This is a genomic window from Streptomyces sp. NPDC023527 (genome assembly GCF_055560115.1).
Window position 1 is genome coordinate 403258 of sequence record NZ_JBVHJJ010000006.1, and the last position, 51629, is coordinate 454886.

Genomic DNA, 51629 nt, shown 5'->3' on the forward strand with positions numbered 1-51629 from the left:
CGGGCTCTCCGCGACCGGCGTCGCCGTCCAGGCCATGGTCCGCAACGCCCTCGCCGACCCCTTCGTCCTCGGGATCTCCTCGGGCGCCGCCGTCGGGGCGAACGCCGTGCTGCTCTTCGGGGCCCTGGGCTCGCTCGGCGTGTGGGCGCTGTCCGGCGCCGCGTTCTCCTCCGCGCTCGCCGCGATGCTGCTCGTCTACGCGGCGGCGCGCACCGCGCAGGGGCTGACCCCGCTGCGGCTGGTGCTCACCGGCACCGCCATGCACTACGGCTTCGCGGCCGCCACCACCTTGATGGTCTTCAGCGCCGACCGCGGGGAGGCGGCCCGCTCCGCCATGATGTGGCTGCTCGGCAGCCTCGGCGGGGCCACCTGGGGGTCCGTGCCCATCGCGGCGGGCGTCGTCGGCTGCGGGCTCGGCTTCCTGCTCTGGTCGGCGCGGAACCTGAACGCCCTCGCCATGGGCGACGAGACCGCCACCGCGCTCGGCGTGGACCCCGAGCGGATGCGCCGGCGGCTGTTCGTCGTCACGGCCGCCGTCACGGGCGCCGTCGTCGCCGTCAGCGGTGCGATCGGTTTCGTCGGCCTGATGGTCCCGCACGTCACCCGCATGCTCGTGGGCGCCGACCACCGCCGGGTGCTGACCGTCGCGCCCCTGCTGGGCGCGGTGCTGCTCCTGTGGGTCGACATCCTCTCCCGGCTGCTGCTGGCGCCCGTGGAGCTGCCGGTCGGTGCCATCACGGCCGTCATCGGCGTGCCGTGCTTCGTGCTGCTCATGCGGCGCCGCGGCTACACCTTCGGAGGGGCTTAGAGCATGCGCGTCGACATCGAGGACCTGTCGGTCGAGATCGCGGGCGCCCGGCTCGTCGCGGACATCGCGCTCCGGGCGGACAGCGGCCAGTTCGTCGGCCTGGTCGGGCCCAACGGCAGCGGCAAGTCCACCCTGCTGCGCTGCGTCTACCGCGCCCTGCGGCCGGCCACGGGCGGCGTCCGCCTCGACGGCGACGACCTGCACGCGCTGAGCGCCCGCGAGGGCGCCCGCAGGCTGGCGGCGCTGCCGCAGGAGTCGGCGAGCGAGTTCGACTTCACCGTCACCGAGATCGTCGCCATGGGGCGGCTGCCGCACCAGAGCGCCGCCGCGCGCGTCACGGCGGACGACACCCGGGTCTGCGCGGCGGCCCTGGAGCGGGTCGGCGCGGCCCACCTCGCGGGGCGGGGCTTCCTGACCCTGTCGGGCGGTGAGAAGCAGCGGGTGCTGATCGCCCGGGCCCTGGCACAGCAGCCGAAGGTGCTGGTCCTGGACGAGCCGACGAACCACCTGGACATCGCGCAGCAGCTGGAGGTCCTGGCGCTGGTGCGGGGCTCCGGGCTGACGGTGCTGGCCGCGCTGCACGACCTCAATCTGGCCGCCACCCACTGCGACGCGCTGTACGTCATCGCGGACGGCCGCATCGTGGCCTCCGGCCCGCCGCACGACGTGCTGACCGCCGAGTTGCTCGCGGACGTCTTCGGCGTACGGGCCCACCGGGTGCCGCACCCCGAGTCCGGCGCCCCGCAACTGCTCTTCGACCGCCTCCCCACCCCGTAAGGCTTCCCCCAGTTAAGGACGCGCCATGGCCACCGCCGCCGCCCGTACCGCCCGTACCCTCACCGCGCTTCTCGCCGCCGTCGCCCTCGCGGGCTGCGGCGCGAAGGTCGACGACTCCGGGGACGGTGAGCATGCCAAGGGGGCCGGGGGGAGGAAGGGGCACTACCCCGTGACCGTCGAGAACTGCGGGGTGAAGACGACGTACGACAAGGCCCCGCGGCGGGTGGTGACCAACGACGTCGGCATCGCGGAGATCATGTTCGCGCTCGGCCTGGAGGACCACATGGCGGGGTACGTGGCGCCGGACTACAAGGGCGACCGCGAGGCCGTGGCCTGGAAGGACGGCTACAAGAAGGTGAAGTGGCTGTCCAAGAAGGAGATCACCAAGGAGATCGCCCTGGACGCCAAGGCGGACCTGGTCTTCGCGGGCTGGAACTACGGCTTCGGCGAGGGCAACGGCTTCACCCCCGCGTCCCTGAAGAAGCTCGGCATCGGCAGCTACGTCCTCACCGAGTCCTGCCGCAACGGCGGCAGCGCCAAGTCCCGCGGTGTGATGCCGCCGCTGGAGGCGCTGTACACCGATCTGGAGACGCTGGGGAAGGTCTTCGACGTCGAGGAGCGGGCGGCGAAACTCGTCGCCGGGTTCAAGAAGCAGGTCGCCGACGCCCAGGCGCGGATCCCCGAAAACGGCGAGCGGCCCAGCGTCTTCCTCTACGACGACGGCCGGGACAAGCCGCTGACCTCCGGCGCGTACGCCGGTCCGCACGACATCATCACCAAGGCCGGCGGCGACCACGTGATGAAGGACCTCAAGGACTCCTGGACGTCGGTCAGCTGGGAGACGGTCGTGGACCGGAACCCGGACGTCATCGTGATCAACAACTACGGCGACGTGACGGCGGAACAGAAGAAGGAGTTCCTCAAGTCCTACGCCCCGCTCGCCAACGTCTCGGCGATCAAGAACGACCGCATTTTCGTCCTCGACTACGTCGACCTCGTCGAGAGCCCCCGCAACCCCGCGGCCATCGCCGCGCTCGCCGGGTATCTGAAGGGGGTACGGACCGGCTGACGCTGCCTAGACTGGGGGCGTGGTGGACACCGACTGGCAGAGCAACCTCCGTAAGCGCGGGTACCGGCTGACCCCGCAGCGCCAGCTCGTCCTGGAGGCGGTCGACCGGCTGGAGCACGCGACCCCGGACGACATCCTCACCGAGGTCCGCAAGACCGCGGGCGGGGTCAACATCTCCACGGTCTACCGGACCCTGGAGCTGCTGGAGGAGCTGGGGCTGGTCAGCCACGCCCACCTCGGGCACGGCGCGCCCACCTACCACCTCGCCGACCGGCACCACCACATACACCTCGTCTGCCGGGACTGCACGGGCGTGATCGAGGCGGATCTGTCGGTGGCGGGGCCGTTCACCGATCAGCTGCGCGAGACGTTCGGCTTCGAGACGGACATGAAGCACTTCGCGATCTTCGGCCGGTGCGCCGACTGCGCGGCGAAGGGCGAGGGTGGCGGGTCGGGCCCCGGCGCGGGAACCGATTCCGCTTCCGGCGCGGGGACCGGCTCCGACGCCGGTTCCGGCGGCTCTTCGGGGGCGGTGGCGGGCGGGTCGTAGGCTTGTGCGCATGCTGCGTCAATCGAAAGCCAGCCCGCTGTTGTCGCTGCCCGGTGCCGTCGGCGCCGAGGGCCCGGACGAAGGCGTCGCCGCGCACTACGGCGAACTCTTCCGCGAACAGCGCGCGCTCGCCGGCGGGTCCGGTTTCGTCGACCTCTCGCACCGCGGGGTCGTCACCGTCACCGGCGCCGACCGGCTGAGCTGGCTCCACCTGCTCATCACCCAGCATGTGAGCGAGCTCCCGGCCGGACAGGCCACGGAGGCGCTGATCCTCTCCGCCAACGGCCACATCGAGCACGCGCTCTATCTGGTCGACGACGGGGAGACGACCTGGGCGCACGTGGAGCCGGGCACCCAGGGCGACCTCATCGCGTATCTGGAGAGCATGAAGTTCTTCTACCGCGTCGAGGTCGCCGACCGTACGGACGACTTCGCCGTGGTGCACCTGCCGGCGGGCTCGATCGCCGAGGTGCCGGACGGGGTGACCGTGCGCGAGACGGCGCACGGCCGCGACCTGTTCCTGCCGCGCGAGCGGCTGACGGACTTCGCCGCCACGCACGGCCCCGCGGTGGGCGTCCTGGCGTACGAGGCGCTGCGCGTCGAGGCGCACCGCCCGCGGGTGGGGCTGGAGACCGACCACCGCACGATCCCGCACGAGCTGGGCTGGATCGGCACGGCGGTGCACCTGCAGAAGGGCTGCTACCGCGGCCAGGAGACGGTCGCCCGCGTCCACAACCTCGGCAAGCCGCCGCGCCGCCTGGTCTTCCTGCACCTGGACGGCAGCGAGGTGTCCCTGCCGGGCCACGGCGCCCCGGTCCGCCTGGCCGCCGACGGCCCCGAGGGCCGCCAGCTGGGCTTCGTCACCACCTCCGCCCGCCACCACGAGCTGGGCCCGGTGGCCCTGGCCCTGGTCAAGCGCAACGTCCCGCTGGACGCCCCCCTGCTGGTGGGAGAGGCGACGGCGGCGTCCCAGGAGGTCGTGGTCGAGCCGTAGCGGCCGCGCCTGGGCTGCTCAGACCTCGATCAGCACCGTGAACGGGCCGTTGTTCGTGAGGGACACCTTCATGTCCGCTCCGAAGCGGCCCGTCTCCACGTGCGCGCCCAGCGCGCGAAGCCGAGCGACGACCTCGTCGACCAGGGGCTCCGCGACCTCGCCGGGGGCGGCCGCGTTCCACGTGGGGCGCCGCCCCTTACGGGCGTCACCGTAGAGAGTGAACTGGGAGATCACCAGCAACGGCGCCCCCACATCCGAACAAGACTTCTCGTCTTCAAGAATGCGTACGGACCACAGCTTGCGGGCGAGCTGCGCGGCCTTCTCCGGGGTGTCCTCATGCGTCACTCCGACAAGGACGCAGAGCCCTTGTCCGATGATCTCCCCTACCGTCTCGCCGTCCACGACGACGGCGGCCCCGTCCACTCTCTGCACCACTGCACGCATACGGACCATGATGCCCTGCGTCCATCCAGGGCCGTTCGGGTGCCAGGACCCTGCGCCCGGACCTCACGGAGTGGCACGATGCGTGCAGGCGGTGCTTATGCGGGCAACGTGACCCGGGACGCCCACCGCCCGAGGGGAACGGAAACGCATGACCACACCCATTGAGGACGGCCCCATGCTCAAGGCAGCCGACAGCCTGCATCCCCGGCCGCCCAGCCAGCGCACCGGCCGGCAGGCGGACGTCCCCGGGCGGGCGCTGTGCGAGCTGCGCCTCACGGAGCTGCGCGGTCTGCGGCGGGAGGCGCAGCGGGACGAGGCGGACCTGAGCTATGTGCGGCGGCTGCTCCAGGGGCGGATCGACATCCTGCGGGCGGAGCTCTCGCGGCGGGCCTCGCCGGATGCGCCGGTCATGGCCAGGCTCGTCGTCGACCGGCTGTCGGAGATCCTCGCGGACGACCCGTCCACCCAGCGCTCCTCCGCCCGCCATGTGACGCTGGGAACCCCGCACAGCGAGCAGTACCGGCGGCTGGCCGAGGACATGCTGTCCGAGGTGGAGCTGTCGGACCTCGGCGCCCGCACCGACCACGAGCTGCACGAGGGCATGCGCCGCCTCATGTCGTACGAGCGGCAGGTCTCGGTGCGCCGCCAGCACCTTCAGCGAACGGCCGACGATTGCAGTGCCGAGATCGCCCGCAGGTACCGTGAAGGGGAAGCGCAAGTAGACGACCTCCTCTCGTGATCCACCGGGGGCGGTCCGCACCACCTCCCCCGGAAGGCCGACGATGACCTCCTCGACCCCACTCTCCTCCGCCGTCATACCCCCGGTCCTCGCCGAGGTCGTGCGTTCCGGCTTCGTCGAGGGCCACCATCGCGGTTCGCTGGTGGTGCTGGCGGCCGACGGCAGTGTCGAGCTGGCGCTGGGCGATCCGGCCGCCCCGGTCTACCCGCGCTCCGCGAACAAGCCGATGCAGGCGGCCGCCGTGCTGCGAGCCGGCCTGGAGCTGTCCGGTGAACGGCTGGCCCTGGCGGCCGCGAGCCACTCCGGGGAAGCCTTCCACCTCGATCTGGTCCGGAAGATGCTCGCCGAGTTCGAGATCTCCGAGGACACCCTGCAGACCCCGCCCGACCTGCCGCTCGACCCGGCGGAGGCCGAGACCTACCTGGCGGCCGGCCGCTCCCGCGACCGCGTCACCATGAACTGCTCCGGCAAGCACACGGCCATGATCGCCGTCTGTGTCGCCAACGGCTGGCCGGTGGACTCCTACCTCGCCCCCGAACACCCCCTCCAGCTCCTGGCCCTCCAGGCCGTGGAGGCGGCTAGCGGCGAGCGCGTCCACCACGTCGGGACGGACGGCTGCGGGGCGCCCCTGATGGCGATCTCCCTCATCGGCCTGGCCCGTGCCTTCCGCAGCTTCGTCCTGGCCGAGCCGGGCACCCCGGAGCGCCGGGTCGCGGACGCGATGCGCGCCCACCCGGAATACGTGGCCGGCTCCCGCCGCCCCGACACCTGGGTGATGCGCGAGGTCCCGGGCGCGCTGTCGAAGATGGGCGCCGAGGCCGTCCAGGCCGTGGCCCTGCCGGACGGCCGCGCCCTCGCGTTCAAGATCGACGACGGTGCGATGCGGGCCATGGGCCCCGTCCTGGCCCGCGGCCTGGAACTCCTCGGCGTCGACTCCCCTGTCATCGCCCGCATAGCCGACGCCCCCCTCCTGGGCGGCCCCCACCGCGTGGGGGAGGTCCGGGCGGCGTTCTGAGGGGGTCGGTCTGGGGCGTGGCCTGGGGCGTGGTCCGGGGCGTGGTCCGGGGCGGGCCGGCTGATGGACCTGCCGGTCCACCGGGAGGCCGGCGGCAGGCGTCGGGCAGCGGTGGTCCGCCCGCCCGCCCGGAAAACCGTGTGCGGCTCGCGAAAGGCCGCACCTAGCGTGACCGCATGAGCCTTGATGTCCGTACGATCACCCCCGACCTCGACCTCCCCGACTGGATACGCGCGCTGCACACCGGGTTCCTCCGCCCGCCCACGGTCAGCAAGCAGGAGATCGAGTCCCGGCGCACGTCGATCGACTGGTCGCGCGCCCAGGGCGTCTTCGACGCCGGGCGCTGTGTGGCCACCTACCGCAGCTTCCCCCAGCGGCTCACCGTCCCCGGCGGTACGAGCATCACCGCGAACGCGGTCAGCAACGTCACCGTCTCGCCCACGCACCGCCGGCGCGGGCTGCTCAGCCGCATGATGGACAGCGATCTGCGGGCCGCCAAGGAGCGGGGCGACGTCGCCGCGACCCTGATCGCCGCCGAGTACCCCATCTACGGGCGCTACGGCTTCGGTCCGGCCGCCTGGGTCACGGAGTGGGACATCGAGGTGGCCCGTACCGGCCTGGACCCGCGCTACGCGGGCCCGGCGGACGGCGGCCGCGTGGATCTCGTGGACGCCTCCGACGTCCGCGAACACGGCCCCGGCCTGCACGAGCGGCTGCGCGCCACCCGGCACGGCGTCATCAACCGCACCGAGCACTGGTGGCAGCGGAACACCGGCGGGATCGCGATGGACGACAGCCCGTGGACGGAGCCGTTCTACGCCCTGTACCGATCCCCGGACGGCACCGTCGAGGGCTTGCTGGCGTACACGACCGATGACAAGTGGGAGGCCAAGCTCGCCCACCACACCGCCACCGTCCGCGACCTGATCGCGGTGACCCCCGAGGCCGAACGGGCCCTGTGGTACCTCCTGTTCTCCACGGACTGGGTGACCCGCGTCCGCACCGGGTACCGCGCCCCCGACGACGTCCTTCCCCTCCTGCTGCCCGATCCGCGCGCGGCCCGCGTCGTCACCCAGGCCGACTTCCTGTGGCTGCGGCCGCTGGACGTACCGGAGTTGCTGACGGCCCGTACGTACGCCACACCGGGCTCGCTCGTCCTCGACGTCACCGACCCGGCCGGCCTGGCCGCCGGGCGTTTCCTGCTGGACGCCGAGCCGGACGGCGCCCGTTGCACGCCCACCACCCGCTCCGCCGACCTCTCGCTGGGCGTCGCCGAGCTGGGCGCGCTCGCCCTCGGCGACGAGTCGGCCTCGCGGTTGGCCGCCCTGGGCAGGATCACCGAGGAGCGGGCCGGTGCCCTCGCGGTCGCGGACGGCCTGCTGCGCACGGCGCGGCGGCCGTGGTGCCCGGACATCTTCTGACCGGACCCCAGAGGGCTGTGGCGGCAGGGCTGGCGCCGGTGGCGCCGGGAGCGGTGACCTGATCGGCCGGCAGGTCATTCGCCGGGCCGGCTTCGAGCGCCTTCCCGGGGACTCTTCAAGGAGCCCCGGCGGGCCCTCGGGTCCGCGACCCTTCCGAAACGGCCACAAATCCCGGACCTTCCAGAGCAATTGCCGCCGCCGCAGGCCCTCGCTTGACCTCAACCACGCTTGAGGACGCAAGCTTCTTATCAACGGTTCAACGGCCCGCCACCGAGGCGGCGCGGAGATCCGCTCGGTCCACCACTTCAGGAGAGGGACATCATGTCCGAGAACACGTACCGCCTCGCCGTCATCATCGGTTCCGTCCGTGACGGCCGCTTCGGCCCCACGGTCGCCAACTGGTTCACGACGCAGGTCGCCCAGCGCGACGACATCGAGCTCGACATCATCGACCTCGCCGACCACCCGCTGCCGATGACCCTGAGCCGTGAGCCCGGCGCGGAGGACGCCGCTCTCCTCGCCAAGGTCACCCCCCGGCTGGAGCAGGCCGACGCCTTCGTCGTCATCACGCCCGAGTACAACCACAGCTACCCCGCCTCCCTCAAGAGCCTCATCGACTGGCACTACACCCAGTGGCAGGCCAAGCCGGTCGCGTTCGTCTCGTACGGCGGTCTCGCCGGTGGTCTGCGCTCGGTCGAGCACCTGCGCCCGGTCTTCTCCGAGCTGCACGCGGTCACCATCCGCGAGACCATCAGCTTCCACAGCCCCTGGGGCAAGTTCGCCGAGGACGGCAGCCTCCTGGACGAGGAGGCCGGCATCGCCTCCGCCGGTGCCGCGAAGGTCATGCTCGACCAGCTGGGCTGGTGGGCCCTGTCCCTCCGCGAGGCCCGCGCCGCCCGCCCGTACGGCGCTTGATCTCCCCGGGGAGCCTGGTCGCCAGCCCCTCCCCCCTCCTCTCCGCCCGCACGGCGGCCCTTCCCCCGGCCGCCGTCCCCCGGAACTCCTGCCGCCGGACTCACCCCCGTCAGGCCGGCGGCAGGAACATTTCCGGGCTCGACGCGACCATCGCCTTCCGTGCCGTTCCGATCGCTTCCGATCCGTTCCGGTCTACTGCATCAGGCCGACGTGCTGGCCCAGGCCACCGTCGACCGGCAGCTTCACCCCCGTGGTGAACGTCGCGTCGACGGCCAGGAAGAGTGCCGCGCGGGCCACCTCGTCCGAGGAGCCGTGGCGCTTCATCGGCGTGACGGCGTCGCCGATGGCCTGGAACGCCTGCCGCTCCTCGTCGCTCAGGCCGGCGGCCCCCATCGTGGGGGTGTCGATGAAGCCGGGGCTCACGGCGTTGACGCGTATGCCGCGCCCCACCAGCTCCGACGCCAGCACCTGCGCGAAGGACCACAGAGCCGCCTTCGTACCGGAGTAGACGGCCATGCCCGCAGGGCCGGTGGTGTCGGCGACGGAGGTGGTGAAGACGATCGCGCCGCCGTCCCGGAGGAGCGGGATCATCCGCTGCACCGTGAAGAAGGCACCCTTGGTGTTCACGGCGAACTGCCGGTCGTACGACTCCTCCGTGGTCTGCTCGACAGGCGTCATCTCCGATATGCCGGCGTTGATGAAGAGGTAGTCCACCTGCCCGAACGTCTCCGCCACGGTCCCGCCGAGCTCCGCTATCTCGAACAGGCTCGCCGTGTCGGAACGCACCACGTGGGCTCCGGAACCGAGTTCGGCGCGGGCCTGCGCAAGGTGCCTCTTATTACGGCCCGTCAGGAGCACCTCGCCGCCGCCTTCGACGAACCGCTTGGCGATGGCGAGGCCCATGCCGATCGTGCCGCCCGTGATGACGGCCTTCTTACCCGCGTACTTGGTCATTTCGCTGCTGCTCCTTCGCCGGTGATGTGTGATCACTTTGCGCGGCGGCGCTGATGGTTCGCTGCGGATCCGCTGCGGGCCGGCTGATGGGCGCTGACGCTCGACTTCCGGTACCTCGGATGGCCGCCGACCTGCACCGACAAGGGCCGGCGGCCCGTTGTCAGTGGTCCCGGTTACGGTTTCGGCATGCGGTTCGGGGTGCTCGGCCCACTCGTGGTGTGGGGCGAGGAAGGGGAGCAGGTCAGGGTGCGCGAGGCGAAGGTCCGCGCGCTGCTGGCCGATCTTCTGGTGCACGAAGGCCGGACGATCTCCGCGGACCGGCTCGTGGACGACCTGTGGGGCACGCGGCCTCCCGGTCATCCGGCCAATGCCCTCCAGGCCAAGGTCTCGCAGCTGCGCCGGGCCGTGGGCCGCGACCGGGTCGTCCACCAGCCGCCCGGCTATCTGCTGCGGCTGGGCGCGGACGACGTCGACGCCGCCCGCTTCGAGAGCCTGCTCCTGCGCGCCCGATCCACCGGCGACCCCCGCGCCCGCACGTCCCTGCTGACGGAGGCGCTGGACCTGTGGCGCGGCCCCGCCTACGCGGACTTCGCCGACGAGGAGTTCGCCCGCGCGGCGGCGCAGCGCCTGGAGGAGCAGCGCCTGACGGCCCTGGAGGAGCGGGCCGAGGCACGGCTGGAGTCGGGGGCGGCCGACGGGCTCGCCTCGGAGCTGAGCGCGCTGGTGGCGCGGCATCCCCTGCGCGAGCGGCTGCGCGCGGCTCACGTGCGCGCCTTGTACCGCGAGGGTCGGCAGAGCGAGGCCCTCGCCTCGTACGGCGAGCTGCGCGAGCGGCTGGCCGAGGACCTCGGCCTCGACCCGGGCCCCGAGCTCGCCGCCCTCCACCAGGCGGTCCTCACCCAGTCCCCGGAGCTGTCCGCACCCCCGGCCGCCCCGGTGCCGCGTACGAACCTGCCCGCTCCGCTCACCGAACTCGTGGGCCGGGAAGGAGCGGTCGCGGACGTCCGGGCCCTGCTCGCGTCGGGGCGGCTGGTGACGCTGACGGGACCGGGCGGGGTCGGCAAGACCCGGCTGGCGATCGAGGCCGCGGCCCGGGCCGCGGACGCGTTCCCCGACGGTGTGTGGCTCGTGGAGCTCGCGGGGCGGCACGGTTCGGCGGCGGAGCTGATCGCGGAAGTCCTGCGGATCCGTGAGGACGGGGCGGAGGGCGCGGGGCCGTCGGCGATCACGCCGGACGCCCCGTCGGCGGGGAGCGGTGCCGCCGCGCGGCCGGCCGCCCCGCGCCTTCTGGCCGCCCTCCGCGACCGGAAGGCGCTCCTGGTCCTGGACAACTGCGAGCACGTCGTCGAGCAGGTCGCCGAGCTCGCCGGGATACTGCTGCGGGCCGCGCCCGGCCTGCGCGTCCTGGCCACCAGCCAGGAGCCGCTGGGCATCGAGGGCGAGACCGTACGGCCCGTGGAGCCGCTGCCGCCCGCCGACGCGGCCCGGCTGTTCGCCGCTCGGGCGGCCGCCGCGGCGCCCGGGTTCGCCCTGGACACGGCCGGCCAGGACGCGGTGGAAGTGATCTGCCGACGACTCGACGGCATCCCGCTCGCCCTGGAACTGGCCGCCACGCGCGTGCGCGCGCTGGGCGTGCAGGAGCTGGCCGCACGGCTGGGAGACCGCTTCCGGCTCCTCGCGGGCGGTCGGCGCGGCGCGCCGCCGCGCCAGCAGACGCTCCGGGCGGTGATCGACTGGAGCTGGGAGCTGCTGACCGCGCCCGAGCGCATCGTGCTGCGTCGCCTCGCCGCGCACTCCGACGGCTGCACGCTCCAGGCCGCGGAGGTGGTGTGCGCGGGTGACGGAGTGGCGTCCGAGGAGGTCCTCGGCCTGCTGGCCCGCCTGGTCGACCGTTCCCTGGTGGTCGTGGCCGAGGGGCCACGCGGTCCCCGTTACCGGCTGCTGGAGTCGGTGGCCGCGTACGGTGTGGAGCGCCTGCACGAGTTCGGTGACTTCATGCCCGTACGCCGCCGCCACCTGCGCCACTACACCCAGTTCGCCGAGGCCGCCCGCCCTCACCTCCAGGGTCCCGAGCAGAGCCTGTGGCTGGAGCGCCTCGACGCCGAGACCGCCAATCTGCGCACCGCGCTCGACACGGCCGTACGGGACGGCGCCGCGGCGGTGGACGCGCTGCGTCTGGTCGTCGCTCTGTCGTGGTACTGGCTGATGCGAGGGCGCCTGACGGAGGCGCGCAGATCGGCGGAGAGCGCGCTGGCGGCGGCGGGCCCCGTGCCGCCCGGCTTGCGCGCGGAAGTGCGCGCTCTACACGAAGGTTTCACCCTGTTGGCGGGCGCGCGCACGCCGATTGCCCCGTACGGGGAGATCGAGGATCCCGGCAGCCGGGCGAGGGCGCAGTGGTTCCACGCCTACGCCCTCTTCAACACCGGCGATCTGGCCGCGAGCGAGGAGCTCACCGAGCGCGCGCTGACGGGCTTCCGCGAGCTCGGCGACCGCTGGGGCACCGCCGCCGCGCTCGGCCTGCGGGCGACACATCACCTGATACGGGGCGACATGGCGGCGCTCCGCCGGGACGGCGAACGCAGCGCGGAGCTCTTCCGTCAACTGGGTGACCGATGGGGGCAATTGCGCAGCCTTTCCGTGCTGGCCACGCTCGCCGAGATCAACGCCGACTACGGTCGGGCCGCCGATCTGCTGCGGGACGGCCTGCGCATCGCGGAGGAGCTCGGCCTCGCCACGGAGGCTTCCTCGCGCCTGTCCGGCCTCGGCCGGCTGGCGCTGCTCACCAAGGACTGGGAGCGTGCCAGGGAGTTGCACGGCCGGGCGCTGCGCCTCGCGGCGCAACAGGGCTTCAAGTTCGGCGAGATCCACGCCGAACTGGGCCTCGCCCTGGGCGCGCGCAGGCAGGGCGACCTGGCGACCGCCGAGGCCACCCTGCTGCGCATCCGCGACTGGTACGGCGAGGTGTCGTCGGAGGCCGGCAATTCCCTGGTCCTGGCGGAGCTGGGCTTCGTGGCGGAACAGCGCGGCGACGCGGCCGCCGCCCGCGCCCTGCACCTCGACGGCCTGGCGATGGCCCGCGCTCTGGGCGACCCGCGCGCCATGGCCCTGGCCATGGAGGGCCTGGCGGGCACCGAGGCCCTCCATGGCCACCCGGACCGCGCCGCGCTCCTCCTCGGCGCGGCGGCCGCCGCCCGCGCCTCCGCCGGGGCCCCGCTGCCCCCGGCCGAGCGCGGCGACGTGGACCGCGTCACGGCATCGGCCCGTTCCGCCCTGGGCGCCGGGGCCTTCGGCGAGGCGTACGCACGCGGGGAGAGGCTGGCTCCGGACGAGGCACTGAGCGAGCTCGCGGGGCGATCGTATGACTCTGCGATGAATGATGATCAGCTGGCGCGGGTCTGAGGACAGGGCCTCCGGCCACCTCCGCGACCGTGCTTCACGCCGAGCTCGATGGCTACGCCGTGCTTCACGCCGGGCCCGGTACGCCGTGCTTCACGCCGGGCTCGATGGCGGTGTCAGGCCCGGTTCGATCGTCGACCTGACGTAGATCCGCGTGGTGCCCGGCCGGAAGTCGTGCGCGAAGACGTCGACGCAGCGGCGAAGGTGCCGCCCTTCGGGCGAGGTGAGGTCGTCCGGGCAGAAACCATGCTTGCGCAGGCCGTCGACGAGGGTCTCCGGCTCCGGAAGTCCGAGATGGGCGAAAGCGGCACTCGGCGCATAGCCCTTACCCTCCGGGTGCGCGTTGGAGATCATCGTGGTCCCCTCCGGAATGAGGCGGGAGAGGTAGGTGTCCGCCTCCTGGCGGGGCAGCGTGAAGGCGAGCAGCCCCTTGTCGTAACGGGATCCGGCCTTGTAACCGGAACGTCGGTCCGTGGCGCCGACGGGGATCCGGATGCCGATCTGCTCGCTCATCCAGGTGGGAGAGGCGCCGCTCTTCCAGCAGCAGCTCTTCTCCTTCTTCGCCTCGTTGTCCGAGATGCGGTCCGCGACGATCGCGAAGGCGACGACGGCCGTCACCGCGACCGCGAGGACGCTCGCCCCGATGATGAGCAGATAGCGGAGCACGGACAGCTCCTGCTCGGTTCTCTTGCCGACGGTGCTCATCGTGTGGGATTCCCTCTGCCTTCGCCCCTGCCGGAGGTCGATCCACCCAGGTCGTGGTGGTGCACCGAGCTGCTGCCCGACATGTCGAATTCCCGGGCCAGGCCGGTGGTGTGCAGGCGGGCCATCTGCCCGTCAGGAATGTCCAGCGGCCCGACGTCGACGCCTTTCCCCTCGTCCCAGTTGTAGCGGTCCCAGGCATTGACCTGGTATTCGAGACCGGCCTTGGGTCTGCCGTGTGCGTCCGGTACGACCGTGACCACTCCGGTGACGTTCGACCGGGTGGAACCGACCGCGTAGAACCAGTTCTCGTTCGTTTCCCTGTCGAAGCTGTAGTCGTGGTTCCCGGTCTCCACGGGGACGGCGACCGGCCGGCCACCATTCCTCCGGAATTCTTCGAGCGCCGCCCTGCGCCACTTGTCCTGGTTCGCCTTGATGTCCTCGCCGATCCAGCTCTTGAACCCTTTTCCGTCCGACAACATCCGGTCCACGGGTAACTCCATGGGAGCGCCGCTGTTGTCCAAATAGCGCTTCATATGGCGCGCCGCGTCCTCGTTGCCGTCCCATTCGGCTCCCTCGGCCAGCAGTCGCATCTTCTGCTGTGCCAGTCGGTCGTTCCAGCCGGGAGCCTTGACGCCGTGCGGCCCGGCCCCTTCGTCCGGTGCGATTCTCTTGACCGTAGGGCTCAGCAAGTCCGCCGCCAGCAGATCGTCCTTGTGTCCCTTCCACAGCTCCGCCCGGGCGGCGGGGCTCAACGACTGCCACAGCCGGCGCAGTTCCGCCCGCTGTTCCTGATTCGCGTTCCCGCCCAGCGAGGCGAGCTTCGTGGCGCGCGGGAGCTGGTCCTCGTCGAGCGAGGTGCAGGTCGCGTGACCGGCGTTGTACGGGTCTCCGCCGTGGCTCTTCCTGAGAGCGCGTACGACGGCGGCGTCGATTTCCGATGCGTGCGCGACCAGTCCGGTGAGGGTATCGGCGTACCACCGCATCAAATCCTTGGTGCGCTGTGTCGTCCCCTCGGTCGTGCACACCGCTTCCATCACCCTTACGGTGCCATCGCCCCCGTCCATGACCAGCAGCGCGGGATCCTTTTCGCCGCCTCTGCGGGCCTCTTCGGTCAGAGCCTTCGCTTGCCTCTGGAGTCCCGTCAGCTCGGCGTGAGCGTCCTCCAGAACGTGATGGATGCTCCGCGCCTCGGCGTGCAGGTCGGTGAACTCCTTCGCCGTACGGTGCACGAATTCCCGGCCGGCCGAGGCATTGACGCCCTGCCACCGCGCGGATTCGGCCCGCTTCACCAGTCCTCGCGCCACGTCGGACTTGAGGTCGGCCAATGCGCCGACCATTCGGTGCCAGTCATCGACCGCCGTGCCCAGCTTGCCCAGGTCCAGCGCGATGAGGTCCGTATACGTGAACGTCGCCACTCGGCTCCCCCTCCCCCGTTCCTACTTCGCGTACTTGGAGATCTCGGAGACCGTCATCGCCGAGCCGTCCCGGTGGCGCATCGAAGCCGCGATCAGTGCGTCGTCCTTCGCGTGGGCCTTCCGGGAATGGTCCAAGTGGTTCGAAAGGTGGGCGCACATCTGGAGGACGGTCTTGACCTGTGCGTCCCAGACCGAAAGGGCGACGGAGAGCTCGTCACCCGTCGCGAGGTGGTGCGACGACAGTTCCTGGGCGGCCTGTGCGGTCGAACCCGTCCCGCTCCTTTCGCTGCCCGCGCCCGCGATGTCGGCCTTGGCGCGCAGCAGCCCGTGCAAGCGGAAGGCTTCGTGGCCCACAGCGCCCAGATCGTCCTGGTGCACGACGAGAGCGCCCTCGGGCCCGCCCGCCCCCGGTCCGGCCCCGTTGAGCCGCGTCCCGACCGGCCGGTGGCCTCTCGCGGCGGAGACGAGCTCCGCCCATTCCTGATCGAACGTCATCAGTGGATTCCCCCGTCGCCTTGCTCAACGTCCCGCTGTTCAACGCGACAGGAGCCCGTTGGTGCCGCGCCCCGGGTCGCGGGCGCCGATGAAGTCGGCAAGATGCGCGTAGACAGTGTCTACACACTCTGGTAGACACTGTCTATGAGCGAGCGGGAGAGGGACCTGCGGTCCCGTCTGGTGGAGGTCGGCGTCGAGCTGCTGGCGAGAGAGGGGGTGCAGGCGCTGACCCTGCGGGAGATCGCCCGCCGGGCCGGTGTCTCGCACGGGGCTCCGCGCCGGCACTTCCCGACCCACCTCGCGCTGCTGTCCGCCATCGCGCGTCAGGGCTTCGCCGATCTGGCCGACAGGGTCACCGAGGCGGACGGGGGTCCGGGCAGGGGCACGGCCAGCGACCCGGCCGGGGCACGCGCTCAGCTCATGGCGCTCGGACGCGTCTACGTCGACTTCGCGCTGACCAACCGCGGCATGTTCGAGCTGATGTTCCGTCACGATCTGCTGGAAAGCGATCACCTCGGCCTGCGGGAGACCAGCCTGCCGCTCTTCGACGTGCTCGTCGGCCTGGTCGCCCGCGCCCGGCCGCACTCCGACGCGGAGCCCTCTGTCGTCGCGGGCGCGCTGTGGGCGAACCTGCACGGCATCGCCCAGCTGTGGCTGTGGGGCAGCCTGCCGTTCGCGGCGGGCGTCGACGACTTCGAGCCGCTGCTACGGGCCGCGCTGGACGCCCACCTCGGGTCGGAGGGCCGATGACCTCACGACGCCATCGGCGCCTCACGCTCACCGGCAGCATCACCGGAGCCGCGATCGTGGCCCTGGACGGCACGGTGCTGACCGTCGCGCAGCCCGCCCTTCAGCGCGATCTGCACGCCTCGTTCGTGCAGGTCCAGTGGACCAGCACCGGCTATCTCATCGCCGTGGCCGGACTGCTCGTCTTCGCCGGCCGCCTCGGCGACCGGTACGGCCATCGGCGGGTCTTCGCCGCCGGGATCCTCGGCTTCGGCGCGACCTCGGCCGGGATCGGGCTGGCCCCCGGCATCGGCTGGGTGATCGGCCTGCGCGTCGCCCAGGGGATCTTCGGCGCACTGCTGCAACCGGCCACGCTCGGAATGTTGCGCGCCACGTTCCCGCCCGACCGGATCGGCATGCCGATCGCCCTGCGTACGAGCGCGATCGGGCTGGCGGCCGCCGCCGGCCCGGTCATCGGCGGCGCGCTGACCACCCACCTGGGCTGGCGCGCCGTGTTCTTCCTGAATGTCGCGCCCGCGCTCGTGATCGGGGTCCTGGCGCTGGCCGTTCGCATACCTCAGGACGGCCTCTCCCCCGCCGCCCCGAATCGGCTCGACCTGCCCGGCGCCTGTCTTCTCGCGGTGACTCTGGTGTGTCTGGTGCACACACTCGTCGGCATCCCGGAGACCGGCTGGACGCCGGCGACCGCGCTGGGCTTCGCCGCGGCCGCGGCCACCGGCGGCGCGTTCGTCCTGCACGAACGGCGCACGGCGAGCCCGCTGGTACCGCCCGACCTGCTCGGATCGGCGACCGTGGGATCGGCGCTCGCGATCCTGCTCGCCGCCTCGGCGTCGATGTTCGGCGCGCTCTTCGTCGGCACGTATTTCCTCCAGGACGTCCTGGGGATGGACCCGCTCCACAGCGGCCTGACCGCGCTGCCCCTGGCCGTGACGATGGTGCTGAGCGCACCGGCCACGGCGGTACTGCTCCGCCGACAGGGCCCACGCCGTACGACGGTGGCGGCGATGGCTCTCCTCGCCCTCGGCATCCTCCTGCTGTCCCGCCTCGACCGCACATCGGCGACAGCGGCGATCAGCTGCGGCTTCCTCCTGCTGGGCGCCGGTTTCGGCACGGTGATGGTCGCCGCGACATCCGTGATCGTGCGGCACGCGTCCGTGCGCCACGCCGGGGTGGCCGGCGGACTCCAGCAGACCGCGATGAACATCGGCCCGGCCCTGGGCGTCGCCACCGCGACGATGCTCCTGCCCCTGACCGCCGACCGCTCGTCCGGCGACGCCCTCCACGGGTCGGGCGGAGCCCTCACCTCGGCGATGGGCCCGACCCTGACCGCCCTCGCGTCCATCGCGGCGGCCGGCGCACTCCTCGCCCTCAAACTGCCCGGCCGCACCGGAGTCGCCCCAACCGCCGTGCGTCCCAACCCCTCGCACGATTCCGGCAGTAGCAGGTCGGCCGTCGTACGCCGCCTTGACGGATGAAGGGACCGCCTACGAAGCGGGGTTCGCCCCACCGGACGGCAGGTCAGCCACGGCCCACCCGCTCGCCCAGGAAGTCCTCCCAGGTCCGCACGCCCACGGCAGCCCCCTCAAGCGTGAGGTTCTCACCGGCCCGGTACGCGCGGCCGACCTTGCCAGGCATCCTGACCGGCATCATCAACCGGTTCTTGCCGCGCGCCCGCAGGTAGCCGCGGCTCAGGTCGGCCATCCCGTACACCTTCGGTCCGGCCAGGTCGGGCACCAGGCCGGCCGGCTCGCCGAGGGCCAGCTGTACGAGCCGGGCCGCGACCTCGCGCGAGTCGACCGGCTGGAACCGGAGTCCGCCCGGGCAGGGCACCACCGGCATCTTCGCCATCTTCTCCACCACGTTCAGGACCAGGTCGTGGAACTGGGCGGCTCGCAGCGTCGTGAACGGAATGCCGGATTCCGCGATGGTCCGCTCCGCGGCCAGCTTGGTCCTGAACCAGCCCAGCGGCATCGTGTCCGTGCCGATGACCGAGATGTACACCAGGTGCTTCACCCCGGCCCGCGCCGCGGCCCGCACCAGGTTCCGGGTCGCCTCGTCGTCGCCCTTGGGGCCGCCCGCGAGGTGCAGGACGGTCTCGACCCCCTCCAGCGCTGCCTCGACGCCCTCGTTCTTGAAGAGGTCGGCGGTCACGTGCTCGATGCCGTCCCCGGATTCGCCGCCGCGCCTGCTGAGCACCCGCACCTCGCGTCCGGCATCCCGCAGGAGCGGCACGACGAGGCGTCCGAGCGTGCCCGTGCCGCCGGTGACCAGAAGGGGGGAGGTCGTCGCGGTCATCTCACATCTCCGATTCGCTCGTCCGGGAGATGATCTCCCGGCTGCAACCCGTTGTTTTCGTGGGTCTATCGCTATGACCCGCCGCGAAGAAGGAATGTGACAGGTGGACGAGACTTCATTGCCGGCACCGCCGACATCGACGGCATCGCTGGCATCGACGGCATCGCCGACAGAGCGTTTCGAGGAGCACCGGACTCATCTGCGCGCGGTGGCCTACCGGATGCTCGGCTCACTCAGCGAGGCCGATGACGCCGTTCAGGAGACGTGGCTGCGCTTCGCTCGTACCGACACCGGCGACGTCGAGAACCTGGGCGGTTGGCTGACCACGGTGGCGGCGCGGGTGTGTCTCAACCTGCTGCGGACACGCGAGCAGCGGCGGGAGGACCCCCTGGAGGCGCGTATGCCGGACCCGGTCATCAGCCCCGAGGGCGGCATCGACCCCGAGCAGGAAGTACTGCTGGCCGACTCGGTCGGGCTGGCGCTGCTGGTGGTGCTCGAATCGCTGGCACCGGCCGAGCGGTTGGCGTTCGTGCTGCACGACATGTTCGCCGTGCCCTTCGACGAGATCGCCCTCTTGATCGAGCGGACTCCGGCCGCGACGAGGCAGCTCGCGAGCCGCGCCCGCCGCCGGGTTCAGGGGCAGGCTCCGGCCCCCGACCCCGATCTCGCCCGCCAGCGCGAGGCCGTCGACGCGTTCTTCGCCGCCGCCCGCGACGGCGAGTTCGACGCGCTCGTCGCCGTGCTCGACCCCGACGTGGTCCTGCGTTCCGACGGCGGTGTCTCGCGCGCCCGCCACACGGTCACGATCCACGGCGCCCGGACCGTGGCGAGCCAGGCGCTCACTTTCGGCCGCCTGTCCCCGTTCGCCCGACCGGTCCTCATCAACGGCACCGCCGGGGTCGTCGTCGCGGCTCAGGGACGGCCGTTGTCCGTCATGGCGTTCACCGTCACGGACGGGAAGATCGTCGCCATCGACGTCCTGGCCGACCCCGAACGGCTCCGGGAGCTCGACCTGGCAGCACTCGACCATTGAGGACCGACCGCACTCGACCACTGAGGACTGCCGTGGAGGCACTCGGGTAAGGGCACTCAGAGCCCCCGAGTCCCCTCGGGCTCCGGCCTCCCCCGCCGCTGGCAACTTTTGCAAGCATCTGCTTGCAAAAGTTAGCGGAGTGGGGCAGCATCGTCCGCATGGCATCACTCAACGTCGGCAATCTCGGCGAGTACCTGCGGGAGCAGCGGCGCAACGCGCAGCTCACGTTGCGGCAGCTCGCCGATGCCGCCGGGGTGTCCAACCCGTACCTCAGCCAGATCGAGCGCGGCCTGCGCAAGCCGAGCGCCGAGATCCTGCAGCAGATCGCCAAGGCGCTGCGGATCTCGGCCGAGACCTTGTACGTCCAGGCCGGGATTCTCGACGAGCGGGACCGGGACGAGGCGGAGGTCCGCAGTGTGATCCTCGCCGACCCCTCGATCAATGAGCAGCAGAAGCAGGTGCTGCTCCAGATCTACGAGTCCTTCCGCAAGGAGAACGGGCTCGCGACGGACGACGACAGCAAGCCTTCGAGCTAAAACCTTCGAGCTGATTCTGGAGACCATCGCCATGGCCACCACGCAAGACATCCGCAAGGTCGCCGCCGACACCGCCTACGCCGCCGCCGGTGCCGCCGACCTCACCGCCGAGAAGATCGGACAGCTCGTCGCCGAGGCGCCCGAGCGGTTCGAGCAGCTGAAGAAGACCGACCCGAAGGCCGTGCAGGAGAAGGTGACCCAGCGGGCCAAGGAGGCCCAGGCCACCGTGACCGCGAAGGTCACCGGGATCGTCGGCTCGCTCGACACCGACCTCAAGAAGCTCGGCCAGACCGCCCAGGACCTGGCGCTCCAGGGCGTCGGGCAGGCCGTGGGCGTGGCGGCGAAGGCCGGCGAGCAGTACGAGAAGCTGGCCGAGCGGGGCCGGGAGGCCGTGAAGACCTGGCGCGGCGAGGCCGCCGAAGAGGTCGCGGACATCGCCGTGGCCATCGAGCCGGACAGCGCGAAGACCGCGACCGACAAGCCCGCGGACGACAAGTCCGCGAGCGGCGAGTCCGCGAGCGACAAGTCCGCCGGCACCGAGCCCGCCGCCGAGGAGTCGGCCGACGCCGACGCCAAGGCCGGCGCCCGCAAGCCCGCCGCTCGCAAGCCCGCCGCCAAGAAGGCGGACAGCAAGACGGGCGACCAGTAACCACCGCCGCACCGACCGGCACGTTCCACGGCGGCCCGGGCACCTTTCCCGTGCCCGGGCCGTTCTCCCGGTACGGTGGCGACGGGTCGCCGGCCGGGCGGCCCGGGAGACGACCAGCAAGAGCATGAGGTGAGTGACGTGCTGCTAGAGGGCTTCGGCAAGGCCATGTACTGGGTGTCGATCGGCCTGCTCGTCTTCAGCCTCTTCGCGTTCGTCAACGCCGCGATCCATCGCGAGGACGCCTACCGCGCGGCAGACAAGCAGTCCAAGCCGTTCTGGCTGATCATCCTCGGCATCGCGGTCGCCGTGAACCTCTTCATGGGGATCCTCAGCTTCCTGCCGATCATCGGGCTCATCGCCACGATCGTCTACGTCGTGGACGTACGGCCCGCCCTCAAGCAGGTCTCGGGTCGGCGCGGCCCACGCCGCCGGGGCGGCGGCTCCAGCTCGGACGGCCCGTACGGCCCGTACAACGGCCGCCGCTGAGCCGGTCCGAGCCGCACCTCTCACACGCTCGGCGCCCGCGTCTCCGCAGGCGCCTTCGCCTGTGCCGGGATCGTCCGCAGCCCGCCGTTGCCGCGCTCGCCGACGCCCGGGCGGCCGCCCCGCTCGCCGTACGCGCTCCGCTCATCGCGGCCCTCACGGCTCTCGCCGCGGCCCCGGTCGAGCAGCAGAACCGCGAGGTCGTCCGTCAACTCCCCACCGTTCAGGTCCTGCACCTGCGCGACGGCCGCGTCGAGCAGTTCCTCGCCGCGCAGCCCGTCCAGGACCTGGCGGGTGATCAGTTCGACCATGCCCTCCTGTCCCAGCCGTTCCGAGCCGGCTCCGACCTTGCCCTCGATCAGACCGTCGGTGTACATCATCAGGCTCCACCGGCCGCCGAGTTCGACCTGGCGGCGCGGCCAACGGGCGCGGCGGAGCAGGCCGAGCGCGGGGCCGCCGTCCTCCTGCGGCAGCAGGCGCGGGGCCTGACCGGGCAGGACGAGCAGCGGGGCGGGGTGCCCGGCCAGGCTCAGGCCGGCCCGTCGCCCGTCCGGCGAGATGTCGACCGCGCACAGCGTCGCGAAGGTCTCCTCGTCCGCGCGCTCGTGCTCCAGCACCTGCTGGAGGGTGGCGAGCAGTTCGTCACCGCACAGCCCGGCGAAGGTCAAGGCCCGCCACGCTATGCGCAGTTCGACGCCGAGGGCCGCCTCGTCGGGGCCGTGGCCGCTGACGTCGCCGATCATCGCGTGCACGGTGCCGTCGGGGGTGCGCACGGTGTCGTAGAAGTCGCCGCCGAGCAGGGCGCGGCTGCGGCCCGGCCGGTAGCGGGCGGCGAAGCGCAGGCCCGAGCCGGCCAGCAGCGGGGTCGGCAGCAGGCCGCGCTCCAGCCGGGCGTTCTCCTGGGCGCGCAGCCGGGATTCGGTGAGCTGGCGCTGGGCGAGGTCGGCACGCTTGCGTTCGACGGCGTAGCGGATGGCCCGGCTGAGCACCCGGCCGTCGAGCTCGTCGCGGAAGAGGTAGTCCTGGGCCCCGACCCGTACGGCCTCGGCCGCGCGTTCGGCGTCGGCCTCCGCCGTCAGCGCGAGGACGGCGTGGCGCGGGGCGAGCCGCAGCACCTCGTGGAGCGCGGCCAGCTCGTCGCCCGGCCCGTCCTCCGGGGCACTGTCGGCGAGGGACAGGGCGAGGTCGAGAAGGATGCAGTCGACGTCGTCGGTGAGCAGCCGCTCCGCCTCGGTGAGGTTACGAGCGGTGCGGATCCGGACCGGCTTGCCGACCAATCCCGGCATTTCAGCCATTTCCGGCACCGGAACCGACAGCGACCCACCCGGATCACCCTCGATCACCAGGAGGGTCAGCCCGGCGTCGGGCGGGGTCGCGGAGGGCTCCGCGGGCCTCGGCGCGGGTACGGGCATGGTGAAGGCTTCCTTCCGTTCCCCCCGGGGATGCGGCCCGCCGACCGGCGGGTACCGAACGCGACACTAGCGTCAGGCACGGTCGAACGGAATGGAACGAAGCCACTCGCCGCTGTCATATGCCCTCGCCGGGGCGGCATTTGGCGCACGCTGGAACAATCATGGAATGACAAACATCACGCTGGTCCAGGGAGACATCACAGATCAAGAAGTCGATGCCGTGGTGAACGCCGCGAACAGCTCTCTCCTGGGCGGAGGCGGCGTCGACGGCGCCATCCACCGCCGCGGCGGGCCCGAGATCCTGGCCGCCTGCCGCGAGCTGCGCGCCTCGCGGTACGGGCGCGGGCTGCCGGCGGGCCGGGCCGTCGCCACGACCGCGGGCCGGCTGCCCGCCCGCTGGGTCATCCATACGGTGGGCCCGGTTCACTCCCCCGAGGAGGACCGCTCCGCCACGCTCGCGTCCTGTTACCGCGAGTCACTGCGCGTCGCGGACGAGCTCGGGGCCCGTACGGTCGCCTTCCCGGCCATCTCGACGGGCGCCTACCGCTGGCCGCTCGCGGACGCCGCCCGCATCGCGGTGCGTACGGTCACGGAGGCGACCGGATCCCAGGGCGCGACCGGCATCACCGAGGTCCGTTTCGTCCTCTTCGACGCGGCGGCGTACGAGACGTTCGCCGCCGCCCTGCCGCGCTGACCCGGCGCGCGGGCACGGGCAGCGGGGCCCGCGCCCCCGGACACCCCTCACCCGGGCCGCACGACCCCCAGGATCGGCATCGACCCGGCGCCCGCGATCGTCACCTGCCGCCCCGGCCGCGGCGCGTGCACCATCGTGCCGTCCCCCACGTACATCGCGACATGGCTCGCGTCCGCGAAGTAGATGATCAGGTCGCCCGGCCGCATGTCCTTCACGTCCACCTTCGGCAGCTGCCGCCACTGCTCCTGCGACGTGCGCGGAATCGCGCGCCCGGCGGCCGCCCACGCCTTGAGGGTCAGGCCGGAGCAGTCGTAGGTGTCGGGCCCCTCGGCGCCCCAGACGTAGTTCTTGCCCATCTGGGCGGTGGCGAAGGCGACGGCCCGCTTGCCGTCGGCGGTCGCCGTGCCGGAGTCCTTGAGGTTCACGCCCTTCACGGCGTCGGAGGCGAGCCACTTGTTCTGCGCCTGCCGGGCGCGCTCCTCCTCCAGCTGCCGCAGCCGGTCCTTCTCCTTCTTCTCCAGCCGCGACTCCAGCTCCTTGGCGGCCGAAAGTTTCTCCTCGATCTCCTTCTTCGCGCTCTCCTTCTTCTTCCGCTCCCCGTCCAGCGTCTTCCAGCGCTCACCGGCGGCCTTGGCGTAGCCGTCCAGGGACTTCTGGGTGGCGGCGACCTGGGTGATCAGGCCCCGGGTGGCCGCCGCGCCCTTGTGGGTGAGGGTGATGCCGTCGAGGAAGGTCTCGGGGGTCGCCGAAAGGAGGAGCCGGGCCTGGGGGGTCATGCTGCCGTCGCGGTACTGGGCGCGGGCCATGGCGCCGGCCTGGTTCCTGAGCCGGTTCATCCGCTCCTGGGCGGCGGCCGCCGAACGGCCGATCTCCACGATCGACTTCTCCTGCTCGCGCTGGGCCTCGTTCGCCGCGTTGTACGCGTCCGTGGCCGATTCCGCCTTGCGGTAGAGGCTCTCCACCTCCTTGTGGACGTCCTCCAGGCTGCGCTGGGGCGGCTGCGGATCCGCGTGCGCCACGCCGGTCCCGATCACCGCCGCACAGGCCAGCGCGGCCGAGAGGATCGCGGACCGGCCGACGATCACATACCGGCTCGCGGCGCCCGCGGGTCCGCCCGCGCTCGCCGACCTGGCCACGATCTCCCTCCCCGCGCGCCCGTCCGCGTCTCCGCCCGTACCCCTGCCGTACCGCCCCACAGGCCACCTCCGTGGCGTCCGCCCCACGTCCGACATGCCGTCACGCGAGGAACGGATGCTGCCACGGCAGCCCGCAAACCGACAGAGACCTGCGTCACACTTCGGACAGAATCGGCCCTTCCGCCGGGCTGTCCGCCGGACCTCCCGCCGGGCACCACCCTGACGGGTGAGGTTCACCCTCCGTTCACTCTGACCCTTCGACCGCTTCACCTGTTCTGCCTAATTTCGCCAATAGAGGGTGCGGGCCACACCGTCCGGATGGCCCTCACTCGAACGGAAACCGTACGAACGCGGTACGGAGACCCGTACAGGCACCACCCACTTCTCGCACGCCGCCCCAGCGGCGGCTCCCGGAAGGAACACCCGAAAGTGAAGCTTCAGCGCAAGAACCGGCTCCGCGCCGTCGCCTTCGGCGCCATCGCCGTCTCCGGCGCCCTGGTCCTCACGGCGTGCGGCTCGGACGACAACAGCGGCGGCAACGGCAACGGCGGCAACGCCACCAAGGCCGCCGGCAACATCAAGTGCGAGGGCAAGGGCCAGCTGCTGGCCTCGGGGTCGTCCGCGCAGAAGAACGCCATGGACCTGTGGGTCAAGAACTTCATGGCGGCCTGCAAGGACATCCAGATCAACTACAAGCCCACCGGTTCCGGCGCGGGCGTCCAGGAGTTCCTCCAGGGCAAGACGGCCTTCGCGGGCTCCGACTCGGCGCTCAAGCCGGAGGAGGTCACGAAGTCCAAGGAGGTCGTCAAGGGCGGCCAGGGCATCAACCTGCCGCTGGTCGGCGGCCCGATCGCGGTCGGTTACCACGTGCCCGGCGTCGACAACCTCGTCCTGGACGCCGACACCCTCGCCAAGATCTTCGACGCGAAGATCGAGAAGTGGAACGACCCGGCGATCGCCAAGCTCAACAAGGACGTCAAGCTCCCGGACCTCAAGATCCAGCCGTTCCACCGCTCGGACGAGTCGGGCACCACGGACAACTTCACCAAGTACCTCAAGGCCGCCGCCGACAAGTCGTGGCCGTACGAGCCCGCCAAGGCGTGGAAGGCCAAGGGCGGCCAGTCCGCCGACGGCTCCGCCGGTGTCTCCTCGCAGGTCAAGCAGACCGCGGGCGCCATCTCGTACTTCGAGCTGTCCTACGCCACCGCCAACTCGATCAAGACGGTGAAGCTCAACACCGGCGCCGCCGCCCCGGTCGAGGCCACGTCGGACAACGCCTCCAAGGCCATCGCCGAGGCGAAGATCACCGGCACCGGCAAGGACCTCGCCCTCAAGCTCAACTACGCCACCAAGGCCGAGGGCGCCTACCCGATCACGCTGGTGACGTACGAGGTCGTCGGCGACAAGGGCAACAAGGCCGAGACCCTGCCCGCCACCAAGTCCTTCCTGACCTACATCGCCAGTGAGGACGGCCAGTCCGTCCTCAAGGACCTCGGCTACGCCCCGCTGCCCGCCGAGATCGCCAAGAAGGTCCGCGAGAACGTCGCGAGCCTCTCCTGACCCGTGTGCGGCCGGGCCCCGGCAGGGCCCTGGCCGCACCGTCCGGTGCACCGCCGCGCCAGGAGCGCCGGCCCCAGCGGCCGCCTCCGCAGACCGGAGAAACCCATGAACATACCCACGCAGACAGCCGGCCCACCGCCCCTGCCGCACGACCAGGCCCCCGTCGACCAGGCGAAGGCCGCCGCCCGCCCCGGCGACCGGATCTTCCTCGCCCTCTCGCGCGGCTCCGGCCTCCTGCTTCTGGTGATCATGGCCGCGATCGCGGTCTTCCTCACCGTCCGGGCCACCAGCGCCCTCTCGCACGACGAAGGCAACTTCTTCACCACCTTCGAGTGGAGCGCCAACGCCACTCCGCCGGTCTTCGGCATCGCCGTCCTGGCGTTCGGCACGGTCGTCAGCTCGCTGATCGCGATGGTCATCGCGGTGCCCGTCGCCATCGGCGTCGCGCTCTTCATCTCGCACTACGCGCCGCGCAAGCTGGCCACCCCGCTCGCGTACGTGATCGACCTGCTCGCCGCCGTACCGTCCATCGTCTACGGCCTGTGGGGCGCCCTCTTCCTGGTGCCGCACCTCGGCGGCCTCTACAGCTGGCTCGACGACTACTTCGGCTGGACCGGCGTCTTCGCCTACCACGACGGCGCCGCGCGCTCGCTCTTCACCATCGGCATCCTGCTGGCGATCATGATTCTGCCGATCGTCACCAGCGTCAGCCGCGAGGTCTTCCTCCAGGCGCCGAAGATGCACGAGGAGGCCGCGCTCGCGCTCGGCGCGACCCGCTGGGAAGTCATCCGGATGTCCGTACTCCCCTTCGGCCGGTCGGGTGTCATCAGCGCCTCGATGCTGGGCCTGGGCCGCGCGCTCGGCGAGACCATGGCCGTCGCGACCGTCCTCTCCCCCAGCTTCCTCATCAGCACCAGCCTGCTCGACCCGGGCGGCGCGACGTTCGCCCAGAACATCGCGAGCAGCTTCAAGGAGTCCGGTGAGATCGGCAAGGACGCCCTGATCGCCTCCGGCCTCGTGCTGTTCGTGCTGACCCTGCTGGTCAACGGCGCGGCCCGGATGATCATCGCGCGTCGCAAGGAGTACTCGGAATGAGCGACGTGACCATGGACAAGCCGCTGGTCGCCGACAGCGCCCCGCTGCCCCGCACCACCCTGCGGCAGCCCCGGCTGCCCCGCTGGGCCCCGCCGGCCGTCGCGCTCGGCGCGGCCGCCGTGGGCATCGGCATCGGCGCCGGCGCCGGCCTGAGCAGCCGGATCCAGTGGGGCCTGATCGCCGCCGTGCTCTTCGTCGCGGGGATGTACGCCCTCGCCGCCGGCGTCGAGGGCCGCCGGCAGGCCAAGGACCGGCTCGCCACCAGCCTGGTGTGGGTCTGCTTCCTGCTCGCCGTCGTGCCGCTGGTCTCCCTCGTCTGGGAGACGGTCGCGCGCGGCTCGAAGGTCCTCGACGGCACCTTCCTCTCCCACTCGATGGCCGGAGTGCTGACCATCCAGCCCGGTGGCGGCGTCTACCACGCGATCATCGGCACGCTGGAGCAGGTCGGCATCGCCACCGCCATCGCGGCCCCGGTCGGCCTGCTGACCGCGATCTACCTCGTGGAGTACGGGCGCGGCCGGCTCGCCAAGGCCGTCACGTTCTTCGTGGACGTCATGACGGGCATCCCGTCGATCGTAGCCGGTCTGTTCATCCTCAGCTTCTGGATCCTGATGCTGGACTTCGGCTACTCCGGCTTCGCCGGGGCGATGGCCCTGTCGATCCTGATGATGCCCGTGGTGGTCCGCTCCACCGAGGAGATGCTCAAGCTCGTCCCCAACGAGCTGCGCGAGGCCTCGCTGGCGCTCGGCGTGCCGAAGTGGCGCACGATCCTGAAGGTGGTCCTGCCCACCGCCATCGGCGGCATCGCGACCGGTGTGACGCTCGCCGTCGCCCGCATCGCGGGCGAGAGCGCCCCCATCGTCCTCCTGGTCTTCGGCTCCCAGGTGATCAACAACAACCCCTTCGACGGAGCCCAGTCGTCGCTGCCGTACTACATCTACGAGCAGTGGGCGGCCGGCAACGAGGCCAGCTACGACCGCGCCTGGGCGGCGGCGCTCGTCCTCATCGCCTTCGTCATGATCCTCAACCTGGTGGCCCGCGGCATCGCCCGCTGGAAGGCCCCGAAGACCGCCGGCCGCTGACCGCGGTTACGGGTTTACGAAAGAAGCAGTGATTCCCATGGCCAAGCGCATCGACGTCGGCGGCCTCAACGCCTACTACGGCACCCACAAGGCCATCGAGGACATCTCGATGACCGTGGAGCCCCGCTCCGTGACCGCCTTCATCGGCCCCTCCGGCTGCGGCAAGTCCACCTTCCTGCGCACCCTGAACCGGATGCACGAGGTCACCCCCGGCGGCCGTGTCGAGGGCAAGGTGATGCTGGACGACGAGAACCTCTACGGCGCCGGCGTCGACCCGGTCTCCGTGCGCCGCACGGTCGGCATGGTCTTCCAGCGGCCGAACCCCTTCCCGACCATGTCCATCTACGAGAACGTGGCCGCCGGCATCCGCCTCAACGGCGGCCGGCTCCGCAAGTCGGAGCTGGACGGCGTCGTCGAGAAGTCCCTCAAGGGCGCCAACCTCTGGAAGGAGGTCAAGGACCGGCTGAACAAGCCGGGAGCGGGCCTCTCCGGCGGTCAGCAGCAGCGCCTGTGCATAGCCCGGGCGATCGCGGTCGAGCCGCAGGTCCTGCTGATGGACGAGCCCTGCTCGGCGCTCGACCCGATCTCCACCCTCGCCATCGAGGACCTGATCGGCGAGCTGAAGGAGCGGTTCACGATCGTCATCGTCACGCACAACATGCAGCAGGCCGCGCGCGTGTCGGACCGTACGGCCTTCTTCAACCTGGCGGGCGTCGGCCAGCCGGGCAAGCTGGTCGAGATCGACGACACCGAGCGGATCTTCTCCAACCCGTCCGTCCAGGCCACCGAGGACTACATCTCGGGCCGCTTCGGCTGAGCCCGTCCCCTTGAGCTCGCCCTGCGGCGCTGCATGGCGGTGCCGCCGCAAGGCGAAGGGCCCGCCCCCTGTTCGTACCAGGGGGCGGGCCCGTCCGTTCTTCGCGTCCGTGCCGGCTAGCCGAACGCCAGGTTCACGATCCAGTAGCTGAACGCGGCGACGAGGGCCGCGGCCGGCATGGTGATGAACCAGCCCATCACGATGTTCTTCGCGACGCCCCAGCGCACCGCGCGGGACCCCTTCGTGGAGCCCACGCCCATGATCGCGGAGGTGATGACATGCGTCGTGGAGATCGGCGCGTGGAACATGAACGACGCCGTGTACATGACCGAGGCCGCCGTGGTCTCGGCCGCGAAGCCCTGCGGCGGGTCCAGCTCGATGATGCGCCGGCCGAGCGTCCGCATGATCCGCCAGCCGCCCGCGTACGTACCCGCCGACAGCGTCAGCGCGCAGGCGAGCTTGACCCAGAGCGGGATCGCGTCGCCCGCGTCCGCGACATCGCCGATGACCAGGGCCATCACCACGATGCCCATGGTCTTCTGCGCGTCCTGCAGACCGTGGCCGAGCGCCATGCCCGCCGCCGAGACGGTCTGGGCGATCCGGAAGCCCCGTTTGGCCTTGTGCGGGTTGGACTTACGGAACATCCACATGATCACGACCATCACCAGATAGCCGAGGATCAGACCGACGAAGGGCGAGAGGAACATCGGGATGACGACCTTCTCGATCACCCCCGACCAGATCACCTTCGTGCCACCCGCGAGCGCCGCGCCCACCATGCCGCCGAACAGGGCGTGCGAGGAGGACGAGGGGAGCCCGAAGTACCAGGTGATCAGGTTCCAGGCGATCGCGCCGACCAGCGCCGCGAAGAGGATTCCCATCCCCTTCTGGCCCTCGGGCGTGGCGATCAGGCCCTTGCTGACGGTCTTGGCGACCCCGCTGCCCAGGAAGGCACCCGCGAGGTTCATCACCGCCGCCATCGCGAGGGCCGCGCGCGGGGTCAGCGCCCGCGTGGAGACCGAGGTCGCGATGGCGTTCGCGGAGTCATGGAAGCCGTTGGTATAGGTGAAGCCGAGCGCGACCGCGATGGTCACGACGAGAGCAAAGGTGTCCACCGGGGGTCAGGACTCCTTGACCGCGATGGTCTCGACCGTGTTGGCGACGTGCTCGAAAGCGTCGGCCGCCTCCTCCAGCACATCCACGATCTGCTTGAGCTTGAGGACCTCGATGGCGTCGTACTTGCCATTGAAGAGCTGGGCGAGGAGCTTGCGGTGAATCTGGTCCGCCTGGTTCTCCAGCCGGTTCACCTCGATCCAGTACTCCGTGAGGTTTGTCATGGTCCGGAGGTTCGGCATGGCCTCGGCGGTCAGCTCGGCGGCCCGCGCGAGGACCTCGATCTGCTGCTCGACGCCCTTCGGAAGCTCCTCGACCTGGTACAGAACGACCAGGTCGACGGCCTCCTCCATGAAGTCCATGATGTCGTCGAGCGACGAGGCGAGGTTGTAGATGTCCTCGCGGTCGAACGGCGTGATGAAGGAGGAGTTCAGCTGGTGGAAGATCGCGTGCGTCGCGTCGTCACCCGCGTGCTCCGCTGCCCGCATCCGCTCGGCGATCTCGGCCCGGGCGGACGTATCCGCTCCGAGCAGTTCCATCAGGAGCTTGGAGCCCGTGACGATGTTGTCCGCGGAGGCGGCGAACATGTCGTAGAAGCTCGTCTCCCTGGGGGTCAGACGAAAGCGCACGTGGGATCCTCGGGGTGCAGCGGATTCGGTCTCGTTGATGCTAGGCGCATCATCCGGCCACAGCTAACTGGCATTCCCTCAGTGTCGCCCATCGGGCAGAGTGCTCACCGAGCCAGGTACCGCGTCCGGCCGGGAAATTCTGTACCATATACCCGTCGGGGGTATGCGAGTGGGGTATACGCAACCTATACGACCACAGTGAGGAAACCCCCGGGCCCGCGGACCCCCGCCGGGGCCGCGTCGGGACGACGGAGGACGACGCCATGACCACGGAAGCCGCAGTGCCGGGCACCGCCGAGCCGGCCGGGACCTCCTGCCACACCGCCGCCGGGCCCGAGGTCGCCGCGGGCCCGCAAGGTCCGCACGGCTACAGCCTGCAGAAGGACCAGCACCTCAAGCGCCTGCGCCGGATCGAGGGCCAGATCCGCGGCCTCCAGCGCATGGTCGAGGAGGACGTCTACTGCATCGACATACTCACCCAGGTCTCCGCGAGCACGAAGGCCCTCCAGTCCTTCGCCCTCCAGCTCCTGCAGGAACACCTGCGGCACTGCGTCGCGGACGCGGCGCTCAAGGGCGGCGACGAGATCGACGCGAAGGTCGCGGAGGCGAGCGCGGCGATCGCGCGGCTGCTGCGCACGTAGTGCCCTCCGGCCGGGGGTGACGACGGCGGGTGGGGGCCGGCGGCCCGGGTCGCGGCCGTGGGCTACGGGCGTGTCCCCCGCCACGGCGGCGAACCGCCACGTCGGACCGGCCCGGCGGCGCCTGACCGCCACGAGCCGCCGAACGCCCCGAGGCCGCCGGGAGCGCCTTGAGCCCGCCGAGCGCCCCGGCCGCGCCGAACCCTCCCGGCCGAGCCGAGTCGAACCGCTCCGGTCGTCAGCCCCCGTCCGGATCCGAGGATCCCCCAGGGACGACCCTCAGCACCTCGTCGATGCGGTCCGGGCTCAGCCGTTCCTCGTCCGCGCTCGACGCGGCGATCATCAAATCGCCGTAGAGATCGATCTCGATGAGGGCCACGGGATCCGGCCCGCCGGACGAACCGCGTCGCGAAACCACGTGATTCACCTCCTCGGGTCTTTCGTTTCCTCGGCTTACAGCGTAGTGATCGGTACACATGGCGCGCATGGCACAGAAGGACCATTTCCATGGCCAACTACGCCCTGCCGCGCTATTTCCGCGGCGAACCGACCGTCCCTGCATAGATATCGGCTGGTGCGGGAAGCGCGACGTCGACGGGGACGCCGAAATCGTAGAGTTCGACGGTCGAGACCACGGTCATCGAAGGCGGTGGCGCGATGGAAGCCGCCCGTCCGCTTTCCTCCACGCTGAACCGGTGGCGTAGCCGCCGCGGCCGCCCCTGATCGTCGAGGTAGGCGTCGAACGCCACCGTTCCACCGGAGAACCCTTTCGCCGCCACGGCCAGCGGCGCACGGTCCCGCTCCGGCGCGGCGCGGGCGGCCCGGCCGAGGTCGATCGTCCCCCAGTAGTGCCGCACGCGGACTCCGCCTACCCGCTCGTCCCGCATATATGTCACCTCACGCGCGCCACCGAGCAGTTCGGCGGCCGCGAGCGGATCCGTGGCGCCACTCGTGAGGAGATTTCCGTCGGCGAGAGAGGCCGTGGCGAGCCGCACCCATTTATCGGCCGGTACGCCGGCTCCGCGATTCTTCATAAAGAGCTCGCCCGGCGTGAAGACCTCGGTGATCGGACGATGTTCGGCGGCCCCGGCGGCATCCTCCGGCACCAGCACCGTCAGCTTCCCGGCCGGCCGCGCGAAGTCGTAAGCCCCGGCGCCGTTGATGGTGAGCCGGGTGCCGCCGCTGACCGTCTCCATGGACGTGCGGACCCTCGCCCCGCCCGCGTCGGCGAGCACCCGCGCGGCCCTGCGGACGGCGTCGCGCGCCGGGCCCGGGTCGGTCGCGTCGCGCGCCGGGCGGGCCTGGCTGCTCAGGCTCCGCAGATCGTCGCGCAGCTCGGCGCCGCCGGGGACCGGAACCCGCGTGCCGCAGCCGGAGACCAGCATGCCGAGGGCGAGGCCGCTCGCCACCAGGTGGCCGACGACCGCGCCTCTGAACCCCTGCCGCCGCACCACCATGCCTGTCAGCCCCCTGCCGCCGCGCTGTGGAACCCGTAACGGTCAACGACCGCGCCGGTGCCGCCGTCACGGCCCGGTAGCGTGGTCCCGTGTCCGATCCAGCAACCGCGGGCCGCCCCGCGGCACACTCGACCAGCACCAGCGAGACCGGTTCCTTCTGCGCCGCCCGCTGTACCTGCGGCTGGCGCGGCCCGGCCCGCCGCGCCCGCTCCCTCGCCCGCGAGGACGCCGCCACGCATGTCGCGGACCCAGGTGAGGGAACCCCGTGGCTGGGTACGCCATCTGTCTAGACGCCGAGCGACGACAAGCGCGCGGCGAACAGTGGCAATGGGGTGGCGAAGCGGTATGGCCAGGGGCGGACGCGTGGGCAGGACCACGGACAAGATCACGTACGAGAACACGGACGGAACCACGGGCGGGCCCGGGAAGGATGCGGGCCGGGGTTCCGGCGCGGACCGGATATCGCGCGGGGGCGGCCTGGACCGACGGCACCTCCTTGCGGCCGGTACGGGCCTGGCCGCCGCCGGCGTGTGGGCCGCGGCGTGCGGCGACAGCGTCGGCCAGACGCCCGCGCCCGGCTCCACGAGCCGGATGGCCACCGCCGGCCGCACCGTCGCGTCCCGCACCAAGGCGGGTGCCGCCGACTGGTCCGCCCTCGGCAAGGGCCTCTCCGGCGGCCTCATACGCCCCGGTGACACCGACTACTCCACGGCCCGCCTGCTCTACAACACCCGCTTCGACGGGCTGCGCCCGGCCGGCATCGTCTATGTGGCCAACGCCCAGGACGTCGCCGAGTGCCTCGCCTTCGCCCGCCGCCACACCACGCGCGTCTCCATACGCAACGGCGGCCACAGCTACGCGGGCTGGTCCAGCGGCGCCGACCGCCTCGTCATCGACGTCTCCCGGCTCAAGTCCGTGCGGACGTCCTCCGCCACCGGCGCCGTCATCGGCGCGGGCGCCAAGCTCATCGACGTCTGCACCGGGCTGGACGCGCGGGGCGTGACGATCCCGGCCGGCTCCTGCCCCACTGTCGGCGTCTCCGGCCTCACCCTCGGCGGCGGACATGGCGTCATGTCCCGTGCGTACGGGCTGACCTGCGACAACCTCACCGGCGCCACGGTCGTCACGGCGGACGGCCGGACCCTCGACTGCGACGCCTCCCGGCACGCGGACCTCTTCTGGGCGCTGCGCGGCGCGGGCAACGGCAACTTCGGCGTGGTGACCGAGCTCCGCTTCCGCACCCACAAGGCGCACGAAGGCGTCACCGGCTACGTCTCCTGGCCGTGGTCCAAGGCCGCCGACGTCCTGCGCGCATGGCAGGAGTGGGGCCCGGGCCAACCGGACGAGATCTGGTCCGCGTGCGACCTGTCGACAGCGGCGGGCGGCACCCCGCGCGTCTCCGTCGCGGCGTACTCCCTGGGCACGTACGGCGATCTGGAGAACGCCCTCGACCGGCTCGTCGCGAAGGTCGGCGGCGCCTCGAACGGGATACGGCTGCGGCGCCGCTCCAACCTCGACACGGTGCGCGCCTACGCGGGCTGCGGCGACAAGTCGACGGCGGAGTGCCACCTGCCCGGCGGGACGCCCGGCCGCGACTCCTCCGGCGCGCTGCAGCGGGAGACGTACGCGGCGCGCTCCGACTTCTACGACCGGTCGCTGAACGCCGCGGGCATTCGCGCCATGACCGATCAGGTGGAACGTTTCAGCAAGAAGGGTGGCAGCGGTGGCGGCTCGATCCAGCTGACGGCGCTCGGCGGCGCGGTCAACCGCGTCCAGCCCCTGGCGACCGCCTTCGTCCACCGCCGCTCACGCTTCCTCGCCCAGTACCTGACCTCCTGGGCGGCGGGCGGCTCCGGCACTACACAGGTCTCCTGGCTGGACGGCACCCACGCGGCCCTGCGCCGCTACGCCTCGGGCGCCGCCTACCAGAACTACGCGGACGCGGGCCTGAAGGACTGGCGCAAGGCGTACTACGGCGACGCGGCGGGCCGGCTGGCCAAGCTCAAGGGGCAGTACGACCCGGAGCGCCTCTTCGACTTTCCGCAGGCGCTGTAGCCCTCACCCCTTGAGGACCGCGGGAGCGGGGCCCTGGGCAGTGGAGCCCTTACGCCGCCAGGTCGTTGTCCCGGTGCAGCGGCTGCTCCGGGAGGCCCCGCCCCGCGGACCCGGCCGCCACCACGGGGGTGATCGCCCTGTGCGACCGTACGAGCCAGGCGGCCCGCGTGCCGGCGACCCGGCGGGCCAGCGGGGTGAGCAGCATCATCGCCAGGGGCGCCAGCAGCAGGGTGACGGCGGTGCCGAGGGCCAGACCGCCGACGACGTCCGTCGGGTAGTGCACGCCCATATAGACCCGGCAGAAGCCTTCGAGGAAGGCGAGGCCGATTCCGATCAGCCCGTACTTGCGGTTGGCGATGAAGAGGCCCACGCCGAGCGCCATGGTCAGCGTCGCGTGATCGCTGACGAAGGAGTAGTCGGTCTTGCCCTTGACCAGGACTTCCAGCCCGGAGTGATCGAGGAAGGGACGGGGTCGCTTGACGAAGCCTCGGATGGGGATGTTGACCAGGAGCGCGATCCCCGCGGCGAGCGGCGCCCAGAGCAGCGCGGCGACGCCCGCCAGGGCGTCCTCGCGCTTCCGCACGCTCCACCAGGCACACAGCATGAGCACGCCCAGCCCGAACACGATTCCGTACTCGCCGATGAACTCCATCGTGCGATCGAGCCAGTTGGGGGCCGCCTTGGCGAGGCCGTTGATGTCGTACAACACACTGGTGTCGGGGTTCGAACCGCTTGCGGCCGTCGACATGGGGTGCCCCACCGCGAGTCCAGGCATGTGTCGTGGCCCCTTATCTGTCGCCTGTCACTACGTCCAGCTACCGACCCCCGTGGTCCGTGCGCCCCGTCTTACGACGCTGCTTGCCCACTTCCATGGAACGCGCCACTCCGGCCGGGCGTTCCACTCTCCACCCAATGATCACCAGGACGTTATCGAAGGGTGACCCATCGTCGCAGCCCGGGGTCGGGTGGCTAGGCGGCCTTGCCGTTGGACAACGCTTTCGCGCCGTCCTGAGTCACCCGGGTGGCCCCGATGTAGTCCGGCGTGTCGATTTTGTCGAACCGGATCACGGCCCCCGTGTACGGCGCGTTGATCATGTATCCACCGCCCACGTACAGCCCCACGTGATGGATGCTCCGCGGGTCCTTCAGGTCATAGGCGAAGAACACCAGGTCCCCGGGGAGCAGCTCGTCCCGCTTGGGGTGTGCGCCGGCGTTCCACTGGTCATTGGCCACGCGCGGCAGCTCGATCCCCACCGACTCGTAAGCGGCCTTCGTCAGCCCCGAGCAGTCGAAGCGGCCCCGGTCCTCGGCCGTGCCGTCGCCGCCCCACAGATACGGCGTGCCGAGCTTCTCCTGCGCGTAATAGATCGCGGCGGCCGCCTGCTGCGAGGGCGCCACGCGCCCGACGGGTCGCGCGAAGCTCTTCTCCAGCGTGCGGATGGCCTTCACATAGCCCTTGGTCTCGTTGTACGGCGGGATTCCCCGGTACTGAATGACCGCGTACGAACCGGCGTTGTACGACGCCAGCATGTTGTCCGAAAGGTCTCCGGGGACGTCCTTGACATATTTCGAGAGCTCGCAGTCGTAGACGGCCGCCGAGGGAATCGCGTCCTGGGGATCCCAGATGTCGCGCTTCCCGTCCTTGTTGGCGTCGATGGCATGCGTCTCCCAGGTGCCGGGGATGAACTGCGCTATCCCGCGCGCGTCCGCCGGGCTCACGGCCTTGGGGTTCCAGGCGCTCTCCGAATAGATCTGCGCGGCGAGCAGCGCGGGGTTCAGCGCGGGACAGAGATTGCCCCACTCCTGTACGAGCTGCTGATACTGCGCCGGCACCGCGCCCTTCGCCAGGCCGACCGACTTCCCGCCCCCGCCAATGAGGTTGGAGGCGGCCGAGTACACCCCGACGACGAGCAGCCCGATGAAACACAGGCACATCGCGATTCCGACACCCACGCCCACCCAGAGCTTCCGCACCCCGCAATCCTCCCCCAGGAGCCCGCCGCTTACCCACGTTTCGCCGTCCTCCGCCGACGCGTCAGCCTACGATCACCTCCCGTGTCCGTCCGCCCCGCCGCTCCTCTATCGTGGGCGCCGCCATCCGGCACCGCGCACATCCCATGAGGGGGGACCGTGACCGAGCTCAACTGGATTCCGGCGACCGAGGGCGACGAGACCGAATACCTGGAGGTCGCCTTCGGGGACGACGGCAATGTCTACATCCGGGAGAACCACAAGCCGGACGAGATCGTCGTGACGACCGAGGCCAAATGGGACGCGTTCGTCCTGGGCGTCAAGGCGGGCGAGTTCGACCACTTCGTGGAGGGGATCGACTAGGGCGGCAGCGCCCTCGATCGCCGGAGGGTCTGGGCTTCCGCTCCGGCCGCGCGACAGGTGCGGGCCCGGGCCCTGGCAACCCGATCCAGCCCGTCTGGGGGCACCTCCCAGCGGTAGCCGGGGGAGATTGAGGACCGGGGTCTGGGGCGGAGCCCCAGGAGACGGCGGGGCGGCGTATGGCCGCCGCTCAGCCGTCGTCCTCGTCGCGGTCGTGCTTGTCGCCCTTGTCGGCCTTCTTCTTCGGCTTCGCCCGCTCCGACCGCGACGGAGTCGAAGACGCCTCCGCCGCCGGGACCACCCGCGGTGCCTCCGGCTCCGTCTCGGGGTTCCGGCCCGGCCGGCTCATCCCATGGTCGCTCGACTCCGACGGCTGCGCCTCGGGCCGCTTCGACCCCGCACCGCCGTCCGACCCGAACACCGACGCCCCGATCAGCGCCGCCGCCACGAACGCCACCACTCCGGCCGCCGCGCTGGCCAGGACCCGCGGGCTGCGTATGCCCCTTCCCTTGCCACCACTGCCACCACCGATGCCGCCCTTCCGCCGCGTCGCCGAGTGGCGTACGGGCGTGGGCGCCGGACCCGGCACGGCCGCCGGGGCCGGGGGCGGCACGGGCCGCCGCGAAGGCGCGGGTAGCGGCGGGGCCGCCGACGCGGGCGTGGGCAACGGCGAGACCACAGGGGCACGCACCGGTGCCGGCATGGGCATGGGGGCCGGCGTCGCCCGCGGCGCCTCCCTCGGGCCCGGTCCCGCGAACCACTCCGCGACCTCCTGCGCCGACGGCCGCTCCTCCGGCTGCTTGGCCAGCATCCGCAGCAGGCAGCCCTCGAAGGCGGGCGAGAGGTCCGGCCGGTGCCGGCGCGGCGGCTCCGGTGGAGCGTCGACATGGAGATAGAGCAGCGCGGTCGGACTGTCCGCCCAGAAGGGCGGCCGGCCGACCAGGAGCTGGTAGAGCACGCACCCCAGGGCGTAGACGTCGGAGGCGGGGCCCGCCATCCGGCCGAGGGCCCGCTCCGGGGCGAGGTAGGTGCTCGTGCCGACGATCTGGCCGACCCGGGTCAGCGCGGCCGAGGTCTCGTCGACGAAGCGGGCGATCCCGAAGTCGCCGATCTTCAGCGTGCCGTCGGAGTCCAGCATCAGATTGCCGGGCTTGACGTCCCGGTGGACCACTCCCTGCCGGTGCGCGGCGGCCAGGCCGGACGCCGCCTGCGCGGCGATGGAGGCGACGCGCTCCGGGTCGAGACTGCCGTGCGCGGACAACTCCTGCGCCAGGCTGGGGCCCCGGACCAGCTCCATGACCAGATAGAAACGCCCGTCCCAGGCCCCGAAGTCGTACACCCCGACCACCTGAGGGTGATTCAGCCGGGCGGCCGTCTGGGCCTCCAGCCTGAACCGGCTCGCGGCGGACTCGTCGCCGTCGTCGCCCAGCAGCAGCTTCACCGCGACCTGACGGCCCAGCACCTCGTCCTGAGCCTGCCAGACTTCGCCCATGCCACCGCGGCCGAGCAGCTCTTCCAGCCGGTACCGATCGGCAACCAGCACCCGTACCACCCTTGATCTCGGCGCCCCCGATGCCCCCGATGCAACCCGGGCGGCGCAGGCCCCAGCGTACCGACCGAACACATTGTCGTTTGAACATCCCCGCGTCCCCCAACTCGGCCGACATTGCTCGCCGTCCACCCGCGTGATACACAGAGTCACCGTAGTACTCCCCACTGACAACGCTTCGCGTCGCAGGTCAGAGCGGTGGCCACCATCACGCGTACGGGTTCCGCCAAAAAATGACGCCAAGTCGACATGCGAGAGCGGCATCGTCGGCGAAGATAGGTCCCGACCTTTGTCGTGCGGCAAGGGGCGGCACAACTACCCATCAAGGGGCGGTGAGTTAAAAATGTTTCTGGCAGCTGGAAAAGGCGACATCAACACCATCATTGGCGGAATCGCCCCTAACTGGGGGCCGTTCGGCAACCTCGGCCAGGAAGCTCGCATCATGGTCGAGGTCGTCATGGCCGTGGCCATCCTCCTCTGCCTGGCCATCGCGATCTGGGGCGCGGCCAAGCAGCGCATCGGCGCGACGGCCCTGCGCGACACGTTCAGCGCGGAGCAGGGCAAGGGGCTGATCGTCGCCGGGCTCACCGGCGTCTTCATCATCGGCTCGCTGGGCACCCTGTTCACCATCGTCTACGGCATGGCCGTCTGACACCACGGCCGCCTGTCGGCCGTTCCGGACCGGCCACCCCCTCTGCCCGATCGACCGCCGATCCTCCGCACCGCCCGTCCCGCCGCGCATCGACCCGCGCAGACCCTCTCGTCCCCGAGTCCCCCCGCACCGAGGCTGCCACCTGATGCCCCCTCACACCCCCTCGTACTCCTCCCCCGGGATCGCCCTCCCGCCGCTACCGTCATATGCGGGAGCCACAGCGGCGACGACGTATGAGGGGACGTGCGCGCGATGAGCCTCGGCGACGACGGCTACGGCAACGGCCAGGACTCCGGCCGTACGGGCGGTGACTACGGCGACGACCGCCACCTGACGCGCACGCGCCTGCCGGAGGGCGAGGGCGACCCCTACGGCCCACAGCGCCGGGGCGGGCGCGGCGGGGGGCGTACGGGCAGGCGCAGCCGCAATCTGATGACAGTCGTCGGGGTCGTGGTGCTCCTCATCGCGGCCATCGCGTTCGCCAACAGAGGCGGCGGGGACGCAACGTCGGAGGACTCCGACAAGGACGGCGGCGGGGTGAACGCGCAGCCGACCACTCCCTCCGGCACGAAGCCCGTGGCCGGGAAGACCGGAGGCATCGCTTCCGGGTTCGCCCACAGCGAGCAGGGGGCGCAGTCGGCGGCGGCGAACTTCGCGGTGGCGCTGGGCGGGGACGGGATGTTCAAGGCGGACAGCCGGCGCCAGATAGTCGACGCCGTGTACGCGCCCGACGCGGCCGCCGCCCGCCGGGGCGATCTCGACAAGGTCTACTCCGACCCGGAGTTCCTCAAGAAGATCGGACTCGACGCCAACGGCAACGCCCCCAAGGACATGACCTTCGTGTCCCGCACGAACCCTGTGGGCACCAAGTTGGTCAAGTACGAGGGCGATACGGCGAGTGTGTCCGTCTGGTACTCGTCACTGTTCGGCCTCGCGGGAGAGAAGTCCACCAACCCGGTCGCCGAGAGCTGGTTCACCAATACCTTCGAGCTGAAGTGGACGGGTGACTGGAAGATCACCGGCTTCACCCAGAAGGACGGCCCCGCCCCGGTCGGCCGTGATCAGGTCGCCGCCTCGGCCAAGGACATGTCGGACGCTGTGCAAGGGTTCGGAGGGTTCACCTATGCCCGTTAGTCGTCGCGCCCTTACGGTCACCGCCGCCCTGGCATCCGCACAGGCCACGGCCGTCGTGCTGGCGACCAAGGCTCTCGCCGCCCCGACTCCGACGCCCACCCCGACCCCGACGCCGGGCGCCAGCAGCAGCCCGGGAACCGGCGTGCCCACGACCGGCGCCAACGCCTGCGACCTCATTCGCGGCCCCGCCAGGGAGTACTGCACAGGCGGTGGCGAAAAGGGCATCACCAAGACCCCTACCGACCCCCAAACCGCCCTGGACCCCCTCGCCTCCCTGGCGAAAGGCTGTGCCGACGCCGCGTCCTGGATCATCAAGAAGCTCTCCGAAGCCGTCCACGCCACCGGCAATGTCGACTTCACCAACGCCACCTTCCTCCGCCAGTACGCCGTCGTCTTCGCCGCCTCCACCATCCTCACCCTCGTGCTCTGGCTGCTGGCCGTCGCCAAGCGGGCGGTCCGCGGGGTGCCGTTCACCGAGGCGTTCACCGAGGCCGTCGGGTTCCTGTGGCTGACCGTCCTCGCGTCCGCCTTCACGCCGCTGATCCTCTACACACTCGTATCGGCCACCGACGCCGTCACGGAAGTGATCTCCGTCGGCACGAACGCGAACAACGACGCGTTCTTCGGCGGCTTCTCCGAAGCCCTCAAGAAGGGCGACGGCATCGGCGGCGGCCCGATCATGCTGATCGTGGTGTCCCTCGTCTCCGTGCTCGCCGCCGGCGTGCTCTGGCTGGAGCTCGTCATCCGGGCCGCCCTGCTGTACGTCGGGGCGCTGCTCGGCACCGCCGTCTACTCGGGCCTGGTCGACAAGAACATGTGGGGGCACGTACGCCGCTGGGCGGGGATCATGATCGCGGTGATCCTGGTGAAGCCGATCATCATCGTGGTGCTGGGCCTGGCCGGGGCGCTGTCATCCGACAAGGGGCCGAACTCGTTCTCCGCGGTCGTGTCCGGCCTCGCCATCATCATTCTTGCCATCTTCGCCAGTGCGATGATCTACCGATTCGTTCCCGGCTTCGGCGACGAGATCGTCAGCACCCGCGGCGCGAGCAAGGACGCGGCGTCCCGCCAGGCCGCCGCCGTGATCTCCTCGCCCGCCGCCCTGGTCAAGCAGGGCATCACCACCCACAGCGCCCGCGGCTCCGGCGGCAACGGCGGCGGCCAGCAGGCACGGCCCGCCAACTCCGTCTCCGGTGGCGTCGCCGCCCACAGCACCCGCGCCCCCGCCCGCCGCCCGGAATCGAACGGCGGCGGCAACGGCAGCGCCCCCTCCGTCCCCGGGCCACGCGCACAGAACCGCAGCAATACGCCAGGAGGTGAGCGGAGTTGACGATGCAGGCCCAGTCCCAGCCGATCGCGGCCCGCCGTACGTATCTGATCGGCCGCGCCCGTCCCAACGCGGTCGTCGGCAAGAACCGGGAGACCGGCGAGATCGCCCTGATCATCGCGGGTGCCTTCCTCGGCATGATGTGCGGCCTCCTGGTGCCGATCCTCCCCTTGCGGATCCTGACGCTCACCGGCTTCCCGGTGCTGGCGCTGGCGGCGGTGTACGTCCCGTACAAGCACCGCACGTTCTACAAATGGTTTGAGATCAACCGTTCGTACAAGCGCACCCTGCGCCGGGGCACCACCTACCGTTCGGCCGCCGCCGAGGCCGGTACGCGCCTGGACGGGCGGGAGATCGAGGTGGGGCCGCCGCCGGGGATCGGCCGGATCAGCTGGCTGGCGGCGCCGTTCGGGCCGGACGAGATCGCGGTGCTGCTGCACGCCGACCGTCGTACGGTCACCGCGGCGATCGAGATCGAGGGCCCGGGCGTGGGTCTGCGCGACTCGGAGGACCAGGAGGCGCTGGTCGACCGTTTCGGCACGCTGCTCAAGCATGTGGCCAACGGCGACGGGTATGTGACGCGGCTGCAGATACTGGCCCGTACGCTGCCCGCCGACCCCGACGCGCACGCCAAGGACGTCGAGCGGCGAGGTGACGAGAAGTCGCCGAAGTGGCTCAAGGACTCGTACGACCAGCTGCAGTCGATGGTGTCGACCTCCTCCGAGCAGCACCGCGCGTATCTCGTCGCCTGCATGCACTACTCCCGTGAGCTGGCCGCCGAGGCGCAGGCCATCGCCCGCGCCTCGCGGCACGAGGGCGGCAGCCGGCGGCTGGACCGCGACGGCGGGCTGGCCGTCGTCATGGCCCGCGAGCTCACCGACATCTGCGCCCGGCTCGCCGAGGCCGACATCCGGGTGCGCCAGCCGCTCGGGCAGGGCCGGCTGGCGTCGCTGGTGCACTCCATGTACGACCCGGACCACCCCATCGACCACATCCAGGCCATGACCCAGCGCAACGCCTGGCCGGCCGAGCTGGACGCCATGGAGCCCACCTTCCTCCAGGCCAAGACGCGCGAGTCGTCAACGCGCGCGCCTTGGTGTCACGCCACCGCGTGGGTGAAGGAATGGCCGATGACGCCCGTCGGGGTCAACTTCCTCGCCCCGCTGCTCGTCCACACCCCGGACGTGATCCGGACGGTCGCCGTCTGCATGGACCTCGAACCGACCGATGTGGCCATCGAGCGGATGCTGACGGAGAAGACGAACGACGACGCGGACGCCTCCCGCGCCGCCAAGATGAACCGCGTCGTCGACCCGCGCGACGTCGCCCACCACAGCCGCGTCGACCAGCGCGGCGAGGACCTCGCCAGCGGTGCGGCGGGCGTCAACCTCGTCGGGTACATCACGGTGTCCTCGCGCTCGCCGGAGGCGCTCGCGCGCGACAAGCGGACCATAAGAGCCTCGGCCGGCAAGAGCTATCTCAAGCTGGAGTGGTGCGACCGCGAGCACCACCGGGCCTTCGTCAACACGCTGCCGTTCGCGACCGGCATCCGACGATAGGGGCAACCGCCGTGCTCGACCCGCTCGCCACCGTGACCGAGGCCTTCACCAGCTTCCTCTTCGGAAAGGTGGAGACCACCCGGCTGCCCGTGCGCACCTCCACCGGTCAGGCCCAGGCCGTCTACCTCCCGACCGCGGCCCCCGGCCTCGGCGACTCCGGCGTGATCATCGGCCGTGAGGTGTACTCCGGCAAGGGGTACATCTACGACCCCTTCCAGCTGTACGGACAGCAGCTGCCCGCCCCGCACTGGCTCGTCCTCGGTGAGTCCGGCAACGGCAAGTCGGCGCTGGAGAAGACCTATGTGCTGCGCCAGCTGCGGTTCCGCGACCGCCAGGTCGTCGTCCTCGACGCACAGGGCGAGGACGGCGTCGGCGAGTGGAACCTCATCGCGCGACAGCTGGGGATAATGCCCATCCGCCTCGACCCGACGTCCGCCCTCAACGGCGGCATCCGCCTCAATCCACTGGACCCCTCGATCACGACGACCGGGCAGCTCGCCCTGCTGCGCACGATCATCGAGGTGGCCATGGGCCGCGGCCTGGACGAGCGGTCGGGCTTCGCGCTCAAGGTGGCGCACGCGTACGTCAACGAGACCATCACCGATCGTCAACCCGTGCTGACGGACATCGTCGAGCAACTGCGCCACCCTGAAGCCGAGTCCGCCGAGTCGATGAATGTCGACATAGACGATGTACGGGCGTGGGGCCTGGACGTCGCGCTGGTGCTGGACCGACTGGTCGACGGTGACCTGCGCGGGATGTTCGACGGGCCGACGTCCGCCGGGATCGACCTCGACTCCCCGCTGATCGTCTTCGACCTCTCCCACATCGACCGCAACTCCATCGCCATGCCCATCCTCATGGCGATCGTCGGTGTCTGGCTGGAGCACACCTGGATCCGTCCGGACCGAAAAAAACGGATCTTCCTGGTCGAAGAGGCGTGGCACATCATCAACTCCCCCTTCGTCGCACAGCTCTTCCAGCGCCTGCTGAAGTTCGGACGCCGGCTGGGTCTGTCGTTCGTCGCGGTGGTCCACCACCTGTCCGACGTGGTCGACGGCGCGGCGGCACGGGAGGCGGCCGCGATCCTCAAAATGGCCTCGACCCGGACCATCTACGCCCAGAAGGCCGACGAGGCCCGGGCCACCGGCCGGGTGCTCGGCCTGCCGCGCTGGGCCGTGGAGATCATCCCCACGCTGACGCCCGGCATCGCCGTCTGGGACGTCAACGGCAATGTGCAGGTCGTGAAGCACCTGATCACCGAGGCCGAGCGGCCGCTGGTCTACACCGACCGCGCCATGACCGAGGACGGTGACGACCTGGCCCGCGACGACCTCGCCCGCGACCTCGCGGCGGAGGCGGCGGCCGCCGACCGCGCGACCGCGGCGATGGAGGCGCGGCTCGCCGACGAGGCGTACGGCTCCTCCGAACCGACGGTGGCCTGACCATGGCCGGTCCTGGGACCGCGCCCGGCCGCCAGCCCGAACGTGGCATTCCGGATGGCCTGCTGGTCGGCGTGATCGCGTTACTGCTGGGGCTGACATTCCTGCTGTGGGCGACGACCGGCCTGGCGGCCCTCCTCGCCCACGGCACCTGGCCGGAGGGCATCACCCTCGCCCGTACGCCCTTGGCCCTGCGCCACCTGCTGACGCGGCCGAGCGACCTGCCCGCGGCCTGGCCGGACACCCCGGACGACGCGCTCTCGGGGTACGGGCTCTTCTGGGGGCTGCTCATCGGCGAGCTGCTGGTGCTGATCGTGCTCGGGGTGTTCGTGCTCGGCACGGTGGCCCGCTGGCGGGCGGTACGGGCCCGACACCGGGCGGGGGTCCGGGCAGCGGCGGTGGAGGAGGAACCAGCGGCCACGCGGACGGCTCCGGAGACGGCCGTGGAGGCCGCCGGTACGACCACGCCGGCCCCCATACCCCCGCAGCCCACCGCCCCCCGGCCCACCGAGCACCTCCCCGCCGAGGCCCCCACCTCCTCCGCCACCCCGCGCGTCCTCTACGGCGCGGACCGCCGCGAAGCCGCCACCCGGCTGATCCTCGAAGCGGCCGGCCCGCTCCTCGTCACCACCACCGACCCCGCGCTCTGGGCCGGCACCAAGGACGCGCGTGCCAAGCTCGGCCCCGTCCATGTCTTCGACCCGGGCCACCTCCTCGACACCCCGGCCCGGCTCCGCTGGTCCCCCATCACCGGCTGCGAGGCCCGCGACAGCGCCGCCGCGCGGGCGGTCGCGCTGCTCGCTCCCGTGCGCCCCCTGAGCGCACTCGACTCGGCCACCGCCGACACCGCCGAGACCCTGCTGCGCTGCTGGCTGCACGCCGCCGCCGTGGACGGCCGTCCGTTCCGCCAGATAGTGCGCTGGGCGCAAGGGAGTTCGGCCCATGAGCCCGTACGGATCCTCCGTACGCACCCCAAGGCGGCGGGCGGCGCGGCGGGCGAACTGGAGTCCGCGCTCACCGGCCATCCGGAACGTAAGGAAATGGCACAGGAGTTGACCGTACGTGCGCTGAACTCCCTTTCTTCCGTCCATATTCGTGATGCGTGCAATCCAAATCGAGCCGATTCGCTCGCATGGGAATCATTCATCGCCGAGGGGGGAACGCTGTACGTGCTGGGTGAGGCGATTGAGGATCCCCGGGCCCGTCCGGGTGCGATGCCGCTGTTGACCGCACTCGTCGCAAGCGTGGTCGAGCTCGGCCGGGGCATGGCCGGACGGTCATCCTCCGGTCGGCTCGACCCACCACTGACCCTCGTCCTGGACGACGTCGCCGCCGTAGCCCCACTGCCCGCCCTGCCGGACCTGCTCACGGACGGCGAGGACCAGGGCCTGCCGACATACGCCCTGATGCGCTCCAAGGAACAGGCCCGCGCCCGCTGGCCCCACCGCACGTTGGTGGGACCGTCAGGGAGGGCATGACCGGGACCGTGACCGGACCGCCAGGGAGCGCATCACGCGCCCGGCTCACTGCCCGAAGGCCGCCTTGATGATCTCCCCCGCGGTCGGGTTGCCCTGCTCGCCCTTGGCATCTGTGGCATTGACGGAATACACGAGCGTGCGGGAGAGGTCGCGCGTGGCTCCGAAGCCGTTGACGTAGCCGTAGCGGCCACCGCTCTTGCCCCAGACGACCGTGTCGCCGAGCTCGATACGGGTCAGCCCGCTGGTGTAGGCGGCCTTCTCGGGTTTCGCGGGCTTGCCGGTCTTCCCAGCCTTCCCGGCCGGCCGGTACACAGGTACGTCCGGGACGGTGAACATCAGCTCCAGCTCGGGCTTCGGTACGACGTGGCCGCGGAAGAGCGCGGATGCGAAACGCTCCAGGTCGGCGGTGGTGGTGACGAGGTCGCCCGACGCCCAGGTCATGGACTGGTTCCAGTCGGTAACGTCGAGCAACTGGCCCTTGTACAGCTGATAGCCGTGTGTGTGCCGCCCCCGGATGGTGGCGGAGTCGCCGGGGCTGTAGGTGTCCTTCAACCCCGCGCGGTCGATGACCCGCTCCCGCACCTCGCGCTCGTACGCATGGCCGGTGACCTTCTCGATGAGCAGACCCAGCACGTTGTAGCCGATGTTGGAGTACTCCTGCTGTGTCCCCGGTGCGAACTTCATCGGCTTGGTGAAGGCGCGCCGGACCAGCTCCCGGTGGTCCCAAGTGGTGAAGCGCTCCTTCAGGTCGGCTTCGAGGGAGGAGTCGGCACTCGGCAGACCGCTGGTGTAGTTCAGCAGCTGGCCGACCGTGATGTCCGGGTAATGGGCGGGCAGCAGCCCGGGAAGGTAGTGCTGGACCGTCCCGTCGAGGGACAGCTTGCGCTCGTGGACGAGCTGGAGGGCGGTCGCGGCCGTGAACGCTTTGGTGATGCTGCCGGCCCGGAACCGCTCGTCGCCCTTGGGCGCCCGATGGGTACGGAGGTCGGCCTCGCCTGATGTACCCACCCAGTGGCCGTCCTTGTCGGACAGGCGGACCTGGGCGGCGGTCGAGTCGGCGCTCGGCAGCCCGGCGATCGCCCGGCGCACGGCCTCGGCGTTCGCCGGCTCCTGTCGCTCGGACTGTCGCTCCGCCCGGTGGGCGGCGGGCGGGCCGGCGGCCGTGGCGGGTACGGCCACCCCGGCGCCCACGGCGGCGGCGACGGCTATGGCCACGGCGATTGTCCTACGGTGCACGGGAACTCCCCCAGTCGGTCGGTCGAGTTCCATCCTCGTGATCCGCGCCGCCCGGCGGATCGCCGACGCGAGGGGTATCCGAGCCCCTCGATATCCCTCGTACGAGGGAGGACGGCTCCTCCGGGACGCCCTCAGCCCTGAGAGCTGCGAGCCCCGGGCGCGATCAGTCCCGTCTCGTACGCGCAGATGACCGCCTGGATCCGGTCGCGCAGCCCCAGCTTCGACAGCACGTTGCTCACATGCGTCTTGACCGTGTGCTCGCTGACCACCAGCTCGTTGGCGATCTCGGCGTTCGACAGGCCCCGGCCCAGCAGGACGAGCGTCTCCCGCTCGCGCCCGGTGAGCGCCTCCAGCCGTGCGAGCCGGCTGTCCACCGCCTCCGGTGACGCCCCACGGCTTGTGAAGTCGGCGACCAGTCGACGGGCCACTGAGGGCGCCAGCAGCGAGTCACCGGCGACCACGACCCGTACGGCGTGCACCAGGTCGTCACGGCGCACGTCCTTCAGGAGGAAGCCGCTCGCGCCGGCGTGCAGCGCCTCGTACACATAGTCGTCCTGGTCGAAGGTGGTGAGCATGATGACCTTGCAGTCCGTCTCCGCGCTCACCACGCGGGCCGCCTCGATGCCGTCCATGACCGGCATGCGGATGTCGAGCAGCACCACGTCGGGCGCGTGCTTCCGCGCCGCCTCCACCGCCTCGGCGCCGTTCCCGGCCTCCGCCACGACCTCGATGTCCGGCTGGGCGGCCAGGATCATCGCGAAGCCGCCGCGCACCAGCTCCTGGTCGTCGGCCACCACCACACGGATCGTCAATTCCCCACCTCCGCCGGTGAGGAGACCACGACCGGCAGGTCCAGCGCAACGCGGTACCCGCGCCCTCCCGGCAGCGGCTCGCAGACCGCCGTACCGCCATGGGCCGCCGCGCGCTCGCGGATGCCGATGAGGCCCTTGCCGCTTCCCAGGCCGGAGGGCTTGGGGGTCCCCGCCCCGTCGTCGGTCACCGTGACGGTCAGCCGGTCCCGTGCCCATACGAGGCGTACGGCCGCCGACCGGGCGTCGGCGTGCTTGATGACGTTCGTCAGGGCCTCCTGCACCACGCGGTAGACCGCCACCTGCGCGTCCGCGGCGAGCGGCCGCGCCTCGCCCTCCGCCCTCAGCTCCACGTCCAGGCCCGTGCGCCGCACCTCGCCGACCAGGCCGTCCAGCCCGGCGAGTGTCGGCTGCGGACCACGGTCGCCCTCCGAGTCGTCCTTGAGCACCCCGAGCATCCGCCGCAGCTGCACCATCGCGTCCCGGCCCGCGCCCGCTATAGCGTCGAACGCGCACTCCGCGCGGTCGGGGTCGGACCGGACGACCAGCGGGCCGGCCTCCGCCTGGACGATCATCAGGCTGACAGCGTGCGAGAGGATGTCGTGCATCTCCCGGGCGATCCGGGCCCGTTCGCGCTCCGCCGCCCGCTCGGCCTCCATCGCCCGTGTCCGCTCCAGCTCCGCCGCTCGCGCCTCCACAGCCTCGGTGTACGCCTGCCGGGTGCGGGCTAGCACCCCCAGCACGTACACCATGGTGAAGAGGAAGAAGGAGAAGAGGTACTCGCGCGCGGTATTGGTACGGAGCGCGACGGCGAACGCGACGAGCGGGAGGCCGATGCCGATCGTGACCCGCCGCTGCCACAGCCCCGCCCCGTAGGCGACCGAGAAGATCGCGACCATCGGGCTGTAGGGCATCGGCTGCCCCGGCCCGTCCATCGGCAGATACGCGAACCCCGCCACCGTGATCGCGCACAACGAGGCGAAGGGCGCACGCCCGCGCCACAGCAGCGGCAGCACGGACAGCGTCGTCATCCCGTAGAAGAACCAGGTGGCGGGTGGCACGTCGGCCCCGCGCGGGACGACGAAGGGGATGGTCACCGCCGCCTGCACGACAGCGGTGATCAGGGCGTCGACGGTCCGCGGCCCGGCCGCGCGGAGTCGGTGGAGGAGACCTGTCATCAGAGGCCGGGGCGGGTGAGTGCCATCTCGTGTTCGACGGCCGACGGGTCGGCCTCCAAGGGCAGCGTCTCACCGGTCGGCTCGAAGCCGAGCTTGCGGTAGAACGCCCGGGCCCGGTCGTTCTTCTCGTGCACGTAGAGGCGTACACGGCCGACGCGAGGTTCGGACAGGGACCAGGAGTGGTCGATCGCGGCGCGGAAGAGTGCCTCGGTGAGGCCGGTACCCCGGTGTTCGGGGCGGACGTAGACACCGGTGAGGTGCGTCTGGGGGACGGTCGCCGTCGCACCGAAGACGTTCTCCACGCCGGGCAGTTCCAAGCGGACGGTCACCGTCCCCGCCCACGCGCCGTCGGGCCCCTCGGCGATGAAGGTGAGAGCGCTGACGCCCTCGGAGGTGGTTCGCGCCCGTTCCCGCCAGTACGTGTCGGAGCGGGCGACCGCGGCTTCGTAGGTGTCGAGGAAGGCGATCGGCGCCGCGGGATCCCGCAGCCCGGCCAGCCGCAACTCCTTGACCTGCTCCCACTCGTCGGGACGTATGGGCCTGATGATGTGCTCCATCCGCTGATCGTCACCCTCGGCTCAGGGCCTGGGCAATGTGTTTTCCCTCTCGGCGGTACGGGCATGGGCAGCGCGTGAGCGCGGTACGGCCGATGGTCGTGGCGGTGGCGATGGGGGCGGACGAGGCCGCGGCGGTCCTCCCCCCGGATCTGCGCGCCCGCCTCGCCGCACTCACCACTCCGGTTCCGGGCACGCTCACCGGCGCACTCACGACGCCGGAGGCGCGCGCGGCTCTGGCGCGCGCCGAAATTCTCCTCACCGGGTGGGGCTGCCCGCCGCTGACGGATGAGGTGCTGGGCAGCGCCCCTCGGCTACGCGCCGTGGTCCACGCCGCCGGGTCGGTCAGGCACCTGGTGACGGCGGGCGTGTGGGAGCGGGGCATCGTCGTCTCCTCGGCCGCGGATGCCAACTCCGGCCCGGTGGCGGATTACACCCTCGCCGCCGTCACCTTCGCGGCGAAGAGGGCGTTCGTCACGGCGGCTGCCTACGAGTCCGGCTGGCCCGCCTTCCGTGACCGGCAGGGGAGCGATGGCCGCACTGTCGGTGTCATCGGGGCCTCCCGGATCGGGCGCCGCGTCATCTCCGGGCTGCGGGCGGCCGATGCCGGCTATCGGGTCCTCCTGTACGACCCGTACGTCCCGCCTTCCGACGCGGCCCGGCTGGGGGCCGAGGTCGTCGGGCTCGCCGATCTCTGCGGGGCGTCCGACATCGTCACCGTGCACGCCCCCCGGACGCCGGAGACACACCATCTTCTCGATGCCCGGCGCCTCGCCCTCATTCCCGACGGCGGCACGGTCATCAATACGGCGCGGGGCTCTCTCGTCGATACGGACGCTCTCATCCGGGAATGCGTCGGCGGCCGCCTGGACGCGGTCCTCGATGTCACGGACCCGGAGCCGCTGCCCGCCGGGCACCCGCTGTTGCGTATGCCGAATGTGCTGGTGACGCCGCATATCGCGGGTGCGCAGGGCAGCGAGGCGCGTCGGCTGGGCGCGTATGCGGTGGAGGAGATCGCGCGGTTGGCGAGCGGTGTGCCACTGGCGGGGCGGGTGCGGAGGGAAGAGCTGGACCGGCTGGCGTAAGAAATAAAGGGGTCCGGAAATGCAGAAAGCCCCGGTGGGAACCGAAGTTCCCACCGGGGCTTTCTATAAAATTTGTTCGGCGGCGTCCTACTCTCCCACACGGTCCCCCATGCAGTACCATCGGCGCTGAAAGGCTTAGCTTCCGGGTTCGGAATGTAACCGGGCGT

Annotated in this window: 51 protein-coding genes and 1 rRNA gene (1 of these 52 running past the window's edge); 32 read left to right on the top strand and 20 right to left on the bottom strand. The window is 71.2% G+C overall.

All coding sequences use genetic code 11. The features are described from left to right. The 5 genes in view from ACZ303_RS15070 to ygfZ are tightly spaced (at most 25 nt apart) and all read left to right on the top strand, a layout consistent with a single transcriptional unit that may run on beyond the window. Positions 1-808: the 3' portion of a FecCD family ABC transporter permease gene (locus tag ACZ303_RS15070; RefSeq protein ID WP_467338931.1), read on the top strand. It extends 293 nt beyond the left edge of the window; the window shows 808 of its 1101 coding nt (coding positions 294-1101); its start codon lies off the left edge, out of view; its stop codon occupies positions 806-808. Between the two features lie 3 nt (positions 809-811). Continuing rightward, positions 812-1585, top strand: a complete 774-nt coding sequence (locus ACZ303_RS15075) for an ABC transporter ATP-binding protein (RefSeq protein WP_467338933.1) — start codon at positions 812-814, stop codon at positions 1583-1585. Positions 1586-1610: 25 nt separating this feature from the next. Further along, positions 1611-2654 (top strand): ABC transporter substrate-binding protein, encoded by a 1044-nt coding sequence (locus ACZ303_RS15080; protein ID WP_467338935.1) that lies wholly within the window; start codon positions 1611-1613, stop codon positions 2652-2654. 19 nt (positions 2655-2673) lie between these two features. Then, positions 2674-3204 (top strand): Fur family transcriptional regulator, encoded by a 531-nt coding sequence (locus tag ACZ303_RS15085; protein WP_467338937.1) that lies wholly within the window; start codon positions 2674-2676, stop codon positions 3202-3204. Positions 3205-3214: 10 nt separating this feature from the next. Next, positions 3215-4198 (top strand): CAF17-like 4Fe-4S cluster assembly/insertion protein YgfZ, encoded by a 984-nt coding sequence (ygfZ, locus tag ACZ303_RS15090; protein WP_467338939.1) that lies wholly within the window; start codon positions 3215-3217, stop codon positions 4196-4198. 18 nt (positions 4199-4216) lie between these two features. Here ygfZ and dtd read toward each other — a convergent pair whose 3' ends face one another. After that, positions 4217-4642 (bottom strand): D-aminoacyl-tRNA deacylase, encoded by a 426-nt coding sequence (gene dtd / locus ACZ303_RS15095; RefSeq protein ID WP_467338941.1) that lies wholly within the window; start codon positions 4640-4642, stop codon positions 4217-4219. 148 nt (positions 4643-4790) lie between these two features. Between dtd and ACZ303_RS15100 the strand changes: the two genes are divergently transcribed. The 4 genes from ACZ303_RS15100 to ACZ303_RS15115 all read left to right on the top strand — a co-directional run bounded on the left by ACZ303_RS15100 (position 4791) and on the right by ACZ303_RS15115 (position 8732). Continuing rightward, entirely contained in the window at positions 4791-5381 is a 591-nt protein-coding gene (locus ACZ303_RS15100; RefSeq protein ID WP_467338943.1) for an RsiG family protein, read from the top strand. A 43-nt stretch (positions 5382-5424) separates the two neighbouring features. After that, positions 5425-6396: an asparaginase gene (locus tag ACZ303_RS15105; RefSeq protein WP_467338945.1), complete on the top strand. Its 972-nt coding sequence runs from the start codon at positions 5425-5427 to the stop codon at positions 6394-6396. A gap of 176 nt (positions 6397-6572) precedes the next feature. After that, positions 6573-7817, top strand: coding sequence for a GNAT family N-acetyltransferase (locus tag ACZ303_RS15110; RefSeq protein WP_467338947.1), 1245 nt, complete (start codon positions 6573-6575; stop codon positions 7815-7817). 321 nt (positions 7818-8138) lie between these two features. Continuing rightward, entirely contained in the window at positions 8139-8732 is a 594-nt protein-coding gene (locus ACZ303_RS15115) for an NADPH-dependent FMN reductase (protein ID WP_467338949.1), read from the top strand. A gap of 192 nt (positions 8733-8924) precedes the next feature. Here ACZ303_RS15115 and ACZ303_RS15120 read toward each other — a convergent pair whose 3' ends face one another. Beyond that, positions 8925-9686: an SDR family oxidoreductase gene (locus ACZ303_RS15120; protein ID WP_467338951.1), complete on the bottom strand. Its 762-nt coding sequence runs from the start codon at positions 9684-9686 to the stop codon at positions 8925-8927. Between the two features lie 186 nt (positions 9687-9872). On the opposite strand from ACZ303_RS15120, the gene ACZ303_RS15125 reads away from it, so the two are divergent. Then, the gene (locus ACZ303_RS15125; RefSeq protein ID WP_467338953.1) at positions 9873-13085 is read left to right on the top strand and encodes a BTAD domain-containing putative transcriptional regulator; all 3213 of its coding nucleotides are present in this window, start codon (positions 9873-9875) and stop codon (positions 13083-13085) included. A 90-nt stretch (positions 13086-13175) separates the two neighbouring features. Here the strand turns inward: ACZ303_RS15125 and ACZ303_RS15130 are convergent, their stop codons facing one another. From ACZ303_RS15130 to ACZ303_RS15140, 3 genes are read right to left on the bottom strand one after another with little or no spacing between them, the layout of a single operon-like run. Beyond that, positions 13176-13787 (bottom strand): hypothetical protein, encoded by a 612-nt coding sequence (locus ACZ303_RS15130; protein ID WP_467338954.1) that lies wholly within the window; start codon positions 13785-13787, stop codon positions 13176-13178. Continuing rightward, on the bottom strand, positions 13784-15202 hold the full coding sequence (locus ACZ303_RS15135; RefSeq protein WP_467338955.1) for a hypothetical protein: 1419 nt from the start codon (positions 15200-15202) through the stop codon (positions 13784-13786). The genes ACZ303_RS15130 and ACZ303_RS15135 overlap by 4 nt, the downstream gene beginning before the upstream one ends. Before the next feature lie 21 nt (positions 15203-15223). After that, positions 15224-15697, bottom strand: coding sequence for a hypothetical protein (locus ACZ303_RS15140; RefSeq protein WP_467338957.1), 474 nt, complete (start codon positions 15695-15697; stop codon positions 15224-15226). Positions 15698-15841: 144 nt separating this feature from the next. On the opposite strand from ACZ303_RS15140, the gene ACZ303_RS15145 reads away from it, so the two are divergent. Both ACZ303_RS15145 and ACZ303_RS15150 read left to right on the top strand, forming a co-directional pair. Next, on the top strand, positions 15842-16447 hold the full coding sequence (locus ACZ303_RS15145) for a TetR/AcrR family transcriptional regulator (RefSeq protein ID WP_467338959.1): 606 nt from the start codon (positions 15842-15844) through the stop codon (positions 16445-16447). Beyond that, a complete protein-coding gene (locus ACZ303_RS15150) occupies positions 16444-17919 on the top strand; it encodes an MFS transporter (protein ID WP_467338961.1) in 1476 nt (491 codons plus the stop codon). The genes ACZ303_RS15145 and ACZ303_RS15150 overlap by 4 nt, the downstream gene beginning before the upstream one ends. 43 nt (positions 17920-17962) lie before the next feature. Here ACZ303_RS15150 and ACZ303_RS15155 read toward each other — a convergent pair whose 3' ends face one another. After that, positions 17963-18739 carry an SDR family oxidoreductase gene (locus ACZ303_RS15155; RefSeq protein WP_467338963.1) on the bottom strand — a complete coding sequence of 259 codons (777 nt, stop codon included), beginning with the start codon at positions 18737-18739 and terminating at the stop codon, positions 17963-17965. Positions 18740-18887: 148 nt separating this feature from the next. Between ACZ303_RS15155 and sigJ the strand changes: the two genes are divergently transcribed. The 4 genes from sigJ to ACZ303_RS15175 all read left to right on the top strand — a co-directional run bounded on the left by sigJ (position 18888) and on the right by ACZ303_RS15175 (position 21443). Continuing rightward, positions 18888-19772 carry an RNA polymerase sigma factor SigJ gene (sigJ, locus tag ACZ303_RS15160; protein ID WP_467339049.1) on the top strand — a complete coding sequence of 295 codons (885 nt, stop codon included), beginning with the start codon at positions 18888-18890 and terminating at the stop codon, positions 19770-19772. A 158-nt stretch (positions 19773-19930) separates the two neighbouring features. Then, positions 19931-20308 carry a helix-turn-helix domain-containing protein gene (locus ACZ303_RS15165; protein WP_467338965.1) on the top strand — a complete coding sequence of 126 codons (378 nt, stop codon included), beginning with the start codon at positions 19931-19933 and terminating at the stop codon, positions 20306-20308. A 31-nt stretch (positions 20309-20339) separates the two neighbouring features. After that, entirely contained in the window at positions 20340-20957 is a 618-nt protein-coding gene (locus tag ACZ303_RS15170; RefSeq protein WP_467338967.1) for a hypothetical protein, read from the top strand. A 138-nt stretch (positions 20958-21095) separates the two neighbouring features. Further along, complete coding sequence (locus ACZ303_RS15175; RefSeq protein WP_467339051.1) at positions 21096-21443, top strand: DUF2516 family protein; 348 nt, start codon at positions 21096-21098, stop codon at positions 21441-21443. A gap of 20 nt (positions 21444-21463) precedes the next feature. Here ACZ303_RS15175 and ACZ303_RS15180 read toward each other — a convergent pair whose 3' ends face one another. After that, positions 21464-22852, bottom strand: a complete 1389-nt coding sequence (locus tag ACZ303_RS15180) for a PP2C family protein-serine/threonine phosphatase (protein ID WP_467338969.1) — start codon at positions 22850-22852, stop codon at positions 21464-21466. A gap of 166 nt (positions 22853-23018) precedes the next feature. Here ACZ303_RS15180 and ACZ303_RS15185 point away from each other — a divergent pair, with 166 nt between their 5' ends. After that, on the top strand, positions 23019-23546 hold the full coding sequence (locus ACZ303_RS15185) for an O-acetyl-ADP-ribose deacetylase (protein ID WP_467338971.1): 528 nt from the start codon (positions 23019-23021) through the stop codon (positions 23544-23546). 47 nt (positions 23547-23593) lie between these two features. On the opposite strand, the gene ACZ303_RS15190 is transcribed toward ACZ303_RS15185, so the two are convergent. Beyond that, on the bottom strand, positions 23594-24682 hold the full coding sequence (locus tag ACZ303_RS15190; RefSeq protein WP_467338973.1) for a C40 family peptidase: 1089 nt from the start codon (positions 24680-24682) through the stop codon (positions 23594-23596). Positions 24683-25111: 429 nt separating this feature from the next. Here ACZ303_RS15190 and pstS point away from each other — a divergent pair, with 429 nt between their 5' ends. The 4 genes from pstS (at position 25112) to pstB (ending at position 29236) form a co-directional block, all read left to right on the top strand. Next, positions 25112-26242, top strand: a complete 1131-nt coding sequence (gene pstS / locus ACZ303_RS15195) for a phosphate ABC transporter substrate-binding protein PstS (RefSeq protein WP_467338975.1) — start codon at positions 25112-25114, stop codon at positions 26240-26242. A 105-nt stretch (positions 26243-26347) separates the two neighbouring features. Then, positions 26348-27337, top strand: a complete 990-nt coding sequence (gene pstC / locus ACZ303_RS15200; RefSeq protein WP_467338977.1) for a phosphate ABC transporter permease subunit PstC — start codon at positions 26348-26350, stop codon at positions 27335-27337. Continuing rightward, positions 27334-28419 carry a phosphate ABC transporter permease PstA gene (pstA, locus tag ACZ303_RS15205; RefSeq protein WP_467338979.1) on the top strand — a complete coding sequence of 362 codons (1086 nt, stop codon included), beginning with the start codon at positions 27334-27336 and terminating at the stop codon, positions 28417-28419. The genes pstC and pstA overlap by 4 nt, the downstream gene beginning before the upstream one ends. A gap of 37 nt (positions 28420-28456) precedes the next feature. Further along, the gene (gene pstB, locus ACZ303_RS15210) at positions 28457-29236 is read left to right on the top strand and encodes a phosphate ABC transporter ATP-binding protein PstB (RefSeq protein ID WP_215079113.1); all 780 of its coding nucleotides are present in this window, start codon (positions 28457-28459) and stop codon (positions 29234-29236) included. A gap of 116 nt (positions 29237-29352) precedes the next feature. Here pstB and ACZ303_RS15215 read toward each other — a convergent pair whose 3' ends face one another. Next, on the bottom strand, positions 29353-30351 hold the full coding sequence (locus ACZ303_RS15215) for an inorganic phosphate transporter (RefSeq protein ID WP_467338983.1): 999 nt from the start codon (positions 30349-30351) through the stop codon (positions 29353-29355). A gap of 6 nt (positions 30352-30357) precedes the next feature. Beyond that, positions 30358-30978 carry a DUF47 domain-containing protein gene (locus ACZ303_RS15220; protein ID WP_116213255.1) on the bottom strand — a complete coding sequence of 207 codons (621 nt, stop codon included), beginning with the start codon at positions 30976-30978 and terminating at the stop codon, positions 30358-30360. Positions 30979-31241: 263 nt separating this feature from the next. Here ACZ303_RS15220 and ACZ303_RS15225 point away from each other — a divergent pair, with 263 nt between their 5' ends. Then, positions 31242-31619 carry a metal-sensitive transcriptional regulator gene (locus ACZ303_RS15225; RefSeq protein ID WP_467338985.1) on the top strand — a complete coding sequence of 126 codons (378 nt, stop codon included), beginning with the start codon at positions 31242-31244 and terminating at the stop codon, positions 31617-31619. Between the two features lie 235 nt (positions 31620-31854). On the opposite strand, the gene ACZ303_RS15230 is transcribed toward ACZ303_RS15225, so the two are convergent. Together ACZ303_RS15230 and ACZ303_RS15235 are read right to left on the bottom strand one after the other, a co-directional pair. Beyond that, positions 31855-32034 carry a hypothetical protein gene (locus tag ACZ303_RS15230; RefSeq protein WP_467338987.1) on the bottom strand — a complete coding sequence of 60 codons (180 nt, stop codon included), beginning with the start codon at positions 32032-32034 and terminating at the stop codon, positions 31855-31857. A 112-nt stretch (positions 32035-32146) separates the two neighbouring features. Next, positions 32147-33073: an SCO4651 family lipoprotein gene (locus tag ACZ303_RS15235; RefSeq protein ID WP_467338989.1), complete on the bottom strand. Its 927-nt coding sequence runs from the start codon at positions 33071-33073 to the stop codon at positions 32147-32149. An 89-nt stretch (positions 33074-33162) separates the two neighbouring features. Between ACZ303_RS15235 and ACZ303_RS15240 the strand changes: the two genes are divergently transcribed. Together ACZ303_RS15240 and ACZ303_RS15245 are read left to right on the top strand one after the other, a co-directional pair. Further along, a complete protein-coding gene (locus ACZ303_RS15240) occupies positions 33163-33363 on the top strand; it encodes a hypothetical protein (protein WP_467338991.1) in 201 nt (66 codons plus the stop codon). A gap of 187 nt (positions 33364-33550) precedes the next feature. Continuing rightward, positions 33551-35128 carry an FAD-binding oxidoreductase gene (locus ACZ303_RS15245; protein WP_467339053.1) on the top strand — a complete coding sequence of 526 codons (1578 nt, stop codon included), beginning with the start codon at positions 33551-33553 and terminating at the stop codon, positions 35126-35128. Positions 35129-35177: 49 nt separating this feature from the next. Here the strand turns inward: ACZ303_RS15245 and ACZ303_RS15250 are convergent, their stop codons facing one another. Both ACZ303_RS15250 and ACZ303_RS15255 read right to left on the bottom strand, forming a co-directional pair. Beyond that, a complete protein-coding gene (locus tag ACZ303_RS15250) occupies positions 35178-35903 on the bottom strand; it encodes a phosphatase PAP2 family protein (RefSeq protein ID WP_467338993.1) in 726 nt (241 codons plus the stop codon). A 194-nt stretch (positions 35904-36097) separates the two neighbouring features. Then, positions 36098-37102, bottom strand: a complete 1005-nt coding sequence (locus ACZ303_RS15255; RefSeq protein ID WP_467338995.1) for a C40 family peptidase — start codon at positions 37100-37102, stop codon at positions 36098-36100. Positions 37103-37258: 156 nt separating this feature from the next. On the opposite strand from ACZ303_RS15255, the gene ACZ303_RS15260 reads away from it, so the two are divergent. After that, positions 37259-37462, top strand: coding sequence for a DUF397 domain-containing protein (locus tag ACZ303_RS15260; RefSeq protein WP_467338997.1), 204 nt, complete (start codon positions 37259-37261; stop codon positions 37460-37462). 187 nt (positions 37463-37649) lie between these two features. Here ACZ303_RS15260 and ACZ303_RS15265 read toward each other — a convergent pair whose 3' ends face one another. Continuing rightward, positions 37650-39002: a serine/threonine-protein kinase gene (locus tag ACZ303_RS15265; protein ID WP_467338999.1), complete on the bottom strand. Its 1353-nt coding sequence runs from the start codon at positions 39000-39002 to the stop codon at positions 37650-37652. Between the two features lie 349 nt (positions 39003-39351). Between ACZ303_RS15265 and ACZ303_RS15270 the strand changes: the two genes are divergently transcribed. From ACZ303_RS15270 to ACZ303_RS15295, 6 genes are all read left to right on the top strand, one after another. Next, positions 39352-39660 carry a hypothetical protein gene (locus ACZ303_RS15270; RefSeq protein ID WP_467339001.1) on the top strand — a complete coding sequence of 103 codons (309 nt, stop codon included), beginning with the start codon at positions 39352-39354 and terminating at the stop codon, positions 39658-39660. 252 nt (positions 39661-39912) lie between these two features. Further along, positions 39913-40794, top strand: coding sequence for a DUF8175 domain-containg protein (locus ACZ303_RS15275; RefSeq protein ID WP_467339055.1), 882 nt, complete (start codon positions 39913-39915; stop codon positions 40792-40794). Next, the gene (locus ACZ303_RS15280; protein ID WP_467339003.1) at positions 40784-42124 is read left to right on the top strand and encodes a hypothetical protein; all 1341 of its coding nucleotides are present in this window, start codon (positions 40784-40786) and stop codon (positions 42122-42124) included. The genes ACZ303_RS15275 and ACZ303_RS15280 overlap by 11 nt, the downstream gene beginning before the upstream one ends. 2 nt (positions 42125-42126) lie before the next feature. Beyond that, the gene (locus ACZ303_RS15285; RefSeq protein ID WP_467339057.1) at positions 42127-43680 is read left to right on the top strand and encodes an SCO6880 family protein; all 1554 of its coding nucleotides are present in this window, start codon (positions 42127-42129) and stop codon (positions 43678-43680) included. 11 nt (positions 43681-43691) lie between these two features. After that, a complete protein-coding gene (locus ACZ303_RS15290; protein WP_467339006.1) occupies positions 43692-45125 on the top strand; it encodes an ATP-binding protein in 1434 nt (477 codons plus the stop codon). 2 nt (positions 45126-45127) lie between these two features. Then, positions 45128-46600: a P-loop NTPase family protein gene (locus ACZ303_RS15295; protein ID WP_467339008.1), complete on the top strand. Its 1473-nt coding sequence runs from the start codon at positions 45128-45130 to the stop codon at positions 46598-46600. 45 nt (positions 46601-46645) lie between these two features. Here ACZ303_RS15295 and ACZ303_RS15300 read toward each other — a convergent pair whose 3' ends face one another. From ACZ303_RS15300 to ACZ303_RS15315, 4 genes are all read right to left on the bottom strand, one after another. Further along, on the bottom strand, positions 46646-47836 hold the full coding sequence (locus tag ACZ303_RS15300; protein WP_467339010.1) for a serine hydrolase domain-containing protein: 1191 nt from the start codon (positions 47834-47836) through the stop codon (positions 46646-46648). 131 nt (positions 47837-47967) lie between these two features. Beyond that, positions 47968-48648, bottom strand: a complete 681-nt coding sequence (locus tag ACZ303_RS15305; RefSeq protein WP_467339012.1) for a response regulator — start codon at positions 48646-48648, stop codon at positions 47968-47970. Continuing rightward, complete coding sequence (locus ACZ303_RS15310; RefSeq protein ID WP_467339014.1) at positions 48645-49823, bottom strand: sensor histidine kinase; 1179 nt, start codon at positions 49821-49823, stop codon at positions 48645-48647. Before ACZ303_RS15310 ends, ACZ303_RS15305 begins: the two co-directional genes overlap by 4 nt. Then, positions 49823-50380: a GNAT family N-acetyltransferase gene (locus ACZ303_RS15315; RefSeq protein ID WP_467339016.1), complete on the bottom strand. Its 558-nt coding sequence runs from the start codon at positions 50378-50380 to the stop codon at positions 49823-49825. Before ACZ303_RS15315 ends, ACZ303_RS15310 begins: the two co-directional genes overlap by 1 nt. 110 nt (positions 50381-50490) lie before the next feature. Between ACZ303_RS15315 and ACZ303_RS15320 the strand changes: the two genes are divergently transcribed. Then, a complete protein-coding gene (locus ACZ303_RS15320) occupies positions 50491-51462 on the top strand; it encodes a hydroxyacid dehydrogenase (RefSeq protein WP_467339059.1) in 972 nt (323 codons plus the stop codon). Positions 51463-51536: 74 nt separating this feature from the next. Here ACZ303_RS15320 and rrf read toward each other — a convergent pair. Then, a 5S ribosomal RNA gene (gene rrf / locus ACZ303_RS15325) occupies positions 51537-51629 on the bottom strand; the annotation flags it as partial.

What these genes read in the sequence shown, in the direction of transcription:
- ACZ303_RS15075 (WP_467338933.1), top strand. Translation starts at nt 812, where the DNA reads ATGCGCGTCGACATCGAGGACCTGTCGGTCGAGATCGCGGGCGCCCGG.
- ACZ303_RS15080 (WP_467338935.1), top strand. Translation starts at nt 1,611, where the DNA reads ATGGCCACCGCCGCCGCCCGTACCGCCCGTACCCTCACCGCGCTTCTC.
- ygfZ (WP_467338939.1), top strand. Translation starts at nt 3,215, where the DNA reads ATGCTGCGTCAATCGAAAGCCAGCCCGCTGTTGTCGCTGCCCGGTGCC.
- dtd (WP_467338941.1), bottom strand. Translation starts at nt 4,642, where the DNA reads ATGCGTGCAGTGGTGCAGAGAGTGGACGGGGCCGCCGTCGTCGTGGAC.
- ACZ303_RS15100 (WP_467338943.1), top strand. Translation starts at nt 4,791, where the DNA reads ATGACCACACCCATTGAGGACGGCCCCATGCTCAAGGCAGCCGACAGC.
- ACZ303_RS15105 (WP_467338945.1), top strand. Translation starts at nt 5,425, where the DNA reads ATGACCTCCTCGACCCCACTCTCCTCCGCCGTCATACCCCCGGTCCTC.
- ACZ303_RS15110 (WP_467338947.1), top strand. Translation starts at nt 6,573, where the DNA reads ATGAGCCTTGATGTCCGTACGATCACCCCCGACCTCGACCTCCCCGAC.
- ACZ303_RS15115 (WP_467338949.1), top strand. Translation starts at nt 8,139, where the DNA reads ATGTCCGAGAACACGTACCGCCTCGCCGTCATCATCGGTTCCGTCCGT.
- ACZ303_RS15120 (WP_467338951.1), bottom strand. Translation starts at nt 9,686, where the DNA reads ATGACCAAGTACGCGGGTAAGAAGGCCGTCATCACGGGCGGCACGATC.
- ACZ303_RS15125 (WP_467338953.1), top strand. Translation starts at nt 9,873, where the DNA reads ATGCGGTTCGGGGTGCTCGGCCCACTCGTGGTGTGGGGCGAGGAAGGG.
- ACZ303_RS15130 (WP_467338954.1), bottom strand. Translation starts at nt 13,787, where the DNA reads ATGAGCACCGTCGGCAAGAGAACCGAGCAGGAGCTGTCCGTGCTCCGC.
- ACZ303_RS15140 (WP_467338957.1), bottom strand. Translation starts at nt 15,697, where the DNA reads ATGACGTTCGATCAGGAATGGGCGGAGCTCGTCTCCGCCGCGAGAGGC.
- ACZ303_RS15145 (WP_467338959.1), top strand. Translation starts at nt 15,842, where the DNA reads ATGAGCGAGCGGGAGAGGGACCTGCGGTCCCGTCTGGTGGAGGTCGGC.
- ACZ303_RS15150 (WP_467338961.1), top strand. Translation starts at nt 16,444, where the DNA reads ATGACCTCACGACGCCATCGGCGCCTCACGCTCACCGGCAGCATCACC.
- ACZ303_RS15155 (WP_467338963.1), bottom strand. Translation starts at nt 18,739, where the DNA reads ATGACCGCGACGACCTCCCCCCTTCTGGTCACCGGCGGCACGGGCACG.
- ACZ303_RS15165 (WP_467338965.1), top strand. Translation starts at nt 19,931, where the DNA reads ATGGCATCACTCAACGTCGGCAATCTCGGCGAGTACCTGCGGGAGCAG.
- ACZ303_RS15170 (WP_467338967.1), top strand. Translation starts at nt 20,340, where the DNA reads ATGGCCACCACGCAAGACATCCGCAAGGTCGCCGCCGACACCGCCTAC.
- ACZ303_RS15180 (WP_467338969.1), bottom strand. Translation starts at nt 22,852, where the DNA reads ATGCCCGTACCCGCGCCGAGGCCCGCGGAGCCCTCCGCGACCCCGCCC.
- ACZ303_RS15185 (WP_467338971.1), top strand. Translation starts at nt 23,019, where the DNA reads ATGACAAACATCACGCTGGTCCAGGGAGACATCACAGATCAAGAAGTC.
- pstC (WP_467338977.1), top strand. Translation starts at nt 26,348, where the DNA reads ATGAACATACCCACGCAGACAGCCGGCCCACCGCCCCTGCCGCACGAC.
- pstA (WP_467338979.1), top strand. Translation starts at nt 27,334, where the DNA reads ATGAGCGACGTGACCATGGACAAGCCGCTGGTCGCCGACAGCGCCCCG.
- pstB (WP_215079113.1), top strand. Translation starts at nt 28,457, where the DNA reads ATGGCCAAGCGCATCGACGTCGGCGGCCTCAACGCCTACTACGGCACC.
- ACZ303_RS15225 (WP_467338985.1), top strand. Translation starts at nt 31,242, where the DNA reads ATGACCACGGAAGCCGCAGTGCCGGGCACCGCCGAGCCGGCCGGGACC.
- ACZ303_RS15235 (WP_467338989.1), bottom strand. Translation starts at nt 33,073, where the DNA reads ATGGTGGTGCGGCGGCAGGGGTTCAGAGGCGCGGTCGTCGGCCACCTG.
- ACZ303_RS15250 (WP_467338993.1), bottom strand. Translation starts at nt 35,903, where the DNA reads ATGCCTGGACTCGCGGTGGGGCACCCCATGTCGACGGCCGCAAGCGGT.
- ACZ303_RS15270 (WP_467339001.1), top strand. Translation starts at nt 39,352, where the DNA reads ATGTTTCTGGCAGCTGGAAAAGGCGACATCAACACCATCATTGGCGGA.
- ACZ303_RS15275 (WP_467339055.1), top strand. Translation starts at nt 39,913, where the DNA reads ATGAGCCTCGGCGACGACGGCTACGGCAACGGCCAGGACTCCGGCCGT.
- ACZ303_RS15280 (WP_467339003.1), top strand. Translation starts at nt 40,784, where the DNA reads ATGCCCGTTAGTCGTCGCGCCCTTACGGTCACCGCCGCCCTGGCATCC.
- ACZ303_RS15285 (WP_467339057.1), top strand. Translation starts at nt 42,127, where the DNA reads ATGCAGGCCCAGTCCCAGCCGATCGCGGCCCGCCGTACGTATCTGATC.
- ACZ303_RS15295 (WP_467339008.1), top strand. Translation starts at nt 45,128, where the DNA reads ATGGCCGGTCCTGGGACCGCGCCCGGCCGCCAGCCCGAACGTGGCATT.
- ACZ303_RS15310 (WP_467339014.1), bottom strand. Translation starts at nt 49,823, where the DNA reads ATGACAGGTCTCCTCCACCGACTCCGCGCGGCCGGGCCGCGGACCGTC.
- ACZ303_RS15315 (WP_467339016.1), bottom strand. Translation starts at nt 50,380, where the DNA reads ATGGAGCACATCATCAGGCCCATACGTCCCGACGAGTGGGAGCAGGTC.
- ACZ303_RS15320 (WP_467339059.1), top strand. Translation starts at nt 50,491, where the DNA reads ATGGGGGCGGACGAGGCCGCGGCGGTCCTCCCCCCGGATCTGCGCGCC.